The following is a 48,459-nucleotide window of genomic DNA, read 5'->3' as shown; positions in this document are numbered from 1 at the left end:
CTGCTCCATTCGGAGAGGAAATGATTGAAGACAAAACGAGCGCAACCGATGGTCTTAACGATGAGCGATTCTTGGGTTTTATTTGGATAGATACGAAAGTTATACGCTTTATGCCTCAACCTTTCCACCTCCTAATCAGGAACGTATGTTCTTACTTTAGAATATCACGGAAGGGAAAATATTCAAAGGCATTCGCCTTACGGCAACGGCATTCATCTCCCCCTTACCACCGGTCTTCGACACGGCGCTTGAAGAGGGAGTCTTCTGCTGATGAATGATAAAAAAGCCTGTGCGGAAAACCCGCACAGGCAGTTCAACTTATAAGAAGATACCGGCAATTGTTGCAGAAAGCATAGAACCAAGAGTAGCACCGATTAGAAGTTTCAGACCGAAACCGGACACTCGTCCACCTTTTTCAGCGTCAATTCCTTGAACGGTACCTGCAATGATTCCGATACTTGAGAAGTTAGCGAAACTGGTCAGGAATACAGTTACGATTCCGACTGTTTTCTCAGAAACTCCTTCAAGCATGCCCTGGAATTCAAGCATCGCTACGAATTCATTCGTTACAATCTTCGTACCCATAATGGCACCAGCATCGACAACTTCCGCTGCTGGAATCCCCATCAACAAACCGATTGGAGCAATGATGTAACCGAGCAGTTGTTGCAATGTAAAGCCATTAAAGATAGCACCAAAGACGGCATTAACAAGCTCTAGAGAAGCAATGAACGCAATAAGCATAGAAGCAACAATTAAAGCAATTTTACCGCCATCAAGCGCTCCATTCCCCATCGCTTCGAAAAAGCTTTTCGCATTAGAAACGTCTTGAATATCTACTTCATCTTCTTCTTTAGGAACATTAACCGGCGCAATAATGGAAGAAACAATTAGTGCACTAAACATGTTTAACGGAAGAGCAACCAGGATATACTGATCTGGGAGTATTCCTAGATAAGCTCCCACAATCGAAGCAGACACTGACCCCATGGCTGATGCACTGACAATGTAAAGACGGTTATCATTTAAATTATGGAACTGTGATTTAATAGCAATGAGTGCTTCTGACTGACCAAAGAAAATACTATTCACAGCGTTGAAAGACTCTACTTTTGGAAGGCCTGTAATTTTTGATAAGCCCCAACCCAAATATTTAATAATAAAAGGCAAAATTTTCAAATATGTTAATACTGAAAGAATCGTTGCGAAGAATATAATAAGCAGCAGTACATTAAAGAAGAACACCCCGTTATCTCCTACTTGTACACCACCAAGAACGAAGTTAACCCCTTCTGTTCCGTAATCAATTAAACGGTTGAACACCCATGAGATCCCTTTAATAATTTGCTGCCCGATCGTAGTATTGAACATAAATGCGGTAAGAACTAGCTGAACGGCCAGCATGATTCCTACACCCTTATAATTGATGTTCTTACGGTCATTGGACATAAGAAACGCAATGCCTAAGATAACTGCAACAGCTGCAATCCCTAATAATACCCCTATAACATTATTCACTGTTGGTTCCTCCCCTAATATAATAAAAATAAAAACGAAAAATGAAAATGCTTTCATAAACATATTCTATCTTGGATTTTAACAGGTTGTCAGACGTCATGCAAGCTGTCACCCATATACGAAATTTTCACTTAATTCGCCTTTATTTTCTTCCCAAACCCTAGTGTACGTGACAGAACTTGTTTGAGAAAGTGAAAACCTCCGGTGCTTTTATCCACCAGAGGCTAAAACTGTTTTTTCTATTTAGTAATAAACATTTGTGTCCAGTAATGACCATAGCTTCCGCCTTTAGCATACCCTACACCGATCTGCTTTAGATTCGGATCGAGAATATTTTTTCTGTGACCCGGGCTGTTCATCCAGCCGTTTACCACTTGTTCTGGCGTACTCTGACCGGCAGCGATGTTTTCCGCTGCTCTTCGATACGATACATTAAAATCTCTCATCATATTAAACGGCGAGCCATAGGTAGGTGAATTGTGGGAGAAATAGCCTTTTTTCGCCATGTCTCTTGACTTATAGCGAGCCACACGGGAAAGCTGCCAATTTTCTTTCAAGGCTGGCAGTCCTTGTTGAGCACGCTCCTGATTTGTTAAGTCAATGACCTGCTGCTCCGTTGACTTCACTTGTCTTTTTAACGGAATCGTCACCCGGTCTCCAGGATAGATTAAATCCGGATTATTAAACTGAGAGTTCGCGTTTATAATCTCTGATAGACCAATTTGATAACGCTTGGATATTTTCCATAAGGTATCCCCACTCTTGACCACATAAGTGTCTGTAGCAGCCTGAGTAGGCTGAGGGCTTTGTATAAACATAACAGCTGATAATAAAAGGACACCTATCCATAACCATTTTTTCACGTATTTTCGCTCCTTTATGTTCTAGTCAGAAGTAGTTTGGCTCAAACCTTTGAAAATATGTGTAAGATGAAGAAACACCTGCCAACAATAAAGTCAGCAGGTGATTGGACATCATATTAAGGAGATAAAAATCATTTATGAATGTAACATGTAACCCCCATCAAGAGTCTCAAGAATACACAGGAATTGGATACTGTTTTTCTAAATTAGTCCACACTTCTTAACTGTTTGGGTGAACAACAACTTAATTAACCAATAAAGTTTGATTAAGTCGTCATTCTAAACGAAATTTCTTTAACTTATCACTCCATATTGAACAATGTCCACTTCTATCGTTGGCTTAATCGTGATATTAGGAAACTCTTCTTCCCAATTAACTTTCTTCCAATAATCAGGGTGGTAAGATTGCACGTTGCGGCCGACTTGGAAAACATCACTATTAGCTTCTTGAATGACTGCTATAATTTCCTCAGACTGCTCAGTCAGCAACTCCGATAATTTTTCATTCAAATCTATAATGGTTTTTTTAGAGGTCAAGTGGTTTCTCGGATATTCAACGACTCTCACTTTCATCTTCACATTAATATCAACCTTCACTTGATTGTTTTCTACCTTTACTTTCATATCCTGAATATTCCTCATAACCCGGAAGGTAAGATAGTTCCTTATCGCGTTTTCCTCTTCGTCGGTTACCTTTATTGTAAAGCTCGCTACCTTCCCTCTTATTCCCTCTAGTAACATCAGTAAAGTAGTTTGATGGTTGGGAATAAATTCACCTGAATAAGCATCATTATGAAACAAAGCCAGACCTTCAAAGTTCAACAGATTCTGTTCCTTATCCACCTTTAACAAAGGAACAGCGAAATCAATTCCCGGCTCGAGGAGTTCACCGTGCAGGACTTCAATATTCTCTCCAGTAGAATGAGTCGCATTGATCTGTCCCTCCAGGAGACCGCTGACATATTTACTTATACCCGGATCATTGGGAGGAGATATTCGAATCGCATCTTCTGCTTTCCCTTCAACTACAGCTATATAAGCATTCAAGTTATTGTTTGGATTACGATAGAACTGATCAAAGATTGGCTGGATGGAATTCTTAGCGAGTTCTTCCCCCATTAGTATCACTTTTGCTTTGGAAGGGTCGAACGTGTTAGCTATCATTTGATCGGTATGGTCACGCGCTTCCCGGGGAGTCTTCCCCTCCGTAGTAAGAACTTGTACCGTTTCGTTGGCCGGACCTTCTGTACTTCTTCGGACCGTTGGAATGGAAACGGTTTCCGTCACCCCGCCATCCTCATTCTGATCAAATCCTATGGCAAGCACGAGTTTTATATCTTTAAATTGTCTCGTATCCCAGCAGCCGGTTAGTAAAGTGAGGCATATTAAGATACCTAGCCATTTCCTCTTCATGAAGCTCCTCCTTTCTGTAAACTTCCCCTGATCAAACTGATAAAATAAATGATAAACAGGAAAGCTACGGAGAAGATATAGCCCATCCACACCACAAAATTATTAAATTGATCCACCCTTTCCATGTTGTATCCAATAAACAAAGGGGGAACCAAAATAATAAATGCAGCAATAATGTAAGACGGAGTTGTTTTTTTAGTACCGAATACATCTGTTAGTCCAAGACCAGTCATATAAACATACGTGGTTAAGGTAGTAGCTACATTCACGACCCATATCGATAAGAAGAAAAGATCAAGTCTTGCGACAATGGTAAAATCGAATGACTTCAGCATATATAGAAGAGGCTCTTGAATAAAACTCATTTCGACCGTACTAAAGAATGTAAAGCTAGTGATGACTGTAAATAGATAAAACAAAACAACGAACCAGTGGGCATAGAAAATGGTTCGCAGTCTCTGAGCAGGGCTTCCTTCTACCTTCGAATAAATAACAAGGCTGATGATAAACCCAAAAAAAGATAGTACAGCCTCATTTGCTCCTTTAATCACAGGAACCCATCCATCATTCAGAATCGGAAACAGAAACACAATCTGCGAATCTTTTAAGGAATAAACAACGAAACCTAAAAGAACGATTAGCAGAACCGATACGAACGTATAAAACCTGGCCATCACGTTGATGCCTCCGGATGCTAAATATAAACAGACCAGGATCATCAAGAGAGACAAAATCCAAAACGGTGTCTGCGGAAGCACCCAGAGACTAATCAGACGAACAAATAAAAGAAGAAGAACCATCGATACCATGGAAAAATACGCGATATACAATAAAGAGATCCCTTTTCCAATCCACTTTGAAAAAACGGCCTCATTGATCTGAAAAAAATCTTTATCCGGGTAACGTTTGGCGATCAGCCAGATAACCAGCAGTACGATTTGCAGCAGCACCCCACCGATTAAGAGAGAAATCCAGCCATCCTGCTTAGCTTGGGAATGGAGGTCATAGGGCAGGGACAGGATTCCAACGCCAATTTCCGTTTGAACGATTATAAAAAAATATTGACGACGGGACAATTTAGTTTTTATTGTTGTCTTGCTCATGCTGCACCCACTCCCTTGACTCCCCCATAGCTTTTTCTTGTAACGGATGGGCATCTTTCGGCCGCTTCTTCATCATAAACAGAGGAAGCCTGACAAAAGTGTCTTTCAAATCATTAATATTCAACGGAGCTACTGGAGCAAAGTAAGGAACTCCAAAAGATTCAAGTCTGGTTAAATGAACCGTTAGAAATAGGAAACCAAATACAATCCCTAAAAAACCAAACGTGCCGGCCAGTATAATTAATGGAAAAGTCATCAATCTCAGAGTTGTACTTAATTCATTGGAAGGTACAACAAATGAGGCGATCGCCGTCAGAGCAACTACGATAACCATCAGATTAGATACAAGTCCTGCTCGTACGACTGCATCGCCGATCACTAGACCTCCCACGATCCCGATCGTCTGTCCTACAGGCGAAGGAAGCCGAATCCCCGATTCTCGTATTAATTCAATAATGACGACCATAATTAAGGCCTCCAGTATCGGAGGATAAGCAATTTCATTAATGGAACTTTTTACAGGCAGCAGCAGCTCATCTGGAAGCACTTCATAGTGAAAGCTGATAACAGCAATATAAAAAGCAGGCATTCCAATGGCTATAATAAAACTAGCTAATCTTACTAATCGTACAAATGTACCTGTGTACCACCTGGCATTATAATCATCCGAGGCCTGGTAAAACATGAAGAATGTTGAAGGTGCGATTAATGCCGTTGGGCTGCCTTCAGCCATTAGAGCAATGCGGCCTTCCATAATGTTAGCTACAACCCGGTCGGGACGTTCCGTATTCAGCATTTGCGGAAAAGGAGAATACGGATTATCTTCAATGAATTCTTCTAAATACCCAGGACTCTGAATCATGTCTACACTAATTGATTTAATGCGTTTTTCTAACTTTTGAACAATCTCCGGGTCCGCTATCCCGTCCATATAAACGATAGCGATATTTGTATTCGTTTTCTTACCGACTTTAAAATATTTAACCACCAGATCACGATGTTCTATCTTCTTACGTATAAGGTTCAGATTAATCATGAGATTTTCAATAAATCCATCATGCGAGCCGCGGACGATTTTTTCATTTTGAGGTTCTTCCACGTTTCGGTTAAACACCGAAGTCACGTTAAAACGTGTGATGGTGGAAGAGCCGTCTTCCATATAAATCGCGTGGCCGCGCAGCAGTGTAGGAATCATCTCTTCCAGATTCTCAGAACTTCTGGCGTTTGGGATTTCTGATATATGTTCAACATGTCCCATTTCAAGCGGGTTGAAAATATTCTGCTGGATTTTCTCTTGATCCACAAGAGGCTCAAAGTACATAAGAACCGCCTGTCCATTATTCATTGCTCGTATTTTTAAATCATCAGTTCTCTTAAATTCATTTAGGAGATATTCCACATTTTCCGACAATTTTTTAGAGCTCGGCTGATTCGGTTGTTGACCTTGGTTTTTATTGCTCGTATCCTCAATTCTATCTCTATTTCCTAGTAATTTTCTTAGAAACCCCATTTAGCATCACCTGCAATTAGGCTTCCACATACAGGCATTCCTTATACAAATTTTCCATTAAACAAAAAACCAGATGGACGGATAACCGTCCACCTGGTTCTTGATTTTCATAAAATGCTTATTAAAGTATAGGGCCGTATAGTTGAAGACTCAATTTCGAGATATTGAGCATGAGGAAGGTCCTCCGGGGGACGATTTCGCTTTCCGGCCCTGCACGACGCAGGGTCGTTCGACCCTGCGTCGTGTAGGGCCATAGGAAAGTGTTCAAATGTGGAATCGCCCCGAAAGACACGACCAGCATAAGCCGAGCATCAAAAGGACGGTGGTCTTTCCGTCCGTTGATGAACGGCTTATGGCTCGAGTGTCTGGGTGATGGAACAAGACGAGTTATTTCCCCACCAGCCCTTATCCATCTAACGTAACGGACCCAATTTATCTCGAAACTGAGTCTTCAAGTAATGGGAGCTATACTAGAACATTTCTTTAATGCCCTGGGAAAAAGGCCATTTGCAGGATAAAGATCACCGCAAACACATAGAGAATCCAGTGTACTTGCTTTCCTTTCCCCATTACCAGTTTCAAAACAGGATACGTAATGAACCCAAGCGCAATCCCAGTAGCTATACTGGACGTAAGCGGCATCGTAAGGATGATAATGAAAGCAGGAAAGGCATCATCAAAGGAGGTCCAATTTACTTTAGCCAGACCTTCCATCATAAAACATCCAACAATAATCAGTACAGGCGCTGTAATAGCAGGCAGTCCTGAAACGGCTCCCACCAGAGGAGCAAAGAACATGGAAAGAAGGAATAAACCAGCAACCACCACGGTTGTCAGTCCAGTTCTTCCTCCTGCGGCCACTCCAGACGAAGATTCAATGTAAGCAGAAGATGGGCTAGTTCCGAACATGGACCCCACCGTAGTAGCGGAAGCGTCAGCCATCAGAGCTGCTCTCGCACGTGGCAGACTGCCATCCTTACGTATGAAACCCGCCTGCTCAGCTACACCAACCATCGTCCCGGTTGTATCAAAAATCGTTACGAGCAGGAACGCAAAAATAACTGTATATAAGCTATTTGTGAATACTCCAGCAATATCCATATCCCAGAACACAGGACTTGGCGGCACGGACATCACTCCACCAATCTCAAGTTGACCAGTATAATAGCCGATTACGGCTGTAATTACCATTCCGATAAACAAACCGCCTGTTACGTTACGCGAAATAAGGATTAACGTAATGAACAATCCACCAATAGTCAAAAGTGTACCTGGTGCAGTCAAATCTCCCAGCGTTACCAGCGTCTCTTCACTTGCTACGATGATCCCTGACATGCGCAGTCCCAAAAAAGCTATAAATAAACCAATTCCTGAGGTAATGCCATATTTTAAGGAAGCAGGTATAGCGGTAATTAAAGTTTCCCTAAGCTTCGTTAAACTTAAAATGACAAACAGAATACCGGCTAAAAATACCGTTCCAAAAATGACTGAGTAGCTGACATCCTGCTGAATAACCTCCGTTACAAAATAAGCGTTCATCCCCATGCCCGGTGCAATGGCAATCGGGTAATTGGCGGCAAAAGCCATGATTAATGTTCCAACCACAGCGGCTATAATGGTAGCCATGAATACTTGCTCGAATGGAACACCAGCCGCTTCAAGGATCCCTGGGTTCACTACTACGATATACACCATTGTAAGAAACGTAGTGACCCCGGCTAATAATTCAGTTTTTACATTCGTATGGTTTTCTTCTAATTTAAATAATTTCCTCATTTTTTAAATCCCCTGTCTCGCATGTAAAATCACAACGTTTCTAATCATAAGATGAAAGCGAACAAAAATCAATGGTTTTAACTTTAATGTTCGTGTTTTAATTAAAATTTCACATAAAAAAGGTCTGAACCTAGAGGTCAGACCTTTTTTCAACTGTGTCATTCGGACGATACCAATGCATCATCTGCCGGGTGTCTTGCTGATCTAAATAAAGACAGCGTGCGACAGCCCCACCGACACCCGATTTCAAAGTTACACGTATACTTTCCAGATCTACCCGCTTCTGAAGGATGGTCTGAGTAACTGCAGCTGACTGGATCCGTTTCCTTTTCATAATAAACGTCTGTTTATTAATGAACCGGCTCTTCAGCGTCAATTGCTGGTCGGACAGATTCCACCCTGCATCTTTATAGGCTAGGAAACCTATACCTGTAAATGCAATGGCTGCTAGGATCGCGAGCAGCCCATATGGAAATAGGAAAATACTTAGTGGAATGACGGCCACCCAGGCGAACCACGAATGACGCAGTATATAACGGCGCATTGACCGGGACGGCGGCCGATTCCACTCTACATCAAAGTCATAATCGCTGATCATCTGATGCAATACTTTTTCGATCTCTCTCTTTTTAATCAATGGAAGAAGCCGAAGCTGATGCTCGGCACCTTGCTGAATGGCTCCACCTGCACTAATCAGTGTGACCGAAGCATAGCCAAGTGGCTGCCGGATTAAATTTTCATCAATTCTGAGACCTTGAATCCGGTTTAACGGAATAGTCATTTGTTTTTTCTCAAGCCACCCGCGAGTAATCACCAGGTCATCCGCATCAAGAAAAACACTGAAGTTTGCATAGCGGAGTATGGTAAGCAGGATCGATATGCCATAGGCAATCAACAAGATAACAAATGCAGCGAATGCGACTACGAGAACCCCGATACGAAGCCAGGCAAGGAATTCACTGTAAATCGTGCCCAGTGGCAGAACTTCGGTAAGCTGGGAGGCAAACACTCCCACTCCTGATAACACGACTCCAACTCCTCCTGAAGTAATAGCCATTACAACAATGTCTTTCATTTTCATCTCATATACCTTTTCCCTGGAGGAAACTACACGGTCTTCTTCTATACCCTCTTCCTCTATCGTACGCTTGTTTTTTTCTCTTGAAATAATAGTTTCTAATTCATCAGCATCTTCTCGCTTGATCGCCGTAAGTTCTGCCTCCGCTTTCTGAAGATCACCTGAGCCCGCTGTTTCAATGGATACCTTCACTAAGTTAAAAGGACGGTGAAAGATTCCTTCAGAGAAATCCAGGCTTTGGATGCGGTGAAAAGGAATATATCGCTTTTTTCTCAGAATTAGCCCATGTTCAATCCTCAGTTCTCCCTGTTCCACTCTGTAACTGAAACGGAGCCAGCGGATCACCCCTCCGCCTAGTACTAATAACAGAAAACCGATCGTTATTAAAAGAGGGATCCACTCTACTTCCCCACTAAATATGTTACCGTTCAGGAAAATGAGCGCGATAATAGGAAGGGCAGAATCTTTTAACCCTTTAACAAAATTAATAACTGCAGATACTGGATGAAGACGCTTGGGTTCAAACATCATCCTCAGCCACCCTTGCTAAAGAAGATATCGAACGTCTAAGTTCCTCCGCCTCCTGTTCATCAAGAGCAGGAATTTTATGTACCGTTGCCGCTGTCGAAATGCTGATCGTTGACAGCCGATATTTTCTAAGTAAAGGGCCCTGCTCCGTATCCACATGCTGAACACGGACCATCGGCACGAGTGTTCTCTGAATGATAAAAATTCCGTGCTGAAGCTCAATATCCTGTTCAGTCACTTCATAACGCCATCGTTTCCACCTCAGGTCAGGTATTAACCAGACTGAGAGGATCAACTCCATTAAAATAATTCCAGCTGCAATTGCAAGCAGCCATTCAGGCCAGTCCCAGAAATAGACCGCACCTCCGACTGCTATACTGACAAGAAGTGTCACGCCTGCCTGGATAGCTCCGTAGACCCGCCATAAGGACAGGGCGCGCTCGGAAATCCGCTGTGCCGGTTCTCTCCACATAAACCATACCTCCTCGATCATCTATCTTAGGTACGAAAAAGTTAATCTAAAAGTTTCGTATCCTTAAAAAAAGCCAGACACGACAAGCATGTCATATCTGGCTTCTGAGAAGTCTATTCACCTTTTGATAATTCTTTCGACTTCTTCGTACAAGCTTCCATTGCCTGAATAATTGAACTGCGCATGCCGGAATGCTCAAGTTCTGTCACTCCTGCAATCGTTACGCCTCCAGGGGTGCACACCGCATCTTTCAACTCGCCAGGATGTCTGCCTGTTTCTTTAACCATCTTCGCCGCCCCTTGAACGGCCTGGGAGGCAATTTTATAGGCTTTATCTCTAGGAAAGCCTTGCTGAACAGCTGTATCAGCCATCGCTTCAATAAACATGTAAACAAAAGCTGGAGAAGAACCACTGATCGCAGGAACCGCATCCATTAGTTTTTCTTCAATAATTTCTGCTTCCCCAAAGCTTTCGAAAACTTCCATTACATCAGCTAATTCCTCTTCTGTAACGAAATCATTTGGGCATAACACGCTCATTCCAGCTCCGACAAGAGATGGCGTATTAGGCATCGAACGAATAACCTTAACATTGCGGCCGAATGCTTCTTTGATTGCATCCAGTGTAATTCCAGCTGCAATCGTAACAATAACGGTGTCCGGAGGAACTTCATCCTTTATTTCCTGAATAACTCCATGATAAATGTAAGGTTTAATAGCTAGAAATAATAAATCGCTTTCACGTGCAAGCTGCTTGTTGTCATTTGATATGTGAATTCCATATTCATCTGAGACAAAGTCGATGGTTTCATCCGAGAGAGCGGTTGCTGCTATATTTTCCGCTTTCATCAGTTTCGCATCAATCATTCCCTGGATCATAGCTTGTCCCATCTGTCCGCAGCCAATAAATCCTATTTTTTTATCCACCGGGCATTCCTCCTTATTCTCTCCATTGTATAGGATTATTTCTTACATAACAATTGTCGATCTGATTCGATTGAATTTATGTAAATAACTAGTAAATATTTCATGTTTTATGGGGAAAAGGTTTACAAATGCGGCCAAGTTACCTATAATTAGAATTGTATTCTTCATATCATAGCGAACGACCAAAAATATCATAGCTGCTACGAAAAAAGCCGAGCTGCCTTAAGCTCGGTTTTTTTCGTGGTTCACAGCGTCTTCTCCAGGCTTAACGGCTTGCAATAATCTCTTCACTTCCTTCTTACTGCTCCGTGACACCATGATATACAAAGTATCTCCTGCTTTTATTTCAGTTTGGCCGTATGGAGTGATCACATCGCCTTCCCTTATGATCGCATTAATTAAAGCACGATCTGGCAGTTCGATATGCTCAAGCGTCTGCCCTACTACCTGATTGTTTTCCATTACATCAAATTCCATCAATTCCACGTTCGCTTTCCCGATCGAAATCAATTCCAGAGAATGAATTGGATTGGTTAGCTTATCTGAAACCAGCTTAAAGCGCTCCGCTACCCATGTAATCGATGAACCCTGAAAGAGAGTAGAAGTAAGTACCGTGAAAAAGACAACATTAAAAATCAACTGACTATTCTCTACGCCAGCAAGCATCGGAAAAATCGCCAGTACAATGGGAACGGCCCCTCTCAGTCCTGCCCATGATAGAAACAATTTCTCCTTTATATTAAAGGAGAAGAAAGCCAGACTGATAAATGTGGCCAACGGACGGGCAATTAGAATCAGAGCCAGAGCAATAAGCAGCCCATCAATCATAACCGATAGCGTAAAGACTTCGGTCGGGAACACAAACAGCCCGAGAATAATAAACATCACAATTTGGGCCATCCACCCAAACCCTTCGTGGAAACGCAGAATTGAGTAACGATAGGCTAACTCTGCATTTCCTATAAATACAGCAGCTACATACACAGCTAACAACCCACTCGCCTGCGCGAGCGAACTCGCACTATACGCTAAAAAAGCAAATCCAAGTGCAAATAAAGGATAGAGTCCACTGGAATCCAGATTAATACGGTTTAAGCTGAAGCTTCCGGCATACCCAACGAGAGCACCAATGATAAGTCCTGCTCCCATCTGCCAGAAGAAGGATCCAATCAATGGAAGAATTTCCGCTTCTCCCGTGGTTAAGATTTGAATGAACGTAATGGTTAAAAACACAGCCATTGGATCATTAGTACCCGATTCGGCTTCGAGTGTAGCCTCCAGTCTGTCTCTTACATTTTTCCCTTTTAACACCGCAAATACAGCCGCCGCATCCGTGGAACCAATAATCGCACCAAGCAGCATAGCTTCTACCCAGTCTAAGCCTAATATGTACCTTGCCGCTACACCAACCAGTCCTGTGGTAAGCAGTACTCCAATAGTTGCAAGAGTAACCGACGGGCCAATCACTGGCTGTATATTTTTCCATTTTGTCTGCATACCGCCTTCAAATAAAATGATAATTAAGGCAAATACACCGACAAGCTGCGCCACTTCAGCACTGTCGAAATAAATTAACCCGAGCCCATCACTTCCTACAAGCATTCCTACGGCAATAAATAAGACAAGGGAAGGCACCCCGAGTCTTGTAGAGAACTTCGTTACGAGAATACTTGTAATTAATAGTAAAGCTACTAGCATAATAAACTTGTCCGACTGAAGCAGTTCCTGTATCATTGTTAATCTCCTTTATTCCATTACATCTATCGTTCATTATAGCAATACAACGGCTCCGTCCCCTACTAATTCACCTTATTAAAACAAACAGCCTCTGCAACGCAGAAGCTGTTGTTCATTTTCTCTCATACAAATCCTCAGATACCGATTGAAGCAATGGACTCATTACTCCTGTATAAAATAAATCCAATTCGTGCATGGCTCTTGTTGCTGCTGTATATAATAGTTTCCGTTCTTCCTCTTTATTATAAGTCGCACTGGACACTTCTGGTAACATCACGGCATCAAATTCAATTCCTTTAGCTAGATATCCAGGAAGAATGAGAATACCTTTTTCAAAGGATTGTGATTCTTTATAAATCAATCTGGCCGAGAATTTCTCGCCTATGCGCTCATGTAAATTTTTCGCCTCTTGTTTTGTTCGGGTCAGAAGTGCAATGGTTTCGTGACCTTCCTTCTGCCTGCTTAATATTGTCTCCTGCATAGTTTTGATCAGTTCATCCTCGTTGTCTTTCTTATGGACACGAGGCTTCTGTCCCTCACGATTAAACGCTTCAATCTTTTCCCCATCAGGAAGCAGGTGCTTCGTAAACTCAACAATCGGTTTAGTGGAACGGTAACTCCGCATTAAATACAAATGTTCCACCTTCAGATCTTCTTCTAATTCGTCCCCTTCTTCCAATAAACTCGGATCTTTAGTATAAAGATTATGGATCGCCTGGTTATAATCGCCGAGCAGGTTGAAGCGTGCATTCGGAAATAATTGCTTGATAAACTCAATTTGAAACGGTGAATAATCCTGTGCCTCATCAATAAATAGATGCCGAATAACTGTATTAACACTTCTGCCCTCAACTTGATCCTGTAAGTACAGAAAAGGTGTAACATCCTCAGCATATAAATATTTGTTGTTCAGCGCTTTTTTCGTTTCAAGTCCAATATCTTTCCAATCTTCTTCACTCAACTCTGCAGGAACGGATACAGTATCAAACATCTGTTCATACAGTCTTCTTAGCTTAATAAACTTTAACTGTTCGATCTTTTTCTTTAAAGGCCGCACTTTTCTTTCCACGATTCTTTTTACAAGCAGCTTCTGCTCCCTGTCAAAATCATCGAAAGTGTCTTCGTTAAATTCTTTATGCTCCTCAAGTTCATTAAACGCTTCAGCATATTCATGCTTCGCTAAAAAAGCAGCTTCTTCGACCGGCCAATCTTTATCCTGTTCTTTTAATTGGAAAGCATCCAGTTGATCAAGCAGCCACACTTTGACGCTTTCTATCCGGTTAGGAATACGGCCTGTGAGATTATAAAAGTATCGGTGAATCTCTTCAGCACTTACGATTGTTTGCCCTCGAAAGGTGATGTTCCTAAACTTCATCCCTTTCTCAGTTAATCCTTTTACGTAATCATCCAGCAGATTCTTATACTCCAATGCTGATTTGAAACGAATTGCTGCCACTCTTTTTTCAAGCCTCTGGCTGTCTCGATCAGACAACAAGTATTCCAGCTGTTCAAATGGACTTTCCAGCTTAAAATCCCGATCCAGACGTCCAGCCGCATATTCCTGGAATGTTATTTGCCGCATGTTATCCTCCCCAAGTTCAGGAAGGACCGAAGCCACATAACTGATAAACATGTGGTTGGGTGAAAATAATAAAATTTGATCTGCACTTATAGACGTCCGGTATCGATAGAGCAGGTACGCAATGCGCTGCATGGCTGCTGAGGTCTTTCCGCTCCCAGCTGCTCCCTGCACGATCAGCATTTTATTCTTATCATATCTTATAATTTGATTTTGTTCTTTTTGAATCGTAGCTACTATACTTTTCATATGGGAGGTGGCATTTCCGCCAAGTACGTGCTGGAGCAGTTCGTCTCCAATCGTCAATCCTGTATCAAACATTCCTTGAAGAGAGCCGCGCCGGATAATGAATTGTCTCTTCAGCTTCATCTCCCCGGTCACTTCACCCACAGGAGTTTCATATTGGACTGGTCCGGGAGCATAATCGTAATACATGCTCGATACAGGTGCCCGCCAATCATAAATCAGAAAGTCTTCTTTGTTCTTATCCATCAATGAACCAATGCCTATATATATAGACTCTATCTCTCCGTCTTCTTCCTGGAAATCGATTCTTCCGAAATAGGGGGAATCCTCCTGCCGCTCGTAAAGCTTCACTAGTTTATTAAACTGCCCGTAGCTTCTCTCCCGCTCTGACAATAGTTCAGCTTGCTGTTTAATACTCGCGTATGTTTCAATCGCTTCGTCCGGTTCATCCATATTGACGGTAACATCATCCCAAAACCCTTGACGCAGTTCCAGTATATCTCCCATCAATTCTTTGTTATTTTCCATTAATTCATTCTTTTTCTCTGATAATATTCGTTTAATATTCTCTATTCTTTTCTCTTCTTGCTGCCACTCGTAGTGGTTCTCATCCATCCTATCCGCTCCTCTCACGTGCACAAAACATACTATTATCAGCAGCCAGGAACCCCTGCTCTATTTTCTTATTCATAAATTCAGAATAGCTCCCATTACTTGAAGACTTGATTTCGAGATATTCGTTGAGCGGAAAGTCCTGCGGGGGACGATTTCGCTTTCCGGCCCTGCACGACGCAGGGTCGTTCGACGTTGCCACACGAGGTGGCGTTCTTAGTCGAACCTCTTCTGTGCTGAGCTTCCTCGGGCTTAACAGCCCTGCGGGATCTCACCGATCATGTTCATCCCGCAGGAGTCTACATCGTCCCCCTACGGACCTTGCCGAATCAGAAACTCGAAACCATTAAAGACTTCGAGGGGTTGATGAGAAAAAAGCATATAATCATGAGGCTATTTTCATGCTATAAGATGTGAAATAGCCTGTATAAAAGCATTTAGGACCAATTAAGAAGGAGAGCATTCTCTCTTATAAAAGCGTCCGTTATTCTCACTCGGCTGGGTTGGTGGGGAAATGACGAGACTCCCATGGGAGAAGGGACTAGGTGAGATCCCGCAGGGAGTGAAACGAGCGAGGAAGCTCACCGTTCCCCCATAGGAAAGTGTTCAAATGTGGAATCACCCCGAAAGACACGACCAGCATAAGCCGAGCATCAAAAGGAGGGTGGTTTTTCCGTCCGTTGATGAACGGCTTATGTCTCGAGTGTCTGGGTGATGGAACAAGACGAGTTATTTCCCCACCAGCCCTCTTCCACATTGAGTAACGGACCCAACTTATCTCGAAACTGAGTCTTAAAGTATACGGCCCTTTAGCGCAATAATCCTCTTATGTTAAAACACCATTGTGTGTTCATGTATCAGCTTCTTGTATGACTGAATCATCTGTTCAGTTATTAGTGCAGGACAGCTTATATATAAAAACAATTCTACTATGCCTCTCCCCCTAGTACAATCGAAATTTGTACAGAGGCACAATCAAAAGAGCCAGGTAAGGATTAGCCTTTACCTGGCTCTTTTTTTAATTCACGACTTCTTCTGGACTCGCTTCGCTAAAGAATTGTTTCATTGCATGAAATACATCGGCTTTTCTTCTCAAAATGTAATAACGGAACTTAGGATGGTCAATCGCTTTATACGCCTGCATCAAACTAGATGACCGATTGTACTGGTTTACTTCTCCATAGCCAAACATCTGAGAAACTTCCAGCAGCTCTTCAATTAAAGCTAAACAGCGTTTGTTGTCGGACGTTAGATTATCTCCATCTGAAAAGTGGAACGGGTAGATATTATAACGATCCGGTGAGTATTTAGTTTCAATTAACTCCAGAGCTTTCCGGTAGGCTGACGAACAAATTGTTCCTCCGCTTTCCCCTTTAGAAAAGAAGTCTTCTTCACTAACCACTTTAGCCTGCGTATGGTGAGCTACGAATTCCACATCCACCGTCTCATAATTTTTGCTTAAGAAACGGTTCATCCAGAAAAAGAAGCTTCTGGCCATGTACTTTTCCCATTGACCCATGGAACCACTTGTATCCATCATCGCAATAACAACCGCTTTTGATTCAGGTTTCGTTTTATCATTCCAGGTTTTGTAGCGTATATCTTCCGGAAAGATGGGGTTAAACGAAGCTTCCCCTCCTAGAGCGTTCCGCTTATAGGCTTCTAACATCGTTCTTTTCTTATCAATATTACCTGTTAAACCTGTTTTACGGATATCACTAAATTCAATGTCTGTCTGAATAATGTTATCCTTTTCTTTTTCATCGAGGTTCGGCAGCGTCAGCTCTTTGAAAAATGCTTCCTCGAGCTCTGCCAGTGATATTTCAGCTTCATAGAAATCTTCGCCAGCTTGATCGCCGGCACCTTCTCCTTGACCAGGCTTTCCTTTGGATTGCGGCGCCTGAGCTACCACATCACCAATTTCACTATCCCCATCGCCTTGTCCTGCATGCTTGTTCTTCTCATGATTGTAACGAATTTTATATTCATCAAGCGAACGTATTGGTATCTTGACGACACGTCTTCCATTCGACATTACAATATTTTCTTCGGTAATCAAATCCGGCAATTGTTTATTCATCGCATCTTTAACTTTTTCCTGATGTCGCCTCTGATCGTCGTAGCCTTTCCGATGGAGGGACCAGTCGTCTTCGGCGATTACGAAACTCTTCTCTTCATCCATGTTTTTCTCCCTCCTAACCGAGTATTACTCTATCGTATGCAGGTCCACGTGAATGGATGAAACATAATAAAATATGTGTGAATTTTTTGGTTATTTAGCCTTGTTTTAGAGTAGTCTGCAAGAAAAAAAGCCCCGCACAGAAACTGTACAGGACTTTATTTGCCACCATCAGGTTGTATAAAGTTTTTTGGAAACCAGTGTTTGAATCACCAGAAAAGCTCCTCCTGCTGCCCAATAGAGAGGCAGAGCTGAGGGCGAGGAAATGGATATAAACAGAATCATGACGGGAGATAACAAGCCCATCCATTTCATCTGCTTTCGTTGTTCTTCCGGCATTCCAATAAGAGACACTCTATATTGAATGAAATAAAGAACACCCGCAATAACAGCCATAGTTAGATCAGTCTGCCCCAAATCAAACCACAAGAATGAGTGGGTTGCGATTTCTTCAGAGCTTCGAATCGCATAATAGATTCCAGCAAAGATCGGAATCTGTAAGACGATCGGCAGACATCCCATGTTTAGCGGGTTAATTTCATTGGTCCGGTACAATTCCATCATTTCGCTCTGAATCTTTTTCTTATCCTCCTGGCTGGACGCTTGCTTTAATCGGCTTTGAAGATCATTCAGCTCAGGTTTCACCGCATCCATTTTCCCACGCATGTCCTGACTATTTTTAAACGTTTTCAACATAAACGGCATAATAACCACTCTAAGCGCAAGGGTAATTAAAATAATCGCTATGCCATAATTTTCTCCAAATAACTCTGCAATGAAGGTGATCGCCTCAATGAAGGGCTCCACAAAGTATTGGCTGAAGAACCCTCCTCCGCTTTCCTTCGGTGCACATCCCGTTAAAGAAATTGTGCTGATCAAAAATAAACTTATCCATTTTTTCAATATTAGTCCTCCTCTTTATTCGTATCTTCAGGCACGAACAAAGAGGTAGTGATCATCGTCTCCATCGTCTTCTTTTCTGGCTACTGTCCGTTGTATCCAATGAATCAATCCATGAGTGATTGAAACAGATGTTTCTTGTAGCGAGAATGCTTTTGTATCCTTCCCCAGAAAAACGTGGCGCGATTGCAGCCATAAAGAACTTCCTGAGACCATATGAGTCCACATGGATTCAAAAGCTATACCGGCCAGCAATGTGATATATAAAGACAAGAATAGTAAATCGAATGATCCGTCAAATAATTCTATTATAATGGCCATGGTTCCAATCCTTTTTATTAATTATTACGTGAATATACGTTTATCCTAACGTAAATGTTTCACTTTGTCACAAAAAACCCGCCAGGAATTATTCCCGGCGGGTGATAAGTTTATCCTTCTAGTAATAAATCATAAGGATCTTCAATCATTTCTTTAATTCTCTTCAGGAACTGTACAGCTTCTTTACCGTCTACGATCCGGTGATCGTATGAAAGAGCAATGTACATCATAGGGCGGGCTTGAATAGTGTCGTCAGGCATAACCTTTGGACGCTTTTCAATATTGTGCAGACCCAGGATACCGACTTGCGGAGAATTTAGGATCGGCGTTGAAAGCATGGAACCGAAAATACCGCCGTTTGTAATCGTAAAGGAACCACCCTGCAGATCTTCTAACTGAAGTTCCTTATTGCGGGCTTTCGTTGCCACGTCAGCAATTCCTTTTTCAATTCCTGCGAAATCCAGACGATCCGCATCGCGGACAACTGGAACTACGAGACCTTCTTCCGTAGATACAGCCATACCAATATCATAGAATTTCTTCATCACAATTTCATTGCCCTGGATTTCCGCATTGATTAGAGGGAACTCTTTCAGTGCGCCTACCACAGCTTTCGTAAAGAAAGACATGAATCCTAATTTAATATCGTGTTTCTTCTGGAAGGATTCTTTGCGCTGGCTTCTAAGGTTCATCACATTCGTCATATCGACTTCATTGAAAGTGGTAAGCATCGCGGAAGTTTGTTGTACTTCTACGAGACGCTTCGCAATTGTTTGACGGCGACGGGACATTTTAACTCGTTCCACCGGCTTTTCAAACTCTGTTTTTTCACTATTCTGTTCTGATTTTTTCTCTTTTTTAGGTGCTTCTTTTTTCTGTTCCTGCTTAGGTTCCTGTTTCTGTTCCTGCTTGCCTCCGCCTTGAGCCGCTTCTTCTACATCTTCCGGACGGATGCGGCCAAGTGGATCTCTTGCAGAAATCTCACTCAGGTTGATTCCAAGCTCACGCGCTCGTTTACGAGCCGCTGGAGTAGCAATGACTTCTTTTTTGTCGTCATCATTTGAACCTTGATCCTGATCGGATTTAGATTCTTCTTTTTGTTTGGAATCCTCTGTTTCTTGCTGTTGTTCTTTATCTTCTTCGGCTTGCTTGTTCTCCTCAGAAGATTCTTTCTGTTCTTCTTCATTGGAAGATTCCTCTTCCGAGCTGCCTCCGGCTTCTCCGTTTTCATCAACTTTAGCGATAACGTCTCCTACTTCTACGTCATCTCCAGCTTCTTTTAGAAGTTCCGAAATAACACCGCTTGCATCTGCGTTTACTTCAACGTTTACTTTATCTGTCTCGAGTTCAAGTATAGGATCGCCTTTCTCAACCTGATCTCCTTTTTGGACCAGCCATTCGGCAATCGTACCTTCTGTAATGGATTCGGCTAATTCAGGAACTTTAATTTCCTTCATTTGATTTTCCTCCTTTAGACATCTGTAGCGCTTCATGGATTATACGGTTTTGCTCGGTTTTATGAATGTTTGGTTCGCCCACGGAAGGAGACGCACGATGCGGTCTTCCTACGTAGCGGTGAATCTGACTGCCTGTAAGCAGTTTGTGCAGGATACCTTCTACAAAGTACCAGCTTCCCATGTTTTGAGGTTCTTCTTGAACCCAAACGAGCTCCTCTAAATTCGGATACGTTTCAAGGATATCTTTTAATCTTTGTCTTGGGAATGGATAGATTTGTTCAATACGGACAGCATCGATCGTTTCAAACGAATGATCTTCTGCTTTTTCTACCGTATCTTCTATATCCACCATAATTTTCCCACTTCCAAGAAGCAAGGTTTTTACTTTTTCTCTCGCTTTATCGTCTTCCTTAGTCAAACCAGGTTGTCTCATGATCGGCTGGAATTTACCTTCACTGAAGGTGCTTCCTTCCACCGCCACTCTCTGATTACGAAGAAGACTTTTCGGTGTCATTAAAACAAGCGGTCTTGCTTCTTCTTCATTACTGATGGCAGCCTGACGACGCAGCAAATGAAAATACTGCGCAGAAGAGGTCACATTGCCTACCGTCCAGTTGTTCTCTGCAGCCAACTGAAGGAAGCGCTCGAGACGGGCACTGGAGTGTTCCGGTCCCTGTCCTTCATATCCGTGCGGCAGGAGGAATACCATATTGGATTTTTCTCCCCATTTAGCTCGGCCTGCCGCAATAAACTGGTCGAAAATAACCTGTCCCGCGTTAGCGAAGTCTCCGAACTGAGCTTCCCATAGGACTAAAGTTTCTGGAGCCTGGACACTGTAGCCGTATTCAAAACCAAGTACTCCGGCCTCGGAAAGCGGACTGTTGTGAATATCAAACGAAGCATTGGCCTGCTCTAAACCGTGAAGCGGACAATAGGTTTCTCCTGTATCCACATCATGCAGAACCATGTGACGGTGAGCAAAAGTTCCACGCTCTGTGTCCTGACCCGTGATACGGATCGGTCTTCCTTCTTCCAATATAGACGCGAAAGCCAGGGCTTCTGCAGTAGCCCAATCAACTTTTTGACCGTCTTCAAGCATTTTACTGCGGCGCTGAAGAATTTTTTCCAGTTTCTTAAATCCATTGAAACCTTCTGGACGTTTAAGCATTCCCTCATTTAAGGAGCGCAGCCGATCTATATCAACCGCAGTCTCAATTTCATCCAGCGTACGCTCAACACCGCTTGGACGTTCATGCACGTCCGGTGTAGTGGTTTCATGTTCGCTCATGTTGTTGTACACATCACGCAATTCACTTTCAATTTCATCTTTCATATCTTTAAGTGTGCCGTCTTCAACAACGGATTCCTTACGAAGCTGCTCTTCATAAATAGAAGCCACCGTCGGATGATCATCAATTTCACTATAAAGACGGGGCTGAGTGGCACGCGGTTCGTCCATTTCATTGTGTCCGAAGCGTCGATAACCAACTAAGTCGATTAAGATGTCTTTATGGAAGGTCTGACGATATTCATAAGCAAGCGCCATCGCTGACATACACGCGAGTGGATCATCAGCATTTACGTGTACAACAGGGATTTCAAATCCTTTAGCGAGATCACTCGCATAACGAGTAGAGCGTCCCTTTTCCCGGTTGGTTGTGAAACCTACAAGGTTGTTGGCAATAATATGAATCGTTCCACCTGTACGATATCCCGGCAGATCACTCATGTTTAGGGTCTCAGCTACGACACCTTCACCAATAAAAGCAGCATCTCCATGAATGAGAAGACCAAACGCTTCGTCTTCATCCATTTCTGCATATCCAGCTTTAGAGCGGTCGTCCTGGGCTGCTCTCGTGAAGCCTTCCACGACTGGATTTACGTATTCAAGGTGAGAAGGGTTATGGCTCAACGTGACCCGTGTCGCTGACTGTTCTCCGTTCCCGATTTCTCTCCGGGCACCAAAGTGATACTTCACATCTCCGGTCCAGCCATAATTAATGCCTGTAGACCCTTCAGAAGGGATCAGCTCTTTATCGGGGGAATGATGGAATTCAGAGAAAATTCGATCGTAAGGCTTTCCTAGCGTATGAGCGAGCACATTTAAGCGCCCTCTGTGTGCCATCCCCATCATAATATTCTTGATTTTATCGGTAGAAGCCGACTGAATCATATGATCAAGCATCGGGACCATGACGTCCAGACCCTCGATGGAAAAACGCTTCTGGGCAACGAAAGTCTTAGCCAGGAAGTTTTCGAAGCCTTCGACTTGCGCCAAACGCCGCAAAAGCTGTTTCTTTTCTTCATTGGAAAAGGAAACATGGAAGGAGCCAGTATCAACCTTCTCCACCAGCCATTTCCGCTCTTCTTCATTATTAACGTGACCAAATTCAAAAGAAGTGGTGCCTGCATATTTTTCTTTTAAAGTCCTGACGACCTGCAGGGCATTATCTAGCCGCAGCGGTGAGTCCGGCCATACCCAATTCGCCGGGATATTCTCTAAGTCCTTTTCAGTCAGGCCGTAGGTTTCAATATCCAGAAGATTGGTACTCGGCCGCTCATCACTTCCTACTGCGTAAATATTAGCTCGCAGATGCCCATGACGACGAATAGCCTCAACAAGTTTTAGTGCTGAGGTAACTTTTGCAATATCCACTTCTGCAGATGAAGATACACCGGTGCTCTGTGCAGACGGATCCTCTTTCATCCATTCAGGTGCCCCATGCTCATCGAATAATTCTTTTAATGAAGCATCGACAGCAGAAGGGTCTTGTTCGTATAGTTCGTACTGTTCTTCAACATAGCCCATGTTGGGGCCGTGGAATTTTTCCCAGAATCTTTCATTGGAGCCTTGATTAGACACGTGTAATACCCCCAAGTAGTTGTTGGATGTAATTTCTTCGAAAACGTTTCCAAGTCCAAATACCATTATAGAATTGAAACGCGTAAGTATTCAACAAAATTCGGTTATTTTTTTAATTAACAACATTTACATTATAACAAGAAAGACGCACCCTTTGGTACGCCTTTTTCACTTTTTACCAGTAAAGTGATATGAATTTGTCACTCTTCGTCTTCGAGAACGCGGTATGCCATGTCATAAAGTTTCATTTGACTGTTGATTCGTTCGGCACCTTTGGGAGCTTCAACATAACGGTATGTTCCATCGTTCTGCTGTTCCCTGGCCTTTACATTGTCACTTAGCATGACGGATAGAATCCTTTGCAAACGGCTTTTCACTCCAGGCTCGTGAATTGGGAATAAAAGCTCCACACGTTTTACCATGTTTCTCGTCATCATATCGGCGGAGGACAAAAACACTCGATCATCACCATTATGGTGGAAGTAATAAATGCGGCTGTGCTCTAAGAAACGTCCGACAATACTAATTACGCGGATGTTTTCGCTAATCCCTTTAATACCAGGACGCAGACAGCAGATTCCGCGCACGATTAAATCAATCTGAACGCCTGCCTGTGAGGCCTCATAGAGCTTCATTATTAAATTCTTATCCGTTAACGAATTCATCTTAGCAATAATCCGGCCGTTCCCGTGCTGTTTCTGGAAACGGATTTCATTATTAATATAACGGATAAAGTCATTGCGAATATCAAACGGAGCCATGGAAATATGATGATACTTCGGCTTTTCTGTAAAGCCGCTTAAATAGTTGAAGAAATCTGTAGCATCAATACCAAATTTACGTTTCGATGTAATAATCCCCATGTCCGTGTATAAGGATGCTGTCTGATCATTATAGTTCCCTGTTCCCAAATGAACGAAACGCTCTATTTTATCTTTCTTCTTTCTTACCACCAGAGTGATCTTGCTGTGCGTCTTCAAATAGGTCATGCCATAAATCACGTGGCACCCTGCTTTTTCAAGTTCCTTAGCCCATTGAACATTATTTTCCTCATCAAATCGGGCTTTCAATTCTACCAGCACAGTCACTTGCTTCCCTTGTTCTGCTGCCCGTTTCAAAGCGTCGATGATCGGGGAATCCCCACTGACCCGGTAAAGCGTTTGTTTAATTGCAAGTACGTAGGGGTCATCTGCAGCTTCTGAGACGAAATCAACCACTGGTTCAAACGATTCGTAGGGATGGTGCAGAAATAGATCACGGTGTGAAGCCGCTTCAAATATGTCTTCTTCCCCTTCTAAATCTCGAGGGGGTTGAGGCATTAAGGTTTCATACATTAAATGATCCTTAATCTCAGAGAATGTCTTATGAAATTTAAATAAGAATGTAAGATCAAGCGGACCATTTGTAATATACAGATCATCTTTGTGAATTTCAAGTACGCTTAACAAGAAACGAATGACCTTGTCATCATACTTTCCGCTTCTCACTTCAAGTCTGACGGCCGCTCCCCATTTTCTTTTTCTTAATTCTTTTTCGATTTCCTTCAGAAGGTCCCGTGCTCCTTCCTCGTGAATCGTCATATCCGCATTCCTCGTGATTCGGAACTCTGTAATCGATTTTACTTGATATCCTTTGAAAAGCTTGTTAATAAAATGGCTGATAATTTCTTCAAGCAGAATGTACTGATACTTTTTATCATGCTCCACCTGCACAAATCGATCCAATACGGCAGGTACTTGCACGATGGCCGTTTTGGTTTCATTATCGTGAGGATCAAGCGCATCCTGAATGACTACAGCCAGGTTAATAGACTTATTTAAAAGCATTGGAAAAGGACGATAGGCATCTACAGCCATAGGAGTTAATACAGGAAAAATTTCTTCATTGAAATACGTTTCCAGATTATTAATCTCCTCTTTCGTTAAATCTTCAATGGATAGAATGGATATATCTTCTTTCTCCAATTCCGGTTTCATAGCTTGATATGTCGCGTACTGTTTTTCAACGATGTCGTGATTAATATCCGCAATTTTAGCCAGCTGTTGTTTAGGTGTAAGACCTGCTTTATTCTCAGGCTTGTTAAACCCGGCTTTCACCTGGTCTTTCAAACCGGCTACCCTCACCATAAAAAACTCATCCAGGTTGGAAGAACATATCGCTAAAAACTTCAGCCGCTCCAGCAAAGGGTTATCGGTATCGATGGCTTCTTCTAACACGCGTTCGTTAAAAGCAAGCCAGCTTAGTTCTCTATTATTATAAAAAAGAGGGTTATCTAGCTCTATTATTTCGTTGCTCTTCGACATGTTCCACACCCTTTACATTGTATTCTCACGTCCACATTAGTACGTCATTTTATAGGGCACATTAATAACATGTTAAGTTTTCGTAAACAGAGGATTAATAACAAACATTCTATTCCATTTCGATATTATTTTTCCACAAATGAAAGATTAATACTCTTCTTCAGGCATTTTTCTAAATGTTTTTTCTGTTTTTCCGCCTGATACTCTTCCGGCATCCATTCCCCTTTACAGTAAAGGGTCATATTCAGGTCATCACCATCAACCGCTAATTCAAGATCTTCTACGGTCTGGCGTCTCGTACTGTCCAGGCAGTAACAGAACTTAAGAAGCGCTCCTAACATGCGGAGCTTTTTACGCTCGTCCTTAAGAAACCACTTTTTATAGGGATGAAGGAATTGTTTGAAGAGCGTCTTATTCTTGAAAGAAGCAAGTAGAGCAAGGCGTAGACGCTCCATATGCATGAGACCGTCAATCGTACGGTTGGCTAACAGGTAAAAGGTGTGCTGTGAGCTGGCTTCACTATCAATATAATCACCCAGATTAAAAACATAGCTCGCCCGCTTCACTTCCTGCCAGTCTTTCTTCCTCAAGCCGCCGATGCCTTTTTCGTGGAGCTGATGGAACAACTCATTCGAAAGGTGCTGCACATGATTAATTTGTTTCACACTTAAGTCATAATCAGTGACAAGCTCCTGGATGCTTTCTTCCAGTACGTTTGGAAAAAGATGCGTCCCCATACCTCTTGTTAACTGCTCATAGAAAACGCCATCCCTTAACCCCTTGCGGCTTAAAATAAATCCGCTTGATTGGGATACGTCATATAGAGAATGGAAAACCTCCGTTGCCGGCAGAATAATGTCGGCGCGGTCTTTCGACAGTCCTTCCACCTTTTGCAGTTTTTTCATTGGGAGTGTGAATAAATAGTTTTTAACAAACGATAGATCGCTGTCTTTCATTTTATATTGGTGCAGACCAGCGAGCGGGTACTCTTTAAGATTCTGATCAATCTGCACAAGGTTACGTGCGCCCCCGCCTATTCCAATCAAAGGAACTTTTCTTTTTTGAAGCCAGGGCAGCGTATTGAATTGTTCGATTAAGTACTGACGCAGATTCGACATTTCATCATCCGTAGGCAGCTCTTTCTTAAAAAAGTCCTGCTGCAGCGTGAGAGCTCCGAACGGAAAACTGTGGGATTCCACGAGCTCCCGATCTTTGAAGTATGTAACCTCCGTACTGCCTCCGCCGATATCTACTGTAATCCCCTCAGTCAGAGGCGTGGAGTTAACAACGGCTAAATATCCATAATAGGCTTCTTCATGTTCAGAAAGAATTCTCATATCAAACCCTGTGTGCTCAGATACTTTTTCGGTGATTTCTTCCTGGTTGGAAGCCTGACGAATCGTTGCCGTAGCTACACAGACCATTTCTTCCAGTTGATAGCTTTGAGCAACTTCTTTAAAGCTTGTCAGTGTGGTCAAGAGGGTTCGGATTCCTTCATCAGAAAGACGGTTGTCCTTTTTCAAATGATTACGCAGCCGGGCCACTGCCTTTACGTTTTCAATTTCACGAAGCCGCCCGCCTTTTTCTCTTAAATAAATAACCAGACGCATCGTATTGGAACCTACATCGATAATGGCGTAATAACTTTTTGACATCCTCTCACCTGCATTTCTTTTTGAAGCCATTATAACATAAGCAATCCACCCTCCTGAACGAAAAAGCGGAGGGTGGATTTTATAATTTTTACTATCGGTTTAATAGACTGCCCACGTATTTTAACAGCTCATTGGCTGAACTTGAATTATACCCATGTTCATCGACAAGCGTAGCGACAACTTCATTAATCTTCTTCAATTGGCGCTCATCCGGTGTTTTGGTTGATGTCGTAATCTTGACCACATCTTTAAGGTCAGCAAACAGTTTCTTCTGAATAGCTTCTCTCAAACGCTCATGAGACTGGTAATCAAACTTTTTGCCTTTACGGGCGTAAGCTGAAATACGGATAAGGATTTCTTCACGAAACGCTTTCTTAGCATTCTCGGACACTCCGATTTGCTCTTCAATGGAACGCATCAGGCGTTCATCCGGATTTAACTCTTCACCGGTGAGCGGATCCCTGAGCTTCGCTTTGTTACAGTACGCTTCTACATTATCAAGATAGTTATCCATGAGAGTGATGGCAGACTCTTCATAGGAATAGACGAATGCTTTCTGTACTTCTTTCTTCGCAATCTCATCGTACTCTTTTCTTGCCAGTGAGATGAAATCAAGGTAGCGGTCCTTATCGTCACTTGAAATCGATGCATGGCTGCTCAGTCCATCTTTCAAAGATCTCAGCACATCGAGCGCATTAATCGATGTTAGTTCTTTCTTAATAATCGTGGAAGAAATACGGTTGATGACATAACGCGGATCAATTCCGCTCATGCCTTCATCTGAAAACTCTTTTTTCAGTTCTTCTACATCTACATCACTGAAGCCTTCCAGAATTTCACCGTCATACAATCTCATTTTCTTCAATACATCAATAGAAGCTTTCTTAGAATCTTTCAATCTCGTTAAGATTGTAAACATGGCTGCTACACGGAGAGTATGAGGAGCAATATGCACATCCCGTATATCACTCTCGCGAATCATCTTTTCATAGATACGCTCTTCCTGACTGACTTTTAAATTATACGGAACAGGCATAACGATCATTCGGGAGTGCAGGGCTTCATTCTTTTTATTGGCGATAAAGGAACGATACTCTGCTTCGTTGGTATGGGCAATGATTAATTCATCGGCAGAAATTAAGGCAAAACGGCCAGCTTTAAAGTTTCCTTCCTGCGTTAAGCTGAGCAGGTGCCACAAGAATTTCTCATCACATTTCAGCATCTCCTGGAACTCCATAATCCCGCGGTTCGCTTTGTTCAGTTCCCCATCAAAACGGTAGGCACGAGGATCGGATTCAGAACCGTATTTTGCAATAGTGGAAAAGTCGATCGATCCAGTCAAATCCGCAATATCCTGAGATTTCGGATCGGATGGACTGAAGGTACCAATGCCTGTACGTTTATCCTCTGAGAAAAAGATCCTTTCTACCAGAACATCTTCAATCCGGCCGCTGTACTCCTTCTCTACTCTCATTGTGTTTAACGGTGATAAACTTCCTTCAATCCGGATGCCGTAGTGCTCATGGAATTCCTCTCTCATGTGGTTCGGAATTAAATGAAGCGGGTCTTCATGCATGGGACATCCTTTAATCGCAAAAACGGCTCCTCTGTCTGTATAAGAATACTTTTCAAGTCCCCGTTTTAACAAGTTGACCAACGTGGATTTCCCGCCGCTGACAGGACCCATTAATAAAAGGATACGTTTTCTAACGTCAAGACGTCTGGCTGCCGGGTGAAAGTATTCTTCAACGAGTTTCTCCATAGCTTCGTCCAACCCGTAAATGTCATCATCAAAGAATTTGAACTTCTTATGATCATGTTCTTCCACGACACCCGCATCTTTCACCATATTATAAACGCGGGAATGGGCGGATTGTGCTAAATACGGTTGTTCTTTTAATAGCTCTAAGTATTCTGCGAATGTACCTTCCCACTTTAACTCTTCAGCTTGTTCCCTGTGGTCTTGTATCTTCTTCAATATATCCACTTAGCGAGACCTCCTCCGTCATCATAGACGAAATTTAATACATCCTATGCTTAGATAAGAGAAAACATGTGTCTTAAAGACAAGCAGCACTACGCTCACAGTTCCTGCTTTCACTGATGAAAAGTACTTTCTCACAGGATTCCTTAAGAACTTTCTTCTCCTGCTGCAACCAATTCTGAAAGGACCTGTATGGTTATCTTTATTAGAATTCCACAAAAAAAAGAACCGATCTGAACGATCAGTCCTCTTCATAATCTCTCTCTTTAAGATATCTTTGGCGATGGGAGAGTCCTATTACTAAAAATAAAATAAATAATCCAATATTCAACCACCGGAATTCATCATAAAAAATGGCAAGCACCGCCCAAATAGCTGCACTTATTAAAAAGAGTATACTAGATAGCAAAGATTGACTCATGATGAACCCCTCCTGTTCCTATTGTAAAGCATATCCATACTTCACAGTGGATATTTTTGATTTTTTCATTAGGTTACTTGTTATTTTTGATTTTTTATAGGCACTCTTAAACCTCAGTGTTGATTTACTGATAAGCTTCCATTACTTGAAGACTTGATTTCGAGACATATTAAGTCCATTTCCAAAAAAAAGGGTGGGACGGTTACGGAAACAACTCGTCTCATTCCATCACCCAGACACTCGAGACATAAGCCGAATAAAAAAAACAACCACACTTAATAGAGCTTACTATATTGGGAGGAGAGTTGGAGACTAAGTTTCGAGGCCCCTTTCGGCCTTAATGAGTAGGAGAAAGTGTGGAAAGCGAGTTATTCCTTGATCAATACTTATTTACCATAGGGCCCAATTGTCTTGAAATACGCACCCGAGAAATTATAGGAAGAAAGGGATATTGTAATTTAATAGAATCTATTATATATTCAAAAAATTCATAGAAAAATAGTTTAGCAAATTTTGACACCATACACCACCCTTGTTAAAATGATTCATGAACATTTTACTCAAATAAAGTACTACATATAGAAAGAAGGACTGCAAAATGGAAACATGGTACTTTGTCGATTCTGGTCATTGTACACCAGCCATGAATATGGCTCTGGATGAAGCATTGATGAATTGGCATCGCCAAGGAGAAATCCCTCCAGTACTTCGCTTTTACGGATGGGCACCAGCAGGTCTTTCAGTGGGATACTTCCAAAAGGTCAAAGGTAAAATTGACCTGGAAGGTGTCGAACGTCATGGCTTTGAACTCGTTCGCCGTCAGACTGGTGGCCGTGCTGTCCTTCATGACAAGGAATTAACGTATAGTGTTATTGTTTCCGAAGATCATCCGGACATGCCAGCTTCCGTGAAAGATGCTTATCTTGTTCTTTCAAAAGGACTTCTGGAAGGTTTTCATAATCTCGGTATTGAAGCTGAATTCGCCGTTCCCGAGGGCAAGTTAGATACAACCGGTTCAGCCGTGTGTTTTGAAGAGCCCTCCTGGTATGAATTGATTGTGGAAGGCAGGAAAGCTGCCGGAAGTGCACAGACAAGGAAAAAGGGTGTAATACTTCAACATGGATCTATTCCAATTGATGTAGATGATGTGAAACTTTTTGATATGTTTATTTATAAGAATGAACGCGTAAAAGAACGGGCTCGCCGCGCATTTGGTGATAAAGCCGCAGCAATCAATCAACTGATCGACAGCCGTATAACATTTGATCAGACGAAAGAAGCTTTTAAAGAAGGATTCGAAACAGGGCTTGGTATCCATTTAGAACCTTTTGAACTTTCCGATGAGCAGTGGAAAGAAGTAGAAAGAATTGCAGAAGAACGCTATCGCACAGAGGAATGGAATTTTTCCAGATAAAAAGGAGTGGAATTCTTATGGCAAAGAATCAAGAACACGTAAGAAAGCCCGATTGGCTGAAAATCAAAATTAACACAAACAAATCCTATACAGGACTTAAGAAACTAATGCGCGATAAAAAATTAAACACCGTTTGTGAAGAGGCCCGCTGCCCGAATATCCACGAATGCTGGAGTGAGCGTAAAACAGCCACCTTCATGATCCTCGGTGATACGTGTACGCGCGGTTGCCGCTTCTGCGCCGTTAAAACCGGGCTTCCAAATGAACTGGACTGGGGTGAGCCGGAACGTGTGGCAGAATCTGTAGAAATCATGGGACTGAAGCATGTGGTAGTAACAGCCGTAGCCCGTGATGACCTAAATGACGGCGGTGCTGCTGTATTTGGTGAGACGGTTAAAGCAATCCGTCGCCGTGTTCCTGGCTGTACCGTTGAAATTCTTCCATCTGATATGAAAGGTGATTATGAGAGCTTACATACTCTGATGGGCGGAGAGCCTGACATCTTCAACCACAATATAGAGACCGTACGCCGGTTGACGAAAAAAGTTCGTGCCCGTGCTATGTATGACCGCTCCTTAGAGCTTTTACAGCGTGTAAAGGATATCCGTCCGGATACACCGACAAAGTCAAGCTTAATGGTCGGTCTGGGAGAAACCAAAGAAGAAATTGTAGAAGCTATGGATGACCTTCTCGCTCATAATGTGGACATTATGACCATCGGCCAGTATTTACAGCCGACGAAAAAACATTTGAACGTTGAGCGCTATTATCATCCAGATGAGTTTGAAGAGCTAAAACAGATCGCTCTTGAGAAAGGATTTAAGCACTGCGAAGCCGGTCCAATGGTACGTTCATCCTACCATGCTGATGAGCAGGTAAATAACACTTCCGCCCAGCGCCGCATTAAATATATGCAAGGCTATGAATCTCAAGGTGAAACTCTGGACACAACAAACTTTTAATTTAAAAGGGAGACCTCCTGATGTGGGAGGTCTCCCTTTTATTTGTATTTTACCAGAAGCCACCATAAGGCGGACGTCCGTAGTAACCTCCTCCATAATAGGGAGGTCGATAAGGACCTGGACCTGGTCCATATCCATAGCCGCCTCCAAAACCTCCGTATAATCCAGGCGCAATTGCTCCACCAAGAAATCCTCCCAACAGACCGCCCGCAAATGGCCCTAAGAAGAAAAATCTTTCATCCTCATCACGAAAATCATCTTGGACAGGATAGGGATACTGATACGGATATTGATTCATATTCATTCCTCCACTTCTATCCTTAGTTATTCACCTACTCTTCAACCTATGTAATTAACCCATAGCATGTATAGGCATCAGCCTTATATCAGGTAGAAATTTACTTCCTACAATTCACATCCTTTATTAAATAAGGTATAATACAGATTAGAATAGCTTGTCTCGACAGATTAAAGGAGGACTATACATGAAAATCACTTTAATTATTCTTGTTTGTATCACATATCTTACGTCCATCTTCGCTGCTGGATACGACGTTAAAGCTGGCAGACCTAAAAAATAAGCACCAAAAAATCGCATCCGTGAGCGGATGCGATTTTTCTTTGCCTATTTCAAATGTGGTGGCTCTATTTAAGCAGAAAGTTTTTACATCGTTCTAGCATGAAAATACACTCCTTATCCCATGCTTATTCTCACCAAGCAAACAGGGGATTTAGTGGTTTCGAGTTTCTGATTCGGCCAGGTCCGGAGGGGGACGATGTAGACTCCTGTGGGATGAACATGATCGGTAAGATCCCGCAGGGCTGTGAAGCCCGAGGAAGCTTACCACATGCCCACGGAAAGCGAAATCGTCCCCCGGAGGACCTTCCGCACACCAATATCTTGAAATCAAGTCTTCCAGTATCGGGAGCTTTTCTTAGAAACCAGCCCTAGAGATAAAACAACAGGTAACAAAAACGACGACGCATAGCGCCGTCGTTTTATTTAATCAAGTTGGGAAATCCCTGCTGTCTAAGCGTTTCAAATAGAATGATGGACACCGTGTTAGCAAGGTTCAAAGAACGTACTTTCCCCGTCATTGGAACACGAAGACAGCGATCTTCCAAGCCTTCGAGAAGTTCATTCGGAATCCCATCACTTTCACGTCCAAAAACGAAAAACAGATCTTTTTCAGGGGACGCAAAATCGAAGTCTACATACGATTTAGTACCGAAATTTTCTATATAATAATAATCCCCTTCAGGATAAGCCTTATATAATTCTTCAATTGAATCATGATAATGAATCGTTACGTCATGCCAGTAATCCAGCCCTGCCCGCTTCAGCATCCGGTCCTCTGTAGAAAACCCTAGCGGACGGATCAAATGAAGTACGGAATTCGTAGCCAGACATGTACGAGCGATGTTTCCTGTGTTTGCAGGAATTTCAGGTTGAAACAAAACAATATGGTTCGGCATTTCCATTCACCTCAGTCTAATCTTAGTCAACTAGACTATTATACCATATCCATCAGTCACCAATCCGAAAGAATTTATACTGGATAGAAGGGGTATAAGCGGTAGAATCTTCATAAGCCCAGTAGCGATGCCGGCTGTTTGAGGTATGGGCATTAACAAGCGGCATACCATCCTTGTTTTTTTTCACAACAATTGTATTATGGTCAAAACGACCGTTCCCTTCGAAATCATAGCAGATCACATCTCCAGGTGACAGTTCATGAGCGGACGATACTTCTGTAGCGGTCAGACCCTGTCTTGCGCCGCTTAAATACCATCTTAACGCGTGGGCGACTGCCCAGCTATAACTCCAATTGCTTCCGCTATACCACCAGCCTCTGCTGCGATTCGGGGTTCCCCATACCGGGGCTCCTCCAGCCCTTAGGCATTGCGAAATGTAGTTCGTACAGTCCACATCAAAATGACGGTAAGCAGGGTTGTATGAATCCCACCACCTTTCTGCATAGCGAACCGCATCCCTGCGATTGTATGTAAAAGGGGCGCGCTGTCTCGCTTCTTTATCGCCAAACTCAGGTAAACAGGGATTTGTCTCAGAAGAAATCGTTTCAGTTTGTATTATATGATGTTTGATCTTATCACCCTCAAACCGCACCCTCCCCTCATAAATACCTTCTTCTAAATAAAAATGCCGGTGATCTTTTAGGAGAAGGGAAAGGCTGAGCATATAACACAGGGTGCTCTGCCTCTCATAGGCACATCTGTGGTAAGGCTTTATCCTGAAAGTTGCCCGCTCAATCCGAATGCCCTGACTCTCTAAATTCTTCACCTTTTTATGAAGCCACATTTCATCTTCCTGCTCCAATAACCGGCTCATGATTTTTTCCCAATAATTCTGTATCTGGTTGGTTTCCTGCATAACCCTTCCCCCTTCCTTTCATCCTATGAAAAAAAGGGACGCTCCATACAAAAAAAGCCGCCTCCCGCAGGAGACGACTAGTTCGTAAACGGTACGACCGTGTGTTGTTTTTCAAAATCCAGTAAGTGACGCTTCTTCTCGAGACCGCCTGCGTATCCTACTAGCTTGCCGTTACTTCCGATCACCCGGTGACAGGGTACAACGATAGCAAATGGGTTTTGGTTCACAGCCCCTCCGACCGCTCGAATGGCCTTTGGAGAAAGCATCGTGGAAGCAATTTCTTTATAGGAGCGTGTTTCGCCATAAGGTATTTGATTAATCAGTGTTCTCCAAACACCTCGTTGAAAATCTGTTCCATAACAAATTAAAGGAATCGAAAATCGTGTTCTTTTTCCATCAAAGTATTCGTTTAACTCTTCTTTTGCCTGACTGACATACTTCTGCTCAGGATCATAAACGAATTCTCCTCTGAGTAGGTGCTTCTTTTTCCAGGATTGAAAGGCGGAATGACGTTCTTCAAATTCGCCGAAATCAATACGACAAACTCCCTCATCATTCGCTAAAACCGTAATAGGTCCGAGAGGAGTCATAAAAGAATCATAATATAAAAAAGACCTATGGTTCATAGTATTAATCCCTTCTTTTACAGTTTTTTCTATTATACAAAAACCTTATTCATAAGAAAAGTAGATTTGATTATATTTTTTCGAATTGAAGTCCTTTTTCCATCTCGTAAATGACTTGTTCATCTTTCTCATTTATCATAGCATCCTTAATGGCCGTAAAACAATCCACTGTTCCGATTTTCCCAAGTCCCCAGGCCGCAGTTCCTCTAATGACGGGCCTTGGGTCTTCATTCATTAATCGAATTAACTCACTAATAGAAGTCTCATCCCGGTAATGAGCCAGGGCCAATATCGCATTTCGCTGAATTGGTTTCTTGCCCCGCCAGGATCCGGAAATAAATCCGAATTTCTCTTTAAACTGGCGGTTTGAAATGGACAACAGCGGTGTCAGTTTCGGTTTGACCACCTCAGGATCTGGTTCAAATTCCTCATGATGATGAAAATCTTTCTTTCTATTAATCGGACAGACCGTCTGACATGTATCACAGCCGTATAGGCGGTTACCGATTTTACTTCGGAACTCATCTGGCAAAAAGTCTTTCGTCTGTGTCAGAAAAGCGATACAGCGCTGGGCATTTAATTGACCGCCCTGGACTAAAGCACCCGTCGGACAAGCATCCACGCATATATTACAATCCCCGCAGCCTTCCTGGACAGGCTCATCAGGGGCAAATGGAATATTCGTTACAAGTTCCGCTAAATATACATATGATCCGAACTCAGGAGTAATGATAGCGCAATTCTTACCACTGAAACCGATTCCTGCCCGTTCTGCTACAGCACGGTCGGAAAGTTCACCAGTATCCACCATCGATTTAAGTTCCACGTCCGGAAACAGTTCCTGAAGATAAGCTCCCAGCTTGTTAAGACGGTCACGCAGAACGGTATGGTAGTCTTCGCCCCAGGAGGCCCTGCAGAACAACCCTCGCCGGTCTCCTTTTCTGCTTTTAGGAGCGTCGTGCATTTTGGAAGGGTAAGCCATCGCGATGGAAATGATCGACTGAGCCCCTGGAAGCAAGCGTCCGGGATCCGTCCGTTCATCTACATCGCCTTTTTCAAATCCGGACTGATAGCCAAGTGCCTCCTGGCGCTTCAACCTGGCTTTTAGCTCGCCAAACACATCGGCTGATGCGAACCCAATCTTATCAATTCCAATTTCCTTACTATAGGCAATCACCTGTTCCTTGAGCTCATGATAATCCATCGCGGCTCCTCCTTCCTATCTGATATCTTTTACTTTCGCGGTTCTTATTCTATTTAACGTTGCCGCTATTTCAAATCGGCGCGGGCGGGCAATTTCGCCAGGATGCTGATCTTTAAATGGAGCAAACGAAGCCAGTCCCTTCTCATCAAATTGCTTTTCAATCTGATCAAGCAGGTCATTTAGCGATTGCTCTGTTTTCAAACTTCCTTTTTTATCTAAATGCAAAATAACATCCGCAATCATACGTGTCTGTGATGGATCGACGAGCTGCTCCACTCCGTCCAGATCAATTTCTGTCTGTCCCATAAGAATAGTCGTTTTTCCTTTGGCTTGTACCTTCTCTTTCTTCCCTTTTCTCGTCTGAAGACTGGAAGCTGAAAAAGCACGTGCCGGAACCTCTCCGAACTTATCATCCTCGGTGGTCGCTCGGCTGCTTGGGTACTTGCCGGCAATATCTTTCGCTTTACCGGTAACATTATAGGGCACATATTGATCCATCATTAGAACATCATCGGCAACCTGGAAATAGTCGCCGGATCCGCCCATAACGAGAATCGTAGAAACATCCAGATCATCACGCATCTGCTTAATTTTATCTATAAACGGTGTAATTGGTTCTTTTTCTTTCACAACCAGCTCCTGCATCCGCTCATCACGGATCATGAAGTTCGTCGCACTTGTATCTTCATCGATTAACAGCGTTTTAGCCCCGGCTTCCAGTGCTTCAATGACATTAGCCGCCTGAGAAGTACTTCCGCTGGCATTTTCCGTTGAAAACTGGGTCGTATCTGTGCCATGTGGAAGATTTTTGATAAATGGCGAAATGTCCACGCTTGTTACTTGCCTGCCGTCTTCTGCTCTTACTTTTACGGCAGCAGGATCAGTCATCACGTATTCTCTGCCGTCCCCTTTGATATGAGGATACACGCCACGTTCCATGGCATTCAACAGGGTACTTTTACCATGATAACCGCCGCCTACGATCAATACAATCCCTTTCTTCACCGCCATACCTGTCAGCGGCTCCTCTCTATGAGGGATAGAAAAAGAAACCCGGTTTTCTTCTGGACTTTGAAATGGCACGGCTTCTTTCATTGGACGCTCACTGATTCCGCTCTCACGAGGAAGGACAGCTCCATCAGCTACAAATGAAATCCAATTGTTTTTCTTCATCTCTGCCTGAATCGCTTCATGCTGATCGGCCAATTGACAGGCCGCTTCAATTTCCTCATCTTTAATGGAAAAGACAGAATGCTGAATAATCTCAGGAATAACTTTGAAGAAGAGCTTGTCCGCTTCCTTTCCATTAATTCGGCGCCCATTAGCCGGGAGACCAATCGTGAGACAGACCGTCATATCTTCTGGATTCAGATTAACTGCGGCCCGGTCCAGAATCTCCTGCCCCGGACGATCCACCGCAACCATTCCGCTTTTCCCGGTTCCTTTAACATCTGTATGGTTTTTGGAAATGGCTTTCGCTACTGCGCGTGCCATACGATCTTCTGCATAAATCTTGCGGCTTTTACTCTCTTTCCATTCTTTTTTAATGGGACGCTTTTCATTTGGAATTCGAATTCTTATTTTAGAAGGTGCCGCAAAGGGATCACCTTGTACATAATCCATAAATACATCGTAATTCTGAAACGCGTGCTTTCCTTGAATATCTTTATATCCTTTATAACTTTTTCCGTCTATTTGTTTCAATTTCTGCTGTAATTGTTTCATTGTCATGGATCCTCCTATTATGGTTGAGTCTACTATAGGGTGTATCCTTTTTTCCTCAATAAAAAACGCAATGCTTCGTTACCTCAATTAACGAAACACTGCGTTGGTTCACATAGTATAAAATAAAAGCATGTTCACTTTCAAAAAAAGTGATTGGAGCGGGTGAAGGGAATCGAACCCTCATCATCAGCTTGGAAGGCTGAGGTTTTACCACTAAACTACACCCGCATGAAATTAGATTCATTAGCTTCGTCAGGCTGTAGGCAAACATGCCTCTTTCTCTGCTCGAAGACTCGAAGAAGTTGGATCCGTCGAGACAACTCGCAGTGCACTCAGTGAAGCAGAGGCTCGTGGCTGAGGTTTTACCACTAAACTACATCCGCATTGAATGGGATTTCTTCGCCTCATCAAGAGTACGTTTTTCATTATAACAATCACATTTTAACGATGCAACACGATTTTTACGAATTTTTGTCGAAAAATTTATCTTCTGTTTACATTAAGATGTTAGGCAGGTCGTGCTCGCTGTTGGTTTTTAACATTATATACTGATTCCCAGATTAATAAACTAGTCCATCCTAACTATTTTAATAATTCCGATAATTGAAACTTTTATATTCTGAATTCGTACACTATGTAAAGGAGGGAATCTAATGATAAATCTCTTTCTCGGTATCGGAATGCTGTTTTTAACCGGACTCATCTTATGGAGTTATAAATTCGATCCAAATAATGCTCTCGTTGTAAGTGCCTCAAAGAAACAATTTATCCTCCTTATCACTGTTCTGATCCTGATTACGTTGTATTTACTTTCAACGGGAGTTTACCAATCATTCTTTTAGAAATCTCATATCAATCAACCACGTTTATTAGAGCCCCAAAGTAAATAAAATGACCACCAGTTATCACTAGTGGTCCATTAGGATATGATTATTCTCTATGGCTGTTTCGATTTAAATACAAATATCGTCGAAAACAAGAGAAAGGCCAGAAAGTTTAGTACGTCCACGGATAGTCTAAGAAGTTCAAATAGCACATTTGTATCCAAATCACTCTCACCTCCTACCTGGACAGACGGTGAGCATGCGTGCAATAGACCCTGGGCCGATGAAGGGAAAGATCATTAGGAGAGAAAGTAGGAGTTTAAGCTGTCTTATTTCTTAAAATCTCCCATTATCTCATTTTTATACGGAAAAATTATAAAACCTCCATTCTCCAAAAAAAAAAGGAGCCCCGTTAAGGACTCCTCTTGCTTTATAGAATCAAGGTGTTTTTCAATCCAGCTATGAAGTTCTCAAAATCCTCAGCTACTTCCCCGGCTATTTCCGGATCTTTGTAGCTCTCATCATGAAGCTTAGATAATCCAGGTTCCACCTCTACCGTACGCCCGTCCAACAGGACAAGCTCAAGTTTCCAAGGAGGCGTGTTTTGATTTAAGCTATACTCACTGAACAGCTCTTTCATTGAAATAATCTTGTCCGTAAACAACGTTTCTTTCGTAACTTCCATTTCTTCAGTCATTGTCAAAATGGTCATTGTCCGCTCACGAATGTTCACAATAAACAAACTATGCAGGTCTTCCGTAAGCACTTCTGCTGAGCGGTAATTATCTGATTCAAAAACTTCATCCGTAAATTCAAGAGATGCAACCGTACGCAAATTTTCCATGGAAGATGTTAATCTTTCCCTAAGAGCAGTAGACATAAAATTACCTCCTTATTTTTTATGGTTCACTCCTCTTCATTGCCTGATATAGAGCGCTCAAAACCAATTTTACCAACAATAAACAATTGTAACTAAAGTGGGCAAATCATGGCTTTCGAAAGAAGGATTTTCTCGACACATCTTGTGATCTTTTTCTAGGATCGGTCAAATTTTTTTCTCTTTATTAATCTGATGTAAAGAATTTAAGGAAGTTCGGCCTACGTAAACACTTATCTTAACCTATATATAACCAAGTTTTTTTCTAGTTTTATAAAGATTTTTCATAATTTACAGGTTTTCTATTCTTTCTGTTCCCTGATCTTGTGGTTAAAATTACTCCTGCGATTACTAGAAGGGCTCCTGCTATTTCCGGTAGTTTGATTGTTTCCCCAAGCCAGAGATAGGCGCCGATCATTGTGACGACCGGTAAGAAATTTAAAAATACAGATGCAAGGGAAGCTCCCAGCCTTTCCACCGCCCGGTTATAAAACACCAGTGCAATAACGGAGGGAAACACACCTAAATATAAGAATCCCATCCAATACTCAGCCTTGCCGAGGGAAGGTACACTGCCAAGCGTCCATTCAACGGCAACGAAAGGCAGAAGGATCAGCACGGACACCCCAGTCATTACCAGGAGAACCCCATACGCCGGAAATAAGTGCATGTACTGCTTCACCACAACTGAGTAGACTGCCCAGCAGGTGATGGCTCCTATCATAATGACGTCCCCGACGTTCCATGAAGACGAGAACAGTTCAAATAGTCGGCCATCCATGACGACCCATACCGCTCCAAGAAAAGAAAGGATCACTCCGAGCCACTTGATCAGCGGCAGCTTTTCTTTTACAATCAGAGCACTTAATACGACTGTGACGACAGGAATGACCGTTTCAAGTACGGACACATTGGAAGCTGTGGTGAATTGAAGCGCCCCATAAATAAACGTATTAAAAAAAGTAACTCCTGTAAGCGTCATGATTATAAAAGGGCCCTTGTATTCCTGAAATGTCTTTCTCGCTCTCCACGCACTTCTAAATCCAATCGGAAGTAAAAAGATAAAGGCAACGACGAGCCGGAAAAAAGCGATGGTAAACGGCGGCAGGTCATTCATTGCTTTCCCCGTAAGAATATTACCCGCATAGAATAGCACAACAAATATCATTAATATGTATGGATACATGGAACCTCCTCCCTTCTTCGTTAGATTCTGCTTCCATCTTATAATCACCGGCCGATTTATTAAAGAGTTACATAAAAAGCGAAGCTTCCCTTGTCGAAACTTCGCCGGGTAATCCTATTAAGTTTACGTATAAGCTACAATTGAAATCAGTATGGCAGCTGTAAAATAAATGAACGTTCCAATCGATACTGGATTAACTTTGAATTGAAAGATCGACACACGGTAGATATCTTTACCGTCTCCAAAAACCTGGTTGTCCACATTCGCATACTGATTCCCCATAAACTCATTCAACTGCATGAACCATACCATAATAAACAGCAAAAAACCGATCGTAAAATGAGATTCAATGAATGATAATCCTGTTCGGGTTGAGACCAGGAAAGTCAGTGATAATTCAAGCAGTAGTGTAAGCGTAGTAATAGAAGAAACGAGCCATTTCTTCGGAACTTTCATTAAGTACTTCTTTTCCAAATGATCCATAACACGGGCACCGGCGATAGGAATTAGAAATATGAGGGACATGACCACTGTACTTGAAATCCAGACATTATTGAATGGTTCAACCTCCTCTTGAAGGTACACTTTTATTCAAAACAATCCAATTAATGGAATTATTCCCAGAATTATATCAAGAGTGTACCACCATAGGAATATAATGTACACTTTTTCCTATAAAAAAAATGCGTAACCTATGAGAAAGGTCACGCATTTCCTTTATAGATTTTCAAAAAACAGTCGAAGAACGTCAGCCCCGCCTATAAATGTGCCTAGAGAGCTGCCCACATTTGCTAGCAGGACCACAAGCAGGATACGAGTGACACGGTTACGCCAGAATCCCTTCAGACTCGAGACATCTTCAGATAAGGTTTCAAATTCGGCTACCGTTGGTCTACGAAAATATGCCTGGACTATGCCGGCAAACCATCCGGCCGCAATCAGCGGGTTCAACGATGTAATTGGAGCAGCTACGAAGGCGGCTAACACGGCAATTGGATGAGCCAGCGCAGCAGCTGTGCCGATCGCAGAAAATGTACCATTCCATAATACCCAGCTAATCGTCTGCTGAGTACCAGCCTCCGGATTCGCCATAAACGTATAAACAATGATGGATATAATTAAAATGGGAATGCTCCAGCCTATAATTTTCGGCCACGGAGACTTAGCAGGACGCTTATTCAATTGAGTTAAATCATGCTCTTTGTAAATCGCTTCTTTAATACCCGGTACGTGAGCAGCTCCGAGTACCGCTACCACTTTCTGACCGGGTGCATCTTTAATTTTCTGAGCTAAATACTGGTCACGCTCATCAATCAGCGGCTTTTTTAATTTAGGAAAGTTCTCGGTCAAATCCTTCAGCATGCCATCAAGCATATCCTGCGTCTTCATCTTTTCAAGCTCCGCTTCGGAGATGGTGTCATTACTAAAAATGCTGTAGACGATCGACATTAACAGTTTGGCCTTGCCCCCAAACCCGATATTTCCCCAGATTCTTGCAAAGGTTACCTGAATATTCCGGTCAGCTAACACAAGCTCGGCATCATGCTCTTTCGCCGATTCAATCCCTTGGATCATTTCCTGACCCGCCTGAATACCAAATTGCTTAGCCATCCGCTTTTGAAAGGATGAAATAGCCAGGTTCATTAACAATAAGGAGGCCTTTTTCTGCTTAATCACAGCAAAAATATCCGTATCTTTCCAGGCATCACCATTTACAATCGATTGGTAGCGCTGTTCATCTAGTTCCACACATACAGAATCAGGCTGTTCGTCATCTATAACCTGCTTGACTTGATCCGCGCTTTGTTTAGATACATGCGCAGTACCAACCAGTATGTATTCTGTATCATTTATATGAAGTCTCGTGATGTTATCTTCCGTCATCGCCATACATACCTTCCTTTACCAGTGGACTATATTGTTTCATCTCTACTAATACTAAACCAGAATGTATAAAATGAGAATGGGTTTCACCTGTTTTTACGCGAGCAAGTTTGAACTCCTGACCTTCACGTTGACAAAGTGACCCCTGCCCTATAGAATCTCTATTAATTATTATCTCATGAAACGAATTCACATGCCCATATAAATTTGGTTATTTTATTCAACGTATCTGCTTACCGCGCGGTGGAGATAAACTGTGGATACCGCATTACATCCTTAAATGTATCAGGAATTACACGGAAGGAGAAATCATATATGAACTCAGCTAAAGAACAGTTAACGAAAGATCTGAACATCGCAAGCAAGAAAATCCCAGCAGATATGATCATTAAAAATGGTAAGCTCCTTGATGTCTTCAATCTTGAATGGATCGAGGCAGACGTGGCTATATCTGATGGGAAGTTTGTCGGGATCGGACACTATAATGAAGCAGCCCAGATCATAGACGCCAACAACCGGTATGTCTGCCCCTCCTTTATTGATGGACATGTCCATATTGAATCCTCCATGGTCACCCCGGGTGAATACGCTAAAGTTGTGGTACCTCACGGAGTTACCACGGTGGTCACAGACCCTCACGAAATAGCCAACGTCAGTGGAGAAGAAGGTCTGCAATTCATGCTCGAGAATGCTGAGGACCTTCCTTTAGAGGTTTTCTTTATGCTTCCCTCTTGTGTCCCTGCTACTCCGTTCGAACATTCAGGCGCTCACCTGACAGCCGCTGACCTTGAAAAATACGTAACCCACCCGAGCGTACTTGGTTTAGCGGAAGTCATGGACTACCCCTCTCTCCTGCATACAAAAGATAATCTTCTCGATAAAATCACGATGATTCATCAGCACGGCGGGAAGCTGGACGGCCACCTGGCCGGACTGGAGAACAATGCCGTTAATCTCTTTCGCACGGCCGGAATAACCACCGATCACGAATGTACGAAAGAAGAAGAAGCGCTGGAACGCCTGAGACGAGGTATGTATCTAATGATCCGTGAAGGCTCTGCCGCGAAAGATTTAAACGCATTAATTCCGGTAGTCACCGCCCATAATGCACGGCGCTGTCTATTCTGCACTGACGATAAACACCTGGACGAACTGATCGAGGAAGGAAGCATCGACCATAATGTCCGGCTTTCCATTCAACACGGAGTATCACCTCAAATTGCCTTACAAATGGCTTCTTTAAACGCAGCCGAATGCTATGGTCTGAGAAGTAAAGGGGCCATCGCTCCCGGTTATGATGCCGATTTCTTACTCCTCGAGGACCTTGAAAAAGTGAAAATTAGTGACGTATACAAACAGGGCCGGCACATCAGCCATAATGGGACCTACACGCCTCATGACGCTCACAAAAAGAAACAAGCGGCTCCTATTACCGAGACGGTTCATTTTTCAAACCTTACAGAAGAACAGCTTAAACTACCTATAAGCAAAGCACAGCAAGCCCATATTATTAAAATCAATCCAAACCAGCTTCTTACTAATAAATTAGTGGAGGAAGTGGAGACAGAAAACGGCTTCTTCGTTCCCTCGCCAGATAAAGATCAATTGAAATTAACGGTAGTGGAGCGCCATAAAAAAACCGGACATCTTGGCGTAGGTATCGTGAAAGGCTTCGGGTTAAAAGATGGAGCGATCGCCACGACCATTGCTCACGACTCCCACAACATTGTGGCCCTGGGCGCCAATGATCCAGACCTATTGAAAGCCATTACTACGTTAAAAGAAATCAATGGCGGTCTTGTAATTGTTAAGAATGGAGCGGTCTTATCGTCCCTTCCCCTCCCGATTGCCGGATTGATGTCTGATCAGTCGTTTCCATTTGTCAAGGAGCGCCTCGAACATATCGGAGAAACTCTGCCTTCTTTAGGGTTTACGAAGGATTTCAATCCATTCCTTACCTTATCCTTCTTAACGCTGCCGGTGATCCCTTCCTTGAAATTAACGGACATGGGATTGTTTGATGTAGAAACGTTTCAGCACATAGAGGTATCCTTATAGAAAAGCAGGAAACCAGACGCTTGGTCTGGTTTCCTGCTTTTTTATTAATCCATATAAACTACACGAGGCTCAATGTAATAGTTCACGTTCAATTGAATGCGATCTTCCTCACTGTTTTTAAATCCATTAACGGTCATTCGTATGGCGTCTATAGGAAGCTGTTCTTCCATCACTGGTCTTATACCAGAAGTGGTTACCATAAACGTGTTCTCTGTACTTCCAGACAAAGAGCGAACCGCTCCTTCTGCAAAAAGCGAATAATAATGGCTATCCTTATTTTGTGTGAATGCCTCTAGTCCCGTTTCATTAATCACCTTAAAAAATTCTTCAGGAGAAATCCTCCCGTGCATGTCCTGACCCATGTGATGAACTTGACGGTTCTGCTTCTTATAACGATTTCGTCTAATTTCATACTCTTTTTTACTGAGGTCCAGCTCCACAGCATAATTGGTTTCTCTGTTTCCTTGAGCAACTGTCTTGAAATTATAGAATAGAGACTCCACAGCTCCCTCATCCGTGAATTCCATTTCCAGTCTCTGCAGTCGCGGATTATGAATATCACCAAATGTATGAGTGATCATATTCCAGTGCTCGTTAAAATCAAAACCTTCAGATGCAGACAGGCTTTGAGAGACATCTACGTGACGGGGCCATTCGTAAACATAATTTTGAACAGGCGAAATGATTAAAGATGTAAGGTAGAGGAACAGACCTAAGTATGCTGCATATCGTTTCGCTAACCGATTCCACGCAGGCTCCCGAAAAAACATTAGAAAAATGATAAACCCTAACGGAAGAGACCACTGGTTAGTCGTGAAGGAAAAACTTCCCATAACCGAGTAGCCAAGAAGCTTAAGTAATAAGTATGGCTCATCTCTCCCCCATTTGCGGTATATGTACAAAATGATTCCAAACTGGACTATGTATAAAATGAGATAGAGCAATGGACACCCTCCTTTATCACCATAAATTCTATCATGAATTCCAGAGCATCCGAATACCATACTGATTTTTTACAGGAAACTCTAAGTAGTGAATGATCCTGCTCTTCACATTATTCATTCTGACCGAATCATTTCTTCATTTAACAAAAAAACCAATGTCTTATTAACATTGGTTAAAAAAATATGTGCTTATTCAGTTTAGATAGATGATTATCTAAAAGGTTAGCTAAGTAAAGCTCAGTGCCCCATCCTTTTCTATGACAACTGGCGTTCGTACACTACTTCATTTGTTTCAGGATCTAAAGCATCTACCTTCATATCTACAACACGGCCATCTGCATTACTTTTAAAACCCCATAAGCGAATATAATTATTCATGTTAAAGTCACGAAAAGTAAGATGGACCTTTCTCAATTCTTCATTTTCGCCTGGCTCTTCTTTAATCACACACTCCTGAAATTTCATCGTTTCAGCAGGCTGACTCAATATATAGTCATACATTATCTTTTCAAGTTCAGGAAAAGCCATTCCATCATTGTCTAAGCAAGTATTTTTAAATTCATTGTAGTCTGTAATGTGATGGATTACTTTAGATTCGTTTGCCATATTAATTGCCTCCTAGATTAAACAGTTACCTGTCTCTTTCCCTATAATATGAATGAGAAAACCCTCTAGACAAGACTATAGACAACACTATGACACTGTTCGGAAGATGCTTACTTAGTGAAACGAAAAACGGCGTTATCCTTCTTGAGGATAACGCCGTCATTACATTAATATTTAATACCGGTGGCCGGGGTCGAACCGGCACTCCGTAAGGAACACGATTTTGAGTCGTGCGCGTCTGCCAATTCCGCCACACCGGCATAATCTCATTGGAGGCGGCAACCGGAATCGAACCGGTGATAAAGGAGTTGCAGTCCTCTGCCTTACCGCTTGGCTATGCCGCCATTACAAGATCAGTAGTATTTTAGTTTATTCTAACATGTACTCAATTATGATTGAAATAGTATGGAGCGGGAGACGGGATTCGAACCCGCGACCCCCACCTTGGCAAGGTGGTGTTCTACCACTGAACTACTCCCGCAGTGGAAAATGGCTGGGCCAGCTGGATTCGAACCAGCGCATGACGGTACCAAAAACCGTTGCCTTACCGCTTGGCTATGGCCCAAAGTGAAAATAAATGGGGCGGCTGATGGGAATCGAACCCACGAATGCCGGAACCACAATCCGGTGCGTTAACCACTTCGCCACAACCGCCATAGAAAAAAGCAGGGGTAGTAGGAATCGAACCCACATTGACGGTTTTGGAGACCGTAGTTTTACCATTAAACTATACCCCTATTTGAATGATTAAATTAAAATGGTGGAGGGAGTAGGACTCGAACCTACGAACCCGATGGGAGCGGATTTACAGTCCGCCGCGTTTGGCCAACTTCGCTATCCCTCCATGTTATATGCCTATAAGCATCAAATGGTGCCGGCCAGAGGACTTGAACCCCCAACCTACTGATTACAAATCAGTTGCTCTGCCAGTTGAGCTAGGCCGGCTAAAAAAATGGTGGCTCGGGACGGAATCGAACCGCCGACACACGGATTTTCAGTCCGTTGCTCTACCGACTGAGCTACCGAGCCGAATCTTATGTATAGCCTAAGTATGAAAATGGCGGTCCGGACGGGACTCGAACCCGCGACCTCCTGCGTGACAGGCAGGCATTCTAACCAACTGAACTACCGGACCATTATTTAAATTAGTTGCACTTTTCAGCACTACCGATTTCCAACTAGCAAAGATATAATTCAAAGTAGTTAGTTGAAATAATTTGGTTGCACTCTACCATTATTAATGAACGAAGAAATGAATTCGACGTAGTTCATTAATTTAAATTGGTTGCGGGGGCAGGATTTGAACCTGCGACCTCCGGGTTATGAGCCCGACGAGCTACCGAACTGCTCTACCCCGCGATAATGTGGGATTTATAATTCCCATAAAGTATTGAGTTACCTTGCGGTAATGGTGGAGGATGCAGGGTTCGAACCTGCGACCCCTTGCTTGTAAGGCAAGTGCTCTCCCAGCTGAGCTAATCCTCCATATGAAGTGGTGACCCGTACGGGATTCGAACCCGTGTTACCGCCGTGAAAGGGCGGTGTCTTAACCACTTGACCAACGGGCCATTGTGGAAAAATGAACTTATGGCGGAGAGCGAGGGATTCGAACCCTCGAAACCGTGGTAACGGTTTACACGAATTCCAATCGTGCTCCTTCGGCCAGCTCGGACAGCTCTCCAAAATATGGCTCCAACGGTAGGATTCGAACCTACGACCGATCGGTTAACAGCCGATTGCTCTACCACTGAGCTACGTTGGAATAATGTAAAACCTGGCGGCGTCCTACTCTCACGGGGATCGACCCGACTACCATCGGCGCTGAAGAGCTTAACTTCTGTGTTCGGCATGGGAACAGGTGTGACCTCTTCGCCTTCACCACCAGATCTTATTTCCTTTTTTTCAAGGACAAGATATATTGTATTGTTTTTCGAGCAAAAAATCAAGGGTAAATTACAAGTTTTTTTGTAAACCCTCAAAACTGGATAAGGCAATCATTCAACCATCGGACAAGCGAACGTCTCTTCCGACTTCTTTTTTAAAGGATAGATAAGTCATCGATCCATTAGTATCCGTCAGCTCCACGTGTCACCACGCTTCCACCTCGGACCTATCAACCTCATCGTCTCTGAGGGATCTTACTTACTTGGCGTAAGGGGAAATCTCATCTCAAGGGGGGCTTCATGCTTAGATGCTTTCAGCACTTATCCCGACCACACGTAGCTACCCAGCGATGCTCCTGGCGGAACAACTGGTACACCAGCGGTGTGTCCATCCCGGTCCTCTCGTACTAAGGACAGCTCCTTTCAAATT

Annotated in this window: 37 protein-coding genes, 16 tRNA genes and 2 rRNA genes; 4 read left to right on the top strand and 51 right to left on the bottom strand. The window is 42.8% G+C overall.

Annotated features, from left to right (window positions below):
- The 21 genes from BMZ06_RS14990 to BMZ06_RS14885 form a co-directional block, all read right to left on the bottom strand.
- Positions 1 to 128: helix-turn-helix domain-containing protein (locus BMZ06_RS14990; protein WP_175477903.1), on the bottom strand; the 128-nt coding region annotated here is incomplete at its 3' end.
- Between the two features lie 190 nt (positions 129 to 318).
- On the bottom strand, positions 319 to 1,506 hold the full coding sequence (locus BMZ06_RS14985; RefSeq protein ID WP_089753113.1) for a NupC/NupG family nucleoside CNT transporter: 1,188 nt from the start codon (positions 1,504 to 1,506) through the stop codon (positions 319 to 321).
- A 251-nt stretch (positions 1,507 to 1,757) separates the two neighbouring features.
- Complete coding sequence (gene safA / locus BMZ06_RS14980; protein WP_089753106.1) at positions 1,758 to 2,381, bottom strand: SafA/ExsA family spore coat assembly protein; 624 nt, start codon at positions 2,379 to 2,381, stop codon at positions 1,758 to 1,760.
- Between the two features lie 294 nt (positions 2,382 to 2,675).
- A complete protein-coding gene (locus tag BMZ06_RS14975; RefSeq protein ID WP_089753104.1) occupies positions 2,676 to 3,794 on the bottom strand; it encodes a Ger(x)C family spore germination protein in 1,119 nt (372 codons plus the stop codon).
- Positions 3,791 to 4,897 (bottom strand): GerAB/ArcD/ProY family transporter, encoded by a 1,107-nt coding sequence (locus BMZ06_RS14970; protein WP_175477902.1) that lies wholly within the window; start codon positions 4,895 to 4,897, stop codon positions 3,791 to 3,793. Before BMZ06_RS14970 ends, BMZ06_RS14975 begins: the two co-directional genes overlap by 4 nt.
- Positions 4,872 to 6,407: a spore germination protein gene (locus BMZ06_RS14965; RefSeq protein WP_089753100.1), complete on the bottom strand. Its 1,536-nt coding sequence runs from the start codon at positions 6,405 to 6,407 to the stop codon at positions 4,872 to 4,874. Before BMZ06_RS14965 ends, BMZ06_RS14970 begins: the two co-directional genes overlap by 26 nt.
- A 483-nt stretch (positions 6,408 to 6,890) precedes the next feature.
- Entirely contained in the window at positions 6,891 to 8,183 is a 1,293-nt protein-coding gene (locus BMZ06_RS14960) for an NCS2 family permease (protein ID WP_089753098.1), read from the bottom strand.
- Between the two features lie 130 nt (positions 8,184 to 8,313).
- On the bottom strand, positions 8,314 to 9,792 hold the full coding sequence (locus BMZ06_RS14955; RefSeq protein WP_089753096.1) for a PH domain-containing protein: 1,479 nt from the start codon (positions 9,790 to 9,792) through the stop codon (positions 8,314 to 8,316).
- Positions 9,782 to 10,261 (bottom strand): PH domain-containing protein, encoded by a 480-nt coding sequence (locus BMZ06_RS14950; protein WP_089753094.1) that lies wholly within the window; start codon positions 10,259 to 10,261, stop codon positions 9,782 to 9,784. Before BMZ06_RS14950 ends, BMZ06_RS14955 begins: the two co-directional genes overlap by 11 nt.
- Before the next feature lie 113 nt (positions 10,262 to 10,374).
- The gene (gene proC / locus BMZ06_RS14945; protein WP_089753092.1) at positions 10,375 to 11,187 is read right to left on the bottom strand and encodes a pyrroline-5-carboxylate reductase; all 813 of its coding nucleotides are present in this window, start codon (positions 11,185 to 11,187) and stop codon (positions 10,375 to 10,377) included.
- Between the two features lie 222 nt (positions 11,188 to 11,409).
- Entirely contained in the window at positions 11,410 to 12,921 is a 1,512-nt protein-coding gene (locus BMZ06_RS14940) for a potassium/proton antiporter (protein ID WP_089753091.1), read from the bottom strand.
- 115 nt (positions 12,922 to 13,036) lie between these two features.
- Positions 13,037 to 15,364: an RNA polymerase recycling motor HelD gene (gene helD, locus BMZ06_RS14935; protein ID WP_089753089.1), complete on the bottom strand. Its 2,328-nt coding sequence runs from the start codon at positions 15,362 to 15,364 to the stop codon at positions 13,037 to 13,039.
- A gap of 1,015 nt (positions 15,365 to 16,379) precedes the next feature.
- On the bottom strand, positions 16,380 to 17,543 hold the full coding sequence (yhbH, locus tag BMZ06_RS14925) for a sporulation protein YhbH (RefSeq protein WP_014642359.1): 1,164 nt from the start codon (positions 17,541 to 17,543) through the stop codon (positions 16,380 to 16,382).
- A 168-nt stretch (positions 17,544 to 17,711) separates the two neighbouring features.
- Positions 17,712 to 18,443: a membrane protein insertase YidC gene (gene yidC / locus BMZ06_RS14920; RefSeq protein WP_089753086.1), complete on the bottom strand. Its 732-nt coding sequence runs from the start codon at positions 18,441 to 18,443 to the stop codon at positions 17,712 to 17,714.
- A 27-nt stretch (positions 18,444 to 18,470) separates the two neighbouring features.
- A complete protein-coding gene (locus BMZ06_RS14915) occupies positions 18,471 to 18,761 on the bottom strand; it encodes a hypothetical protein (RefSeq protein ID WP_089753084.1) in 291 nt (96 codons plus the stop codon).
- A 110-nt stretch (positions 18,762 to 18,871) separates the two neighbouring features.
- Positions 18,872 to 20,218: a 2-oxoglutarate dehydrogenase complex dihydrolipoyllysine-residue succinyltransferase gene (gene odhB / locus BMZ06_RS14910; protein WP_089753081.1), complete on the bottom strand. Its 1,347-nt coding sequence runs from the start codon at positions 20,216 to 20,218 to the stop codon at positions 18,872 to 18,874.
- On the bottom strand, positions 20,205 to 23,081 hold the full coding sequence (locus tag BMZ06_RS14905) for a 2-oxoglutarate dehydrogenase E1 component (RefSeq protein ID WP_089753079.1): 2,877 nt from the start codon (positions 23,079 to 23,081) through the stop codon (positions 20,205 to 20,207). Before BMZ06_RS14905 ends, odhB begins: the two co-directional genes overlap by 14 nt.
- Positions 23,082 to 23,281: 200 nt before the next feature.
- Positions 23,282 to 25,384 (bottom strand): RNA degradosome polyphosphate kinase, encoded by a 2,103-nt coding sequence (locus BMZ06_RS14900; RefSeq protein ID WP_089753077.1) that lies wholly within the window; start codon positions 25,382 to 25,384, stop codon positions 23,282 to 23,284.
- 125 nt (positions 25,385 to 25,509) lie between these two features.
- Positions 25,510 to 27,039, bottom strand: coding sequence for an exopolyphosphatase (ppx, locus tag BMZ06_RS14895; RefSeq protein WP_089753110.1), 1,530 nt, complete (start codon positions 27,037 to 27,039; stop codon positions 25,510 to 25,512).
- A gap of 91 nt (positions 27,040 to 27,130) precedes the next feature.
- Positions 27,131 to 29,026, bottom strand: coding sequence for a PrkA family serine protein kinase (locus tag BMZ06_RS14890; RefSeq protein WP_089753075.1), 1,896 nt, complete (start codon positions 29,024 to 29,026; stop codon positions 27,131 to 27,133).
- 238 nt (positions 29,027 to 29,264) lie between these two features.
- Positions 29,265 to 29,444: a hypothetical protein gene (locus BMZ06_RS14885; protein WP_041601214.1), complete on the bottom strand. Its 180-nt coding sequence runs from the start codon at positions 29,442 to 29,444 to the stop codon at positions 29,265 to 29,267.
- A 598-nt stretch (positions 29,445 to 30,042) separates the two neighbouring features.
- On the opposite strand from BMZ06_RS14885, the gene BMZ06_RS14880 reads away from it, so the two are divergent.
- Positions 30,043 to 30,858, top strand: a complete 816-nt coding sequence (locus BMZ06_RS14880) for a lipoate--protein ligase family protein (RefSeq protein ID WP_089753074.1) — start codon at positions 30,043 to 30,045, stop codon at positions 30,856 to 30,858.
- A 17-nt stretch (positions 30,859 to 30,875) separates the two neighbouring features.
- Positions 30,876 to 31,820, top strand: coding sequence for a lipoyl synthase (lipA, locus tag BMZ06_RS14875; protein ID WP_089753072.1), 945 nt, complete (start codon positions 30,876 to 30,878; stop codon positions 31,818 to 31,820).
- Between the two features lie 49 nt (positions 31,821 to 31,869).
- Here lipA and BMZ06_RS14870 read toward each other — a convergent pair whose 3' ends face one another.
- The 7 genes from BMZ06_RS14870 to BMZ06_RS14840 all read right to left on the bottom strand — a co-directional run bounded on the left by BMZ06_RS14870 (position 31,870) and on the right by BMZ06_RS14840 (position 37,995).
- Complete coding sequence (locus BMZ06_RS14870) at positions 31,870 to 32,118, bottom strand: hypothetical protein (protein WP_089753070.1); 249 nt, start codon at positions 32,116 to 32,118, stop codon at positions 31,870 to 31,872.
- Positions 32,119 to 32,819: 701 nt separating this feature from the next.
- On the bottom strand, positions 32,820 to 33,296 hold the full coding sequence (gene trmL, locus BMZ06_RS14865) for a tRNA (uridine(34)/cytosine(34)/5-carboxymethylaminomethyluridine(34)-2'-O)-methyltransferase TrmL (protein ID WP_089753068.1): 477 nt from the start codon (positions 33,294 to 33,296) through the stop codon (positions 32,820 to 32,822).
- Between the two features lie 52 nt (positions 33,297 to 33,348).
- Entirely contained in the window at positions 33,349 to 34,212 is an 864-nt protein-coding gene (locus BMZ06_RS14860; protein WP_089753067.1) for an amidase domain-containing protein, read from the bottom strand.
- 77 nt (positions 34,213 to 34,289) lie between these two features.
- On the bottom strand, positions 34,290 to 34,838 hold the full coding sequence (locus tag BMZ06_RS14855) for a methylated-DNA--[protein]-cysteine S-methyltransferase (RefSeq protein ID WP_089753064.1): 549 nt from the start codon (positions 34,836 to 34,838) through the stop codon (positions 34,290 to 34,292).
- Positions 34,839 to 34,908: 70 nt separating this feature from the next.
- Positions 34,909 to 36,042 (bottom strand): tRNA epoxyqueuosine(34) reductase QueG, encoded by a 1,134-nt coding sequence (gene queG / locus BMZ06_RS14850; protein WP_089753062.1) that lies wholly within the window; start codon positions 36,040 to 36,042, stop codon positions 34,909 to 34,911.
- A gap of 15 nt (positions 36,043 to 36,057) precedes the next feature.
- Entirely contained in the window at positions 36,058 to 37,767 is a 1,710-nt protein-coding gene (locus BMZ06_RS14845; RefSeq protein WP_089753060.1) for an ABC-ATPase domain-containing protein, read from the bottom strand.
- A gap of 154 nt (positions 37,768 to 37,921) precedes the next feature.
- Positions 37,922 to 37,995, bottom strand: a tRNA-Gly gene (locus BMZ06_RS14840).
- Between the two features lie 425 nt (positions 37,996 to 38,420).
- Here BMZ06_RS14840 and BMZ06_RS14835 point away from each other — a divergent pair.
- A complete protein-coding gene (locus BMZ06_RS14835) occupies positions 38,421 to 38,609 on the top strand; it encodes a hypothetical protein (protein WP_089753058.1) in 189 nt (62 codons plus the stop codon).
- Between the two features lie 412 nt (positions 38,610 to 39,021).
- On the opposite strand, the gene BMZ06_RS14830 is transcribed toward BMZ06_RS14835, so the two are convergent.
- The 4 genes from BMZ06_RS14830 to BMZ06_RS14815 form a co-directional block, all read right to left on the bottom strand.
- Positions 39,022 to 39,471 carry a hypothetical protein gene (locus tag BMZ06_RS14830; RefSeq protein ID WP_089753056.1) on the bottom strand — a complete coding sequence of 150 codons (450 nt, stop codon included), beginning with the start codon at positions 39,469 to 39,471 and terminating at the stop codon, positions 39,022 to 39,024.
- A gap of 268 nt (positions 39,472 to 39,739) precedes the next feature.
- Positions 39,740 to 40,654: a DMT family transporter gene (locus BMZ06_RS14825; RefSeq protein WP_089753054.1), complete on the bottom strand. Its 915-nt coding sequence runs from the start codon at positions 40,652 to 40,654 to the stop codon at positions 39,740 to 39,742.
- A 123-nt stretch (positions 40,655 to 40,777) separates the two neighbouring features.
- A complete protein-coding gene (locus BMZ06_RS14820; RefSeq protein ID WP_139205838.1) occupies positions 40,778 to 41,137 on the bottom strand; it encodes a hypothetical protein in 360 nt (119 codons plus the stop codon).
- 234 nt (positions 41,138 to 41,371) lie between these two features.
- Positions 41,372 to 42,538 carry a TraB/GumN family protein gene (locus tag BMZ06_RS14815; RefSeq protein ID WP_089753108.1) on the bottom strand — a complete coding sequence of 389 codons (1,167 nt, stop codon included), beginning with the start codon at positions 42,536 to 42,538 and terminating at the stop codon, positions 41,372 to 41,374.
- Positions 42,539 to 42,853: 315 nt separating this feature from the next.
- On the opposite strand from BMZ06_RS14815, the gene ade reads away from it, so the two are divergent.
- A complete protein-coding gene (gene ade / locus BMZ06_RS14810) occupies positions 42,854 to 44,596 on the top strand; it encodes an adenine deaminase (RefSeq protein ID WP_089753051.1) in 1,743 nt (580 codons plus the stop codon).
- Between the two features lie 44 nt (positions 44,597 to 44,640).
- On the opposite strand, the gene BMZ06_RS14805 is transcribed toward ade, so the two are convergent.
- The 19 genes from BMZ06_RS14805 to BMZ06_RS14715 all read right to left on the bottom strand — a co-directional run.
- Entirely contained in the window at positions 44,641 to 45,540 is a 900-nt protein-coding gene (locus BMZ06_RS14805) for a hypothetical protein (RefSeq protein ID WP_089753049.1), read from the bottom strand.
- A gap of 255 nt (positions 45,541 to 45,795) precedes the next feature.
- Positions 45,796 to 46,146 carry a hypothetical protein gene (locus BMZ06_RS14800; protein ID WP_089753046.1) on the bottom strand — a complete coding sequence of 117 codons (351 nt, stop codon included), beginning with the start codon at positions 46,144 to 46,146 and terminating at the stop codon, positions 45,796 to 45,798.
- A gap of 178 nt (positions 46,147 to 46,324) precedes the next feature.
- Positions 46,325 to 46,406: transfer RNA gene (locus tag BMZ06_RS14795), tRNA-Leu, on the bottom strand.
- A gap of 10 nt (positions 46,407 to 46,416) precedes the next feature.
- Positions 46,417 to 46,490 (bottom strand) — tRNA-Cys (locus tag BMZ06_RS14790).
- 62 nt (positions 46,491 to 46,552) lie between these two features.
- Positions 46,553 to 46,627, bottom strand: a tRNA-Gly gene (locus BMZ06_RS14785).
- 9 nt (positions 46,628 to 46,636) lie between these two features.
- Positions 46,637 to 46,711, bottom strand: a tRNA-Gln gene (locus tag BMZ06_RS14780).
- Positions 46,712 to 46,724: 13 nt separating this feature from the next.
- A tRNA-His gene (locus tag BMZ06_RS14775) sits at positions 46,725 to 46,800 on the bottom strand.
- Positions 46,801 to 46,812: 12 nt separating this feature from the next.
- Positions 46,813 to 46,883, bottom strand: a tRNA-Trp gene (locus BMZ06_RS14770).
- 21 nt (positions 46,884 to 46,904) lie between these two features.
- Positions 46,905 to 46,990, bottom strand: a tRNA-Tyr gene (locus tag BMZ06_RS14765).
- Positions 46,991 to 47,015: 25 nt separating this feature from the next.
- Positions 47,016 to 47,091 (bottom strand) — tRNA-Thr (locus BMZ06_RS14760).
- 8 nt (positions 47,092 to 47,099) lie between these two features.
- Positions 47,100 to 47,175: transfer RNA gene (locus tag BMZ06_RS14755), tRNA-Phe, on the bottom strand.
- Between the two features lie 29 nt (positions 47,176 to 47,204).
- Positions 47,205 to 47,281: transfer RNA gene (locus BMZ06_RS14750), tRNA-Asp, on the bottom strand.
- 147 nt (positions 47,282 to 47,428) lie between these two features.
- Positions 47,429 to 47,505, bottom strand: a tRNA-Met gene (locus BMZ06_RS14745).
- 50 nt (positions 47,506 to 47,555) lie between these two features.
- A tRNA-Val gene (locus BMZ06_RS14740) sits at positions 47,556 to 47,631 on the bottom strand.
- An 8-nt stretch (positions 47,632 to 47,639) separates the two neighbouring features.
- Positions 47,640 to 47,714: transfer RNA gene (locus BMZ06_RS14735), tRNA-Glu, on the bottom strand.
- 20 nt (positions 47,715 to 47,734) lie between these two features.
- Positions 47,735 to 47,827, bottom strand: a tRNA-Ser gene (locus tag BMZ06_RS14730).
- Between the two features lie 6 nt (positions 47,828 to 47,833).
- Positions 47,834 to 47,908, bottom strand: a tRNA-Asn gene (locus BMZ06_RS14725).
- A 10-nt stretch (positions 47,909 to 47,918) separates the two neighbouring features.
- Positions 47,919 to 48,032 (bottom strand): 5S ribosomal RNA (rrf, locus tag BMZ06_RS14720).
- Between the two features lie 159 nt (positions 48,033 to 48,191).
- A 23S ribosomal RNA gene (locus tag BMZ06_RS14715) occupies positions 48,192 to 48,459 on the bottom strand; the annotation flags it as partial.

The sequence above is a fragment of the Halobacillus alkaliphilus genome (genome assembly GCF_900113125.1).
Classification (GTDB): Bacteria; Bacillota; Bacilli; order Bacillales; family Halobacillaceae; genus Halobacillus; species Halobacillus alkaliphilus.
Note: the sequence above shows the minus strand (reverse complement) of the source record. Positions and strands in the feature narration are given on the sequence as shown.

Excerpts from the sequence above, each read along its gene's own strand:
- BMZ06_RS14900 (WP_089753077.1), bottom strand. The coding sequence starts at position 25,384 with ATGTCGAAGAGCAACGAAATAATAGAGCTAGATAACCCTCTTTTTTAT.
- BMZ06_RS14970 (WP_175477902.1), bottom strand. The coding sequence starts at position 4,897 with ATGAGCAAGACAACAATAAAAACTAAATTGTCCCGTCGTCAATATTTT.
- odhB (WP_089753081.1), bottom strand. The coding sequence starts at position 20,218 with ATGAAGGAAATTAAAGTTCCTGAATTAGCCGAATCCATTACAGAAGGT.
- BMZ06_RS14830 (WP_089753056.1), bottom strand. The coding sequence starts at position 39,471 with ATGTCTACTGCTCTTAGGGAAAGATTAACATCTTCCATGGAAAATTTG.
- BMZ06_RS14815 (WP_089753108.1), bottom strand. The coding sequence starts at position 42,538 with ATGACGGAAGATAACATCACGAGACTTCATATAAATGATACAGAATAC.
- BMZ06_RS14885 (WP_041601214.1), bottom strand. The coding sequence starts at position 29,444 with ATGAGTCAATCTTTGCTATCTAGTATACTCTTTTTAATAAGTGCAGCT.
- ade (WP_089753051.1), top strand. The coding sequence starts at position 42,854 with ATGAACTCAGCTAAAGAACAGTTAACGAAAGATCTGAACATCGCAAGC.
- BMZ06_RS14965 (WP_089753100.1), bottom strand. The coding sequence starts at position 6,407 with ATGGGGTTTCTAAGAAAATTACTAGGAAATAGAGATAGAATTGAGGAT.
- BMZ06_RS14915 (WP_089753084.1), bottom strand. The coding sequence starts at position 18,761 with ATGGCCATTATAATAGAATTATTTGACGGATCATTCGATTTACTATTC.
- queG (WP_089753062.1), bottom strand. The coding sequence starts at position 36,042 with ATGGATTATCATGAGCTCAAGGAACAGGTGATTGCCTATAGTAAGGAA.
- BMZ06_RS14975 (WP_089753104.1), bottom strand. The coding sequence starts at position 3,794 with ATGAAGAGGAAATGGCTAGGTATCTTAATATGCCTCACTTTACTAACC.
- BMZ06_RS14950 (WP_089753094.1), bottom strand. The coding sequence starts at position 10,261 with ATGTGGAGAGAACCGGCACAGCGGATTTCCGAGCGCGCCCTGTCCTTA.
- BMZ06_RS14960 (WP_089753098.1), bottom strand. The coding sequence starts at position 8,183 with ATGAGGAAATTATTTAAATTAGAAGAAAACCATACGAATGTAAAAACT.
- ppx (WP_089753110.1), bottom strand. The coding sequence starts at position 27,039 with ATGTCAAAAAGTTATTACGCCATTATCGATGTAGGTTCCAATACGATG.
- BMZ06_RS14845 (WP_089753060.1), bottom strand. The coding sequence starts at position 37,767 with ATGAAACAATTACAGCAGAAATTGAAACAAATAGACGGAAAAAGTTAT.
- lipA (WP_089753072.1), top strand. The coding sequence starts at position 30,876 with ATGGCAAAGAATCAAGAACACGTAAGAAAGCCCGATTGGCTGAAAATC.
- BMZ06_RS14835 (WP_089753058.1), top strand. The coding sequence starts at position 38,421 with ATGATAAATCTCTTTCTCGGTATCGGAATGCTGTTTTTAACCGGACTC.
- BMZ06_RS14825 (WP_089753054.1), bottom strand. The coding sequence starts at position 40,654 with ATGTATCCATACATATTAATGATATTTGTTGTGCTATTCTATGCGGGT.
- BMZ06_RS14860 (WP_089753067.1), bottom strand. The coding sequence starts at position 34,212 with ATGCAGGAAACCAACCAGATACAGAATTATTGGGAAAAAATCATGAGC.
- BMZ06_RS14800 (WP_089753046.1), bottom strand. The coding sequence starts at position 46,146 with ATGGCAAACGAATCTAAAGTAATCCATCACATTACAGACTACAATGAA.
- BMZ06_RS14955 (WP_089753096.1), bottom strand. The coding sequence starts at position 9,792 with ATGATGTTTGAACCCAAGCGTCTTCATCCAGTATCTGCAGTTATTAAT.
- BMZ06_RS14880 (WP_089753074.1), top strand. The coding sequence starts at position 30,043 with ATGGAAACATGGTACTTTGTCGATTCTGGTCATTGTACACCAGCCATG.
- BMZ06_RS14820 (WP_139205838.1), bottom strand. The coding sequence starts at position 41,137 with ATGGATCATTTGGAAAAGAAGTACTTAATGAAAGTTCCGAAGAAATGG.
- BMZ06_RS14855 (WP_089753064.1), bottom strand. The coding sequence starts at position 34,838 with ATGAACCATAGGTCTTTTTTATATTATGATTCTTTTATGACTCCTCTC.
- BMZ06_RS14940 (WP_089753091.1), bottom strand. The coding sequence starts at position 12,921 with ATGATACAGGAACTGCTTCAGTCGGACAAGTTTATTATGCTAGTAGCT.
- trmL (WP_089753068.1), bottom strand. The coding sequence starts at position 33,296 with ATGCCGAACCATATTGTTTTGTTTCAACCTGAAATTCCTGCAAACACA.
- yhbH (WP_014642359.1), bottom strand. The coding sequence starts at position 17,543 with ATGGATGAAGAGAAGAGTTTCGTAATCGCCGAAGACGACTGGTCCCTC.
- helD (WP_089753089.1), bottom strand. The coding sequence starts at position 15,364 with ATGGATGAGAACCACTACGAGTGGCAGCAAGAAGAGAAAAGAATAGAG.
- BMZ06_RS14870 (WP_089753070.1), bottom strand. The coding sequence starts at position 32,118 with ATGAATCAATATCCGTATCAGTATCCCTATCCTGTCCAAGATGATTTT.